Source organism: Streptomyces sp. NPDC048291 (assembly GCF_043201715.1).
GTDB lineage: Bacteria > Actinomycetota > Actinomycetes > Streptomycetales > Streptomycetaceae > Streptomyces.
The window spans coordinates 1-56,493 of sequence record NZ_JBICZC010000025.1 but is presented as its reverse complement, the minus strand read 5'-3'; the positions used below and the strand labels follow the sequence as shown (position 1 = coordinate 56,493).

The 56,493-nt window shown below is 70.5% G+C and carries 49 protein-coding genes and 3 pseudogenes (1 of these 52 only partly in view); 19 read left to right on the top strand and 33 right to left on the bottom strand.

All coding sequences use genetic code 11. The annotated features are described in order from the left end of the window. A pseudogene (locus tag ACGF5O_RS46685) lies at positions 1-485 on the top strand (helix-turn-helix transcriptional regulator); it begins 356 nt to the left of the window's first position. Between the two features lie 342 nt (positions 486-827). Here ACGF5O_RS46685 and ACGF5O_RS46680 read toward each other — a convergent pair. Further along, on the bottom strand, positions 828-1,436 hold the full coding sequence (locus tag ACGF5O_RS46680; protein ID WP_393816043.1) for a family 78 glycoside hydrolase catalytic domain: 609 nt from the start codon (positions 1,434-1,436) through the stop codon (positions 828-830). Between ACGF5O_RS46680 and ACGF5O_RS46675 the strand changes: the two genes are divergently transcribed. Both ACGF5O_RS46675 and ACGF5O_RS46670 read left to right on the top strand, forming a co-directional pair. Continuing rightward, complete coding sequence (locus ACGF5O_RS46675; RefSeq protein ID WP_393816042.1) at positions 1,386-2,213, top strand: AMP-binding protein; 828 nt, start codon at positions 1,386-1,388, stop codon at positions 2,211-2,213. The two genes, ACGF5O_RS46680 and ACGF5O_RS46675, sit on opposite strands and share 51 nt — an antisense overlap. Before the next feature lie 96 nt (positions 2,214-2,309). Beyond that, positions 2,310-3,554, top strand: coding sequence for an NADH:flavin oxidoreductase/NADH oxidase family protein (locus tag ACGF5O_RS46670; protein ID WP_393816041.1), 1,245 nt, complete (start codon positions 2,310-2,312; stop codon positions 3,552-3,554). A 36-nt stretch (positions 3,555-3,590) separates the two neighbouring features. Here ACGF5O_RS46670 and ACGF5O_RS46665 read toward each other — a convergent pair whose 3' ends face one another. From ACGF5O_RS46665 to ACGF5O_RS46650, 4 genes and pseudogenes are all read right to left on the bottom strand, one after another. After that, positions 3,591-4,265, bottom strand: a complete 675-nt coding sequence (locus ACGF5O_RS46665; protein ID WP_393816040.1) for a winged helix-turn-helix transcriptional regulator — start codon at positions 4,263-4,265, stop codon at positions 3,591-3,593. Positions 4,266-4,409: 144 nt separating this feature from the next. Then, positions 4,410-5,858 (bottom strand): annotated as a pseudogene (locus tag ACGF5O_RS46660) (amidase). Positions 5,859-5,963: 105 nt separating this feature from the next. Beyond that, entirely contained in the window at positions 5,964-6,800 is an 837-nt protein-coding gene (locus tag ACGF5O_RS46655) for an SDR family NAD(P)-dependent oxidoreductase (protein ID WP_393816039.1), read from the bottom strand. Positions 6,801-8,025: 1,225 nt separating this feature from the next. Further along, complete coding sequence (locus ACGF5O_RS46650) at positions 8,026-8,340, bottom strand: hypothetical protein (protein ID WP_393816038.1); 315 nt, start codon at positions 8,338-8,340, stop codon at positions 8,026-8,028. 210 nt (positions 8,341-8,550) lie between these two features. Between ACGF5O_RS46650 and ACGF5O_RS46645 the strand changes: the two genes are divergently transcribed. Next, on the top strand, positions 8,551-8,835 hold the full coding sequence (locus ACGF5O_RS46645) for a hypothetical protein (protein ID WP_393816037.1): 285 nt from the start codon (positions 8,551-8,553) through the stop codon (positions 8,833-8,835). A 480-nt stretch (positions 8,836-9,315) separates the two neighbouring features. Here the strand turns inward: ACGF5O_RS46645 and ACGF5O_RS46640 are convergent, their stop codons facing one another. The 3 genes from ACGF5O_RS46640 to ACGF5O_RS46630 are packed head-to-tail and all read right to left on the bottom strand — an operon-like array spanning position 9,316 to position 12,720. Continuing rightward, complete coding sequence (locus ACGF5O_RS46640) at positions 9,316-10,785, bottom strand: class I adenylate-forming enzyme family protein (protein WP_393816036.1); 1,470 nt, start codon at positions 10,783-10,785, stop codon at positions 9,316-9,318. A 35-nt stretch (positions 10,786-10,820) separates the two neighbouring features. After that, positions 10,821-11,744, bottom strand: a complete 924-nt coding sequence (locus ACGF5O_RS46635; RefSeq protein ID WP_393816035.1) for an alpha/beta hydrolase — start codon at positions 11,742-11,744, stop codon at positions 10,821-10,823. Positions 11,745-11,751: 7 nt separating this feature from the next. After that, complete coding sequence (locus ACGF5O_RS46630) at positions 11,752-12,720, bottom strand: enoyl-CoA hydratase/isomerase family protein (protein WP_393816034.1); 969 nt, start codon at positions 12,718-12,720, stop codon at positions 11,752-11,754. Positions 12,721-13,048: 328 nt separating this feature from the next. Here ACGF5O_RS46630 and ACGF5O_RS46625 point away from each other — a divergent pair, with 328 nt between their 5' ends. Beyond that, positions 13,049-13,732 carry a TetR/AcrR family transcriptional regulator gene (locus ACGF5O_RS46625; RefSeq protein WP_393816033.1) on the top strand — a complete coding sequence of 228 codons (684 nt, stop codon included), beginning with the start codon at positions 13,049-13,051 and terminating at the stop codon, positions 13,730-13,732. 18 nt (positions 13,733-13,750) lie between these two features. On the opposite strand, the gene ACGF5O_RS46620 is transcribed toward ACGF5O_RS46625, so the two are convergent. Together ACGF5O_RS46620 and ACGF5O_RS46615 are read right to left on the bottom strand one after the other, a co-directional pair. Continuing rightward, the gene (locus ACGF5O_RS46620) at positions 13,751-14,647 is read right to left on the bottom strand and encodes a short-chain dehydrogenase/reductase (RefSeq protein WP_393816032.1); all 897 of its coding nucleotides are present in this window, start codon (positions 14,645-14,647) and stop codon (positions 13,751-13,753) included. A 385-nt stretch (positions 14,648-15,032) separates the two neighbouring features. Next, entirely contained in the window at positions 15,033-16,088 is a 1,056-nt protein-coding gene (locus tag ACGF5O_RS46615) for an aldo/keto reductase (protein WP_393816031.1), read from the bottom strand. Between the two features lie 258 nt (positions 16,089-16,346). On the opposite strand from ACGF5O_RS46615, the gene ACGF5O_RS46610 reads away from it, so the two are divergent. Continuing rightward, positions 16,347-16,958: a TetR/AcrR family transcriptional regulator gene (locus tag ACGF5O_RS46610; RefSeq protein ID WP_393816030.1), complete on the top strand. Its 612-nt coding sequence runs from the start codon at positions 16,347-16,349 to the stop codon at positions 16,956-16,958. A gap of 75 nt (positions 16,959-17,033) precedes the next feature. Here the strand turns inward: ACGF5O_RS46610 and ACGF5O_RS46605 are convergent, their stop codons facing one another. Both ACGF5O_RS46605 and ACGF5O_RS46600 read right to left on the bottom strand, forming a co-directional pair. Then, positions 17,034-17,909 carry an alpha/beta fold hydrolase gene (locus ACGF5O_RS46605; RefSeq protein WP_393816029.1) on the bottom strand — a complete coding sequence of 292 codons (876 nt, stop codon included), beginning with the start codon at positions 17,907-17,909 and terminating at the stop codon, positions 17,034-17,036. Between the two features lie 111 nt (positions 17,910-18,020). Next, positions 18,021-19,025: an NADP-dependent oxidoreductase gene (locus ACGF5O_RS46600; RefSeq protein WP_393816028.1), complete on the bottom strand. Its 1,005-nt coding sequence runs from the start codon at positions 19,023-19,025 to the stop codon at positions 18,021-18,023. 955 nt (positions 19,026-19,980) lie between these two features. Here ACGF5O_RS46600 and ACGF5O_RS46595 point away from each other — a divergent pair. The 3 genes from ACGF5O_RS46595 to ACGF5O_RS46585 are packed head-to-tail and all read left to right on the top strand — an operon-like array spanning position 19,981 to position 21,673. Beyond that, complete coding sequence (locus ACGF5O_RS46595; protein WP_393816027.1) at positions 19,981-20,487, top strand: DUF6192 family protein; 507 nt, start codon at positions 19,981-19,983, stop codon at positions 20,485-20,487. Then, positions 20,469-20,777: a hypothetical protein gene (locus ACGF5O_RS46590; protein WP_393816026.1), complete on the top strand. Its 309-nt coding sequence runs from the start codon at positions 20,469-20,471 to the stop codon at positions 20,775-20,777. Before ACGF5O_RS46595 ends, ACGF5O_RS46590 begins: the two co-directional genes overlap by 19 nt. A 32-nt stretch (positions 20,778-20,809) precedes the next feature. After that, positions 20,810-21,673 (top strand): IS5 family transposase, encoded by an 864-nt coding sequence (locus ACGF5O_RS46585; RefSeq protein ID WP_393816025.1) that lies wholly within the window; start codon positions 20,810-20,812, stop codon positions 21,671-21,673. Here the strand turns inward: ACGF5O_RS46585 and ACGF5O_RS46580 are convergent. Together ACGF5O_RS46580 and ACGF5O_RS46575 are read right to left on the bottom strand one after the other, a co-directional pair. Beyond that, a pseudogene (locus ACGF5O_RS46580) lies at positions 21,664-22,319 on the bottom strand (class I SAM-dependent methyltransferase). The gene ACGF5O_RS46585 and the pseudogene ACGF5O_RS46580 sit on opposite strands and share 10 nt — an antisense overlap. 141 nt (positions 22,320-22,460) lie before the next feature. Then, the gene (locus tag ACGF5O_RS46575) at positions 22,461-23,210 is read right to left on the bottom strand and encodes an ArsR/SmtB family transcription factor (protein ID WP_393816024.1); all 750 of its coding nucleotides are present in this window, start codon (positions 23,208-23,210) and stop codon (positions 22,461-22,463) included. A gap of 504 nt (positions 23,211-23,714) precedes the next feature. On the opposite strand from ACGF5O_RS46575, the gene ACGF5O_RS46570 reads away from it, so the two are divergent. Further along, positions 23,715-24,086, top strand: a complete 372-nt coding sequence (locus ACGF5O_RS46570) for a hypothetical protein (protein ID WP_393816023.1) — start codon at positions 23,715-23,717, stop codon at positions 24,084-24,086. Between the two features lie 1,098 nt (positions 24,087-25,184). Here ACGF5O_RS46570 and ACGF5O_RS46565 read toward each other — a convergent pair. From ACGF5O_RS46565 to ACGF5O_RS46530, 8 genes are all read right to left on the bottom strand, one after another. Further along, positions 25,185-26,093, bottom strand: coding sequence for a hypothetical protein (locus ACGF5O_RS46565; protein WP_393816022.1), 909 nt, complete (start codon positions 26,091-26,093; stop codon positions 25,185-25,187). Between the two features lie 1,060 nt (positions 26,094-27,153). Beyond that, complete coding sequence (locus ACGF5O_RS46560; protein WP_393816021.1) at positions 27,154-28,119, bottom strand: pirin family protein; 966 nt, start codon at positions 28,117-28,119, stop codon at positions 27,154-27,156. A 41-nt stretch (positions 28,120-28,160) separates the two neighbouring features. Next, positions 28,161-29,753, bottom strand: coding sequence for a protein kinase (locus tag ACGF5O_RS46555; protein ID WP_393816020.1), 1,593 nt, complete (start codon positions 29,751-29,753; stop codon positions 28,161-28,163). 222 nt (positions 29,754-29,975) lie between these two features. Beyond that, positions 29,976-31,709, bottom strand: a complete 1,734-nt coding sequence (locus tag ACGF5O_RS46550; protein WP_393816019.1) for an RICIN domain-containing protein — start codon at positions 31,707-31,709, stop codon at positions 29,976-29,978. 40 nt (positions 31,710-31,749) lie between these two features. Further along, positions 31,750-32,511 carry a carbohydrate ABC transporter permease gene (locus ACGF5O_RS46545; protein WP_393816077.1) on the bottom strand — a complete coding sequence of 254 codons (762 nt, stop codon included), beginning with the start codon at positions 32,509-32,511 and terminating at the stop codon, positions 31,750-31,752. A 44-nt stretch (positions 32,512-32,555) separates the two neighbouring features. Next, on the bottom strand, positions 32,556-33,515 hold the full coding sequence (locus ACGF5O_RS46540; protein WP_393816018.1) for a carbohydrate ABC transporter permease: 960 nt from the start codon (positions 33,513-33,515) through the stop codon (positions 32,556-32,558). A gap of 7 nt (positions 33,516-33,522) precedes the next feature. Next, positions 33,523-34,761, bottom strand: a complete 1,239-nt coding sequence (locus tag ACGF5O_RS46535) for an extracellular solute-binding protein (protein ID WP_393816017.1) — start codon at positions 34,759-34,761, stop codon at positions 33,523-33,525. Between the two features lie 33 nt (positions 34,762-34,794). Then, complete coding sequence (locus tag ACGF5O_RS46530; RefSeq protein WP_393816016.1) at positions 34,795-36,732, bottom strand: glycoside hydrolase family 127 protein; 1,938 nt, start codon at positions 36,730-36,732, stop codon at positions 34,795-34,797. 289 nt (positions 36,733-37,021) lie between these two features. Here ACGF5O_RS46530 and ACGF5O_RS46525 point away from each other — a divergent pair, with 289 nt between their 5' ends. Beyond that, the gene (locus ACGF5O_RS46525) at positions 37,022-38,044 is read left to right on the top strand and encodes a LacI family DNA-binding transcriptional regulator (protein WP_393816015.1); all 1,023 of its coding nucleotides are present in this window, start codon (positions 37,022-37,024) and stop codon (positions 38,042-38,044) included. Between the two features lie 123 nt (positions 38,045-38,167). After that, positions 38,168-40,474, top strand: a complete 2,307-nt coding sequence (locus tag ACGF5O_RS46520; protein ID WP_393816014.1) for an MFS transporter — start codon at positions 38,168-38,170, stop codon at positions 40,472-40,474. 96 nt (positions 40,475-40,570) lie between these two features. Here the strand turns inward: ACGF5O_RS46520 and ACGF5O_RS46515 are convergent, their stop codons facing one another. The 7 genes from ACGF5O_RS46515 to ACGF5O_RS46485 form a co-directional block, all read right to left on the bottom strand. Next, a complete protein-coding gene (locus ACGF5O_RS46515) occupies positions 40,571-41,278 on the bottom strand; it encodes a GntR family transcriptional regulator (protein ID WP_393816013.1) in 708 nt (235 codons plus the stop codon). 44 nt (positions 41,279-41,322) lie between these two features. Further along, positions 41,323-42,324: a proline racemase family protein gene (locus tag ACGF5O_RS46510; RefSeq protein WP_393816012.1), complete on the bottom strand. Its 1,002-nt coding sequence runs from the start codon at positions 42,322-42,324 to the stop codon at positions 41,323-41,325. Positions 42,325-42,352: 28 nt separating this feature from the next. Next, the gene (locus ACGF5O_RS46505) at positions 42,353-43,264 is read right to left on the bottom strand and encodes a dihydrodipicolinate synthase family protein (protein WP_393816011.1); all 912 of its coding nucleotides are present in this window, start codon (positions 43,262-43,264) and stop codon (positions 42,353-42,355) included. Positions 43,265-43,316: 52 nt separating this feature from the next. Then, complete coding sequence (locus ACGF5O_RS46500) at positions 43,317-44,747, bottom strand: FAD-dependent oxidoreductase (RefSeq protein ID WP_393816010.1); 1,431 nt, start codon at positions 44,745-44,747, stop codon at positions 43,317-43,319. Next, the gene (locus tag ACGF5O_RS46495) at positions 44,740-45,039 is read right to left on the bottom strand and encodes a (2Fe-2S)-binding protein (protein ID WP_393816009.1); all 300 of its coding nucleotides are present in this window, start codon (positions 45,037-45,039) and stop codon (positions 44,740-44,742) included. The genes ACGF5O_RS46500 and ACGF5O_RS46495 overlap by 8 nt, the downstream gene beginning before the upstream one ends. Then, a complete protein-coding gene (locus ACGF5O_RS46490) occupies positions 45,036-46,187 on the bottom strand; it encodes an NAD(P)/FAD-dependent oxidoreductase (protein WP_393816008.1) in 1,152 nt (383 codons plus the stop codon). The genes ACGF5O_RS46495 and ACGF5O_RS46490 overlap by 4 nt, the downstream gene beginning before the upstream one ends. 266 nt (positions 46,188-46,453) lie before the next feature. Beyond that, the gene (locus ACGF5O_RS46485; RefSeq protein WP_393816007.1) at positions 46,454-47,413 is read right to left on the bottom strand and encodes an NADP-dependent oxidoreductase; all 960 of its coding nucleotides are present in this window, start codon (positions 47,411-47,413) and stop codon (positions 46,454-46,456) included. Between the two features lie 605 nt (positions 47,414-48,018). Between ACGF5O_RS46485 and ACGF5O_RS46480 the strand changes: the two genes are divergently transcribed. After that, positions 48,019-48,591, top strand: a complete 573-nt coding sequence (locus tag ACGF5O_RS46480) for a TetR/AcrR family transcriptional regulator (RefSeq protein WP_393816006.1) — start codon at positions 48,019-48,021, stop codon at positions 48,589-48,591. Positions 48,592-48,705: 114 nt separating this feature from the next. Continuing rightward, the gene (locus tag ACGF5O_RS46475) at positions 48,706-49,071 is read left to right on the top strand and encodes a cupin domain-containing protein (protein WP_393816005.1); all 366 of its coding nucleotides are present in this window, start codon (positions 48,706-48,708) and stop codon (positions 49,069-49,071) included. Between the two features lie 49 nt (positions 49,072-49,120). Here the strand turns inward: ACGF5O_RS46475 and ACGF5O_RS46470 are convergent, their stop codons facing one another. Both ACGF5O_RS46470 and ACGF5O_RS46465 read right to left on the bottom strand, forming a co-directional pair. Next, positions 49,121-50,461 carry a VWA domain-containing protein gene (locus tag ACGF5O_RS46470; RefSeq protein ID WP_393816076.1) on the bottom strand — a complete coding sequence of 447 codons (1,341 nt, stop codon included), beginning with the start codon at positions 50,459-50,461 and terminating at the stop codon, positions 49,121-49,123. A 101-nt stretch (positions 50,462-50,562) separates the two neighbouring features. After that, positions 50,563-51,420: an AAA family ATPase gene (locus ACGF5O_RS46465; protein ID WP_393816004.1), complete on the bottom strand. Its 858-nt coding sequence runs from the start codon at positions 51,418-51,420 to the stop codon at positions 50,563-50,565. 140 nt (positions 51,421-51,560) lie between these two features. On the opposite strand from ACGF5O_RS46465, the gene ACGF5O_RS46460 reads away from it, so the two are divergent. From ACGF5O_RS46460 to ACGF5O_RS46440, 5 genes are read left to right on the top strand one after another with little or no spacing between them, the layout of a single operon-like run. After that, positions 51,561-52,133: a TetR/AcrR family transcriptional regulator gene (locus ACGF5O_RS46460; protein WP_393816003.1), complete on the top strand. Its 573-nt coding sequence runs from the start codon at positions 51,561-51,563 to the stop codon at positions 52,131-52,133. Between the two features lie 59 nt (positions 52,134-52,192). Further along, positions 52,193-52,873 carry an ABC transporter permease gene (locus ACGF5O_RS46455; RefSeq protein WP_393816002.1) on the top strand — a complete coding sequence of 227 codons (681 nt, stop codon included), beginning with the start codon at positions 52,193-52,195 and terminating at the stop codon, positions 52,871-52,873. Further along, complete coding sequence (locus ACGF5O_RS46450) at positions 52,870-53,541, top strand: ABC transporter permease (RefSeq protein ID WP_393816001.1); 672 nt, start codon at positions 52,870-52,872, stop codon at positions 53,539-53,541. The genes ACGF5O_RS46455 and ACGF5O_RS46450 overlap by 4 nt, the downstream gene beginning before the upstream one ends. Then, positions 53,538-54,476: an ABC transporter substrate-binding protein gene (locus ACGF5O_RS46445; RefSeq protein ID WP_393816000.1), complete on the top strand. Its 939-nt coding sequence runs from the start codon at positions 53,538-53,540 to the stop codon at positions 54,474-54,476. The genes ACGF5O_RS46450 and ACGF5O_RS46445 overlap by 4 nt, the downstream gene beginning before the upstream one ends. A gap of 41 nt (positions 54,477-54,517) precedes the next feature. Beyond that, the gene (locus tag ACGF5O_RS46440) at positions 54,518-55,120 is read left to right on the top strand and encodes a hypothetical protein (protein WP_393815999.1); all 603 of its coding nucleotides are present in this window, start codon (positions 54,518-54,520) and stop codon (positions 55,118-55,120) included. 22 nt (positions 55,121-55,142) lie between these two features. Here ACGF5O_RS46440 and ACGF5O_RS46435 read toward each other — a convergent pair whose 3' ends face one another. Both ACGF5O_RS46435 and ACGF5O_RS46430 read right to left on the bottom strand, forming a co-directional pair. Beyond that, on the bottom strand, positions 55,143-56,297 hold the full coding sequence (locus ACGF5O_RS46435; protein WP_393815998.1) for an ABC transporter ATP-binding protein: 1,155 nt from the start codon (positions 56,295-56,297) through the stop codon (positions 55,143-55,145). Between the two features lie 22 nt (positions 56,298-56,319). After that, positions 56,320-56,493, bottom strand: a 174-nt coding sequence (locus ACGF5O_RS46430) for an LUD domain-containing protein (protein WP_393816075.1), incomplete at its 5' end; no start/stop codon positions are given.

Here is a 56,493-nt window from a genome sequence, read left to right as displayed (position 1 = left end):
GAGCTCGCCCGCTCTGGTCGTCGGGCGTTTCCTGGACGTGCTGGCCTGGAACCCGCTCGGCCGTGCTGTGCTGGGCGAGTTCACCCGACAGCCGCAGAAGGAGCGTAATCTGCTGGCACTGTTCCTGCACCCGGAGGCCGACCGTGCCTGCCCGAACCGGACGGCCACCGTCGCCGAACTGATCGGGATGCTGCGAACCCAGGTCGCCGCCGACCCCGGCCCCCCCGCGCGCGGTCGAGCTGGTGGGCGAACTCGCGGTCCACAGTGACGAGTTCGCGGCCCTGTGGGCCCTCCACGACGTCGAGGAACCCACCCGCGGCCAGATGCGTCTCAACCACCCCCAGGTCGGCGAACTGAACCTGGATTGGGACGCCTACCCGATACCGGGCAACCCCGGCCCCGCGCTCATGGTCTGCACCGCCGCCGAAGGCAGCCCCGACGCCGAACGACTCCAACAGCTCGCCGCACTGCCGGGCGCCCCTTGATCCACTGGGCGGTGTGCACCGTGAGGTCGCAGGTCACGGGTCTTGTGTGGATTGCGAGTCGAGTACTCGTGACGGCCGTCGGTTGATGACCATGGCGTATATGCAACAGACCCGAGGTTCGCGACTCGCGGGTTCCCCGACCGTGGAATGGCCATCCAGATGAGTGAGTGAGGCGGCTTCGTGTAGCGAAGGGTGGTTTTGCCCAGTTCTGCCGGACGGGTGCCACCGCCAGCCGTAGCCCTTCGTCTCCGCCCCTGCCTGGGCGGTCATGCGTACGCTCACATGCCCACGCCAACTCCTCCGCCGACGGCGTGAAGAACTCCCGTAACTCCCGTTCCGAGATCAGCTTCTTGAACCTCGGATACGCCGTCCGCTCCAGCGACGCCACACCAACCGCCCCACGCCCGACCGACTGACAGCGGCCACCATCAACAGCGACGATCTCGGGAGCGTGGCCAGGGCCAGATTATGGAGCGTAGTCACACTCGCCGTATTCACGTCGCCGCCGCTCAAGGTGAAGTGGTCGGTCGCCAGGGCCGAACGCAGTGGCCGTACGCACAACTCGCCGTCCTCGAGGACCTCGGCGTGCCGTGCCGTGATGACCGTTCCGACCGGTCCGCGCGCACGGAGCTTGAGCCAGCCCACGACGTTCTGTCCGAAGTCGAGGAGAAGGGCGCCAGAAGCGCTGCGCCACGTCCGCTGCGGGCGCAGGTGGGCGATGCGCCGTACCGGCGGGGCGAGGTCGGGGCTGAGGCGGGCGTTGTCGTAGTCCACGGCGCGGACTCCGGCCCAGTCCTCGTTCTGGAATCCGGGGCGCAGCCAGGCGTCGTTCTCGCGCCGGGCATCGATGGACTGACCGTCATCCAGAACGGCGCCTTCGCCTTCGGCGCCACGATCGTGATGCAGCCGAGGTTCGAGGCGCGGTCCGCCCTGCGTCTCATGCTCGCCCACGACGTGACGTTCTTCGCGGGGGTCCCGACGATGTACTGGGGCCTTCTCGCGGCACTCGACGAGTCGGTCGACGTCGCGCGCCTGGCCGCGAACCTTCGCGTGGCGGTTGCCGGTGGTTCAGCCCTGCCCGGTGAGATGCACAAGCAGTTCGAGGACCGCTTCGGGGTCACGATCCTCGAGGGATACGGACTGTCCGAGACGTCCCCGATCGCGTCCTTCTCCCCGTTCGGCGAGACACCTCGCGTCGGATCCATCGGGGTGCCCGTTCCGGGCGTGGAGATGAAGCTCATCCGCGACGACTGGTCCGAGGTCAGGGGCGGCCCCGACGAGATCGGGGAGATCGCGATCAAGGGTCACAACGTCATGAAGGGCTACTACAAGCGGCCCGCAGCCACGGCCGAGGCGATCAGGGAGGGCTGGTTCCGCTCCGGCGACCTCGCCCGCAAGGACGAGGACGACTTCTACTACATCGTCGACCGGTCCAAGGACGTGATCATCCGCGGTGGCTTCAACGTCTACCCGCGCGAGCTGGAGGAGGTGCTCATGGAGCACCCCGCGGTCTCGCTTGTCGCCGTCATCGGTGTACCGCATGAATCCCACGGCGAGGAGATCAAGGCCTTCGTGATGAAGAAAGCGGGGAGTGGCACGACCGAAGAGGAGCTCACCGCCTGGGCGAAGGAGCGGCTCGCCGCCTACAAGTACCCGCGCATCGTCCAGTTCGTCGACGCCCTGCCCCTGACGTCCACCGGCAAGATCCTGAAGCGCGAACTCGCCTGACCGCGAGACTGCTAGGCAATGCCGGGGTCTGGACCGACAACCCGCGGTGCCCCTCACTCATGCCTCTCACCCGTCCCGACCGAAGGACATCTGCTCATGACCTCCCTGCACGGCCACCTGACCCTGCCCAACGGCCAGGTGCTACCGAACCGGATCATGAAATCCGCCCTGAGCGAGGCTCTCGCGGACCGGAACAACGCCCCGGACCATCGCCTCGAACAGCTCTACCGGACCTGGAGCCGGGGCGGGTACGGGCTGATCATCACCGGCAACGTCATGGTCGACCGTACCCAACTCGGCGAGCTGGGCAATGTCGTCATCGAGGACGAGCGTGACCTCGCCGCACTGACCCGATGGGCAGCGACGACCAAGGACGCCGGCATCCCGACCTGGGTGCAGCTCAACCATCCCGGCCGTCAGGCCAACATGCTCGCGCTCGGGCACACACCGGTCGCGCCCAGCCCGATCACCCTCAACCTGCCCGGCGCCGCCAAGCCCCGCGAGCTGACATCCGCGGAGATCGAGGACATCATCGAGCGGTTCGCGACCGCAGCGGCGGTGTGCGAGACGGCCGGCTTCGCCGGGGTGCAGGTGCACGGAGCTCACGGATACCTGGTCAACCAGTTCCTCTCTCCGCTGTCGAACCGGCGCGACGACGAATGGGGCGGCGATCCCGAGCGCCGGATGCGCTTCGTCCTCGAGGTCGTGCGCCGGATACGGTCACGGGTGTCACCCGGCTTCGCCGTCGCCGTCAAGCTCAACTCGGCCGACTTCCAGCGCGGTGGATTCACCGAGGAGGAGTCCCGCTCGGTCGTTGCGGCTCTGGCGCAGGAAGGGCTCGACCTGATCGAGGTCAGCGGCGGCAGCTACGAGTCGCCGGCGATGATGGGCACCGCCGCTGCGTCGACGCGCGCCCGTGAGGCGTACTTCCTGGAGTACGCCCGTACGGTGCGCGGTCTGGTGGGCGACATCCCGCTGGCGGTCACAGGTGGCTTCCGCTCCCGAGGCGCGATGGAGGACGCCGTCGCCACGGGCGAGTGCGATGTCGTCGGCATGGGCCGGCCCACGGCCACGATGCCTGATGCCGCAGACGTGATCCTCGCGGGTCGTGCCGAGTCGGTCGTCGCGCACCAGGTGCGCGTCGGGATGCGCCGTGTGATCGGCAAGGTCGCCGACGTCAGGGCGCTCGACGGTGTGCTCGACCTCAGCTGGCACACCGACCAGCTGCACCGGCTGGGCGCGGGCCTCGAACCCGACCTGCGCCGCGGCCGTCTCGCCACCGTCGTCTCGATGGTACGGCGAAACGGAAAGACGTCCTTCCGCCGCAAGCGCGGGGCCTGAGGTCTCACTCGGTCCTCGGCGACGCAGGTCGGGAGGTCAGACCCTCGAGGCGGCCGAAACCGCGGTGTGCCGTCGAGCCGCGTCGGCGAAGGTCTCGAAGAGACGGCCGACCGCCTCGATGTCGCCGCCTATGGCGAGTCGACCGGAACTGACGGCGGCGGACGGCGTCTCACTTCCGAGGGACAGCGCGATGAACGTTCCCACATCGCAGGCGATGGTGGAGGGGGACGACGCGGGTGACGGTCCGGAACGGACCTGGAGGACTCCGTCACTGACGGTCACGGAGAACCTTTCGCCGGCATCGACGTCGCACTCAAGAGTGAGGCCGGCCAGTCGACCGGGATCCGTCGCTGCCGTCATGCACAGCGCCACCATGTCCGGACGAGCGGTCGAGGGGTCGACACCGTCGTTCATCAGGCCCAGGCCCCATAGGCCGAGCCCGATGATGGGGGTTCTCAGGCCTTCGCCGAACTCGGTCAGGGTGTACTCCGACGTCGGCTCGGCCTTGGAGACGACTCCGGTCGTGTGCAGGGTTCGAAGCCGGTCGGCGAGCCGGTTCGTCCCGATCGACGGCATACGGCCGAGGATCTCGGTGAACCGCTTCGGGCCCAGCAGGAGTTCGCGGAGGATGAGTACGGTCCACCGCTCGCCGAGCACGTCCATCGCCGTGGCGAGCGGGCACGCCTGCCCGTACCTGCGTATCGCTCCCATGTGTTCCACCCTACCGGCTTGCCCTGACGGCGCTTCGTACGCGCCGTCAGGGCATCACGTTGACGCGCCGCCAGTCCCCGGTGCTGGGCGAAGCGCACCATAGCGGGCCGGGTTCGCTCGCGGGCAGGTTGTTCGCGCCCGTCGCTACTTCGCGAAGGCGGGTGGCCGTCGGTACCCGCCGAGTTCGGCGCCGACCAGCGCGGCGAACTCGACGGTCGTCAGGTCGCCGCCGGCGGGGCCCATGGCCTGGACGCCGACCGGCAGCCCTGCGGCGTTGCGTTTCACGGGGATGGTCGTGGCCGGAGTTCCGGCGATGTTGGCGATCGCGTTCCACTTCGCCTGGTCCCAGTACGACCGCTTTGATCCGTCCACGTCGAATCGACGCCCGAACCGGTCGATGAGCTTGCCGTGATGCGGTGGCGCGGCCGTCGGTGTCACCGGCATCAAAACGACGTCGAACTCGTCGTAGAACCCGTGCCACCGCTGCCTGATCTCATGACGAGCCGCGTCCGCTTTGAGCCAGGAGTAGTGCGACTGGAAGGTCCCCCGAAACGCGGCCAGGGCGTCGCCGTGCGGATGCTGGAGCATGCGGGCGAGCAGTCCCGCCGCGAACCTCGGTGTGATTCCGGTGCGGTCGACCCCGAACGCACCGTAGACGAGCGGTTCGAACGCTCGGTGCGAGGTCGCGATGTCGACGGGTAGTGAGGTCGGCTGGATCGTCACCTTGGCACCTCCGTCGCGCAGGACGGTGACGACATCCTGGATCGCGCCGCTGACGTCGGTGTCGATCGGGCACGACGGATCGTCGTACCAGACCGCGACCCGGAAGTCGGAGAGCCGGCGCGCTCTCGGCGGGGCGAGGGTGTAGGAGAATCCCCCGTCGCGAGCCATCGGGCCCGTGGTCGCGACGAGGATCGGTACGAGGTCCCGGGCGTCCCGTACCTGCTAGCCCGGACACGCGAGGTCCATGTCGGCCCATCGGCCGGTACCCGGGCCGTTGGGGATGTGGCCCACCAACGGGATCGAACGCCAGGTCGCCTTGTGTCCGTAGAGCCCGTTGAAGTGTGCAGGGATGCGCGTCGATCCACCGATCTCCGAGCCGAAGTCGAAACCGGCCAGTCCTGCGGCCGTCGCCACCGCGCCCCCGCCCGCCGAGCCCCCGGATGTCCGGGTGAGGTCCCAGGGGTTGTTGGTTGGCCCGAAGACCGGGTTGTCGGCCTGCACGTCCTGGTTGCCCGGCGGCATGTTCGTCTTGCCGATGACGATGGCGCCCGACCGGCGCAGGCGGCTGACCGCCTCGGCGTCCTGCCGCGGTACGTTGTCCGCCAGGTCCCTTCGGCCGCACACCGTTCGCATGCCCGCGGTCTCGTAACTGTCCTTGACGGTGATCGGCAGGCCGTCGAGGACCCCGCGGTCCTCCCCCCGGGCGCGAGCGGCGTCCGCGGCGTCGGCTTCCTCCCGGGCGCGCTCGGCATCCAGGGTCACGATCGCGTTCAAGGTCGCGTTGTGGATCTCGATGCGCCGAAGATAGAGCTCCAGAAGCTCGCGGCTCGTCGTCTCTCCCGAGCCAAGAGCCTTGAGCTGGCTGGTCACCGAGGCGAAAGGCAGATCAGACATGGTTGGCTCCGAAGTTCTGGTTCGCGGAGTTCGCGCGGTGCGCGGGTCCGTACTGAGGTCTGGTCTCGACAGCCACCCGGCTCACCGTGCCTCGAGTTTGCCGAGAAGCGCACGCAACGTGCGGTCACCTGCCATGCGGGCGTCGATCGCCGGGTTGATCACACCTCGGAGGGTGGACAACGGCGTCCAGCGGGTCGGCCGGATCACGCGGGGCGAACGGTGCTCGACGGCCTTGACGATGGCCTGGGCAGCCTCGTCCGGCTCGATGCGCTTCAGCAGTGGTCGCGGGGAGGTCCTCGACAGGATTTCGGCGATGGCCGGATCCTCGTCGACACCGTGTTTGATCATGTCCGTCTGGATGAGCGAGAAGTAGGCGGTGGTGGCAGAGGCGCCGTGCCGGGCGAGTTCCACCCGCAGGCCGCGTCCGAGCTGCTCGACCGCGGCTTTGCTCATCGCGTAGGGAAGAGCTCCTGCGCCGTTGAGGAAAGCGAACACCGAACTGATCAGTACGATCTGCCCCTGGTTGGCGACGACCTGCTCCATCGCCGCGTTCACGGTGTTGATGACACCGTTGACGTTCACGGCCAGCACCTTGTCGATCGCGGCTGCGGGCATGGTGCGCAAGGTGGCTCCACGCCCCATGATGCCGGCGTTCGCGATCGCGATGTCGACCCGACCGAACCGCTCACACAGCACACCGACGGCATCGCGAAGCGCGTCGCGATCGCAGACGTCTGCCGTGATGCCGAAGACGCCGGACGGAGAGATACGTGCTGCGATCTCCGGTGTCTGCGGATGCAGATCCACAATGCCGACGCGTGCGCCGCGCGCGACGAGGGTCCGAGTGGTCGCGCTGCCGAGCCCGCCGGTCCCGCCGGTGATGAGAACGACCTTGCCGTCGAGTTCATATGTGGTCATGCGGATGCCTCGTCTTCAGTCACGGGGATGGCTCGTCCGCGTTCAGGTCCACTTCGGTCGCGGCGAGTCCGAATTCGGGGCCGAGCGACGGGACTTCGGTTCCCGTGCCGGCAGGCTTGGCTCAAGGCGGAGGCGGCGAGCCAGGAGCTGTGTCTCAACGCGCTCACGACGAGGCTCGGAGACGGGCGGTCATCTCAGGACGGCGCGAGACGTCGACCTGGTCGCTGCATCTGGCTACTCATCTCCGAGTGCGGCGGTGTATCGATCAGGATCTTGCCGATGTACATAAGGCGTCTGACGGCCCCGGATCGGGGCACCTTGCGCGCCCGGTCCGGACGGGGTTGCCGATATTTCGCTCAGTCGCTCGCTCGCGGGCACCCGCCGATTCCGAGGTGGCCGGATTGCGGCCCACCGTTCCGGCGCGGGTGTCCGGGGTGTCGTGGTGCCCGCACGCGCTCGCGGCGGTCCCGATTGCTGTGCCGGGTTGCCTGGCGGGGGTGCCGCACCCGGGCGTCGCCTCTGCCATCGCGATGCCCGCACCGCGTGTTGCGCCCGTTGCGAGCGCACGTTGACCATGCGGCGACGCCTTCGTCATGAAGCGGCACACTAGCAAGGTACTATACGAAATGTATAGTAGTCTGATGGCTCCCGTGCGACTGGGCTGCAGACGGTCGATTCCTGTCGGAGAGCGGGGGTGTCCGTCCAGCTCACGGTCGGTGGCGTCGTGTCGAGGGATGGACCCTTCTGGAGGCGGCCGGCGGCATGAGGCGCGAGGCCAGGTGGGCGGGCGCGGGTACGGCTGGCCGAACCCGGATCGCACTGGCATGCCGGGGAATCCTCACCATGCGGTGAGGCCCGGGCCGGTGGCGGTCGCACCCTTTTCGGCCTTGCCGTGCGGCGGAACCGAGCGGAGCCCACCCTGCCGCCACCGTGCGCTCCTCGCCGTTGCGGGGCCCGATCTCGGCTATGGGCAGGTGGCCCGCGGTTTCAACGGTGCGGGCGGCTTACATTCCTTCGCTGTCCAGTCTGCGCTCCCGGACCCGCCGCTGACGACCGGAGGCCGGTGCCGGGACCCGGCCGGGCGTTGACTTGCCCGGGGGAGCGCGTAGTGCTCCGCGGAGCATTCCACGACGCGGATCGGGGCGTCGCGGTCGGTGTGCCGGACGCCCAAGTACGGGGCCCTCGGGGCCGAGGGCGCAGGCCTCGCCCCACTGGCTCAGGATCATCAGGACGGGGCACAGGTCAGGTGGCACTCACGGCGGGAGCGGCTGCCCGGTTCCCGGTCGGTGGCCGTCTGGGCCTTGACCGCAATGACGTCAACGGGATCCTCAACCGCCTGGAAGGCCACCGTCAGGTCGGCAGGCAGGCCGATCCCGCCGATCGGCGGCGCAACGTGGTCAGCCTCACCCCCGTCGGCGGGGCGTACCTCGAAGAACTCCAACGGCACACCGATGTCGTACAGGACACACTCCTGGCCGGCCTCAACGCTGAGGAACGACGACAACTGCACTATCTGCTCACCAAACTGCTCGACAGTCACCAACCGCAGTCGGCGTGACCGCGGGGGGTGCGCGGGATGGAGCCGGTCTCGATCCTGTATGACGGTCCGGCGGGTGCCCCGCCGGACGAACCGGCTTTTCTCGCGGCGCAGTACTGGGCATGCAGTGCGGAACGTCGGTCACGCGGATCCGGTGGAACTGCCCGATGGGCGATGGTCCATCTCGGCGTCCGCCCCCGCGGTGCCACTCCGATGTTCCACGTCAACGGGCGCGAGACCTTCCTGACCGGCATGGAGGAGGTGGGCGACTGGCCTGTAGTGGTGGAGGACCGTTTCACGGTGGGGCCGGCGACCACCTCGTTCGTCGACGAGTTCCCGACCCCGTTCCTGCGTCCGCGCTGGATCTCGCCCGGAGCCGATCCGTGGACCTTCGCCTGCAACCGTGACGGAGGCGGTCTGACCTTCCTTGTCGGGCGACGACCCGAGTCGCGCGAGTCGGAGCGCCTCCTGGCGGTACGGACACGGGATGCCGAATGACAGGCCGTCGCCACCATCCCGAACGGGAATGCGGCCATGGTCGTACGGCATCGACGATGCCCACTGGGCGGCTGTCGCACGCAGCGACGGTGTGCTGGCGGGGCGAATGGCCATCGGCCCCCTCGACCAGACCCTGGCAACGGCTGAGGGCATCGGGGCTGAGCTTTCACTGGTTCATCCGGGCTCTGGGGAACACGGGGAAGTACGGCTTACGCAGCGGCCCGGACCGGCTCGAACTCGGCTATGGCACTGACGGAGAGCTCCGTGCCCTGCCCACCGTCGACGGCAGGTACCTGTCGCCGGGGGTCACACCGGCCGGGTTGTGGGAGTGGAAGCGCTCGGGACCGAGGCAGTACCGGAGACGTTCGCCTACAGCGGACTCGACGCAGCTGCACCCCTCACACGGCCGAACGGAACACCTGGATGAGCGCACCTGGGTGAAAGCACCGGGACCGGGGAAGACCTGTCTTCTCCGGGTTGTCATGCCCCGGCAGGGGCGGTGGCGTGGGTCGCCCGCAGAGCGACCTTGTCGATCTTGCCGACCGCGTTCTTCGCGATGGCCTCCACCACGACGTACGAAGTGGGGCGCTTGTAGCCGGTGAGACGGCGTACGCAAAGGGTCCCGAGGGCTGCGGGATCGACCGTGGCACCCGGACGTGGCTGGACATAGGCGACGACCACCTCGCCCCACTTCTCGTCCGGCACGCCGATCACCGCGGCCTCCAGGACGGACGGATCGCTCGTCAGCACGTCCTCGATCTCCTTGGGGTAGATGTTCTCCCCGCCCCGGATGATCATGTCCTTCGACCGCCCGACCAGGGTGAGATAGCCCTCCGGGTCGATGTGGCCGACGTCTCCCGTGTGCAGCCAGCCGTCGACGACGACTCGCGCTGTCTCCTGCGGACGTCCGAGGTAGCCCCGCATGACGTTGCGGCCGCGCACCAGGACCTCGCCGTCCTCGCCGGGTGCCATCTCGGCACCGGTCGCGTCGACGATCCGGATCTCCTGTCCCGGGAAGGGAAGCCCCACGGTCCCGGCACGACGAGGTCCCGAGACCGGGTTGACCGTGGAGCCGCAGGTTGCCTCGGAGAGCCCGTATCCCTCGACGAGGGGAAACCCGTACCGTGCCTCGAACCGGGTCAGCAACTCGGCGGATGCGGGCGCGGCACCGCAGACCGCGAACCGGAGCGACGATGTGTCGGGTCGCACCTCGTCCGGGAGCGCCGCGAGCATGCTGTAGATCGTCGGCACCGCGCTGAAGAAGGTCGGGCGTTCCCGCTCGACGAGGTCGAAGAAGGTGCCGGGATCGAACCGGCCCGCGATGGCGACACTGGCGCCGACCAGGAGCGGGGTCAGGATGCTGACCACGATGCCGTTGACGTGGAAGAGCGGCAGGATCAGCAGGCAGCGGTCGCCCGGCCCCAATTCCAGCGCCAGGCGCCCCATTTCCACCATGGCGTCGATGTTGGCATGGTCGAGCATCACGCCCTTGGGCACTCCGGTCGTACCGCTGGTGTAGATGAGGAGGGCCAGCGCGGACGGGTCCGGATACGGTGCCTGATCCCACCCCGGTGCCTCGTCGCGCAGCTCACCGACGGCGAGCGTAGTGAGGCCGGCCGGAGCTGCCGCGCCGTCCTCGACCACCAGCAGGCGCGCGCCGGAGTCCGCGAGCTGCCGGGCGACCTCGATGTCGGTCATGCTCGGGTTCACCGGTGTGACGGTGGCGCCGAGCCGCCAGGCCGCGAAGAGCAGCAGCACGAACTCGACGCGGTTCGTCAGTTTCAGGGCGACGACGTCACCACGACCGACTCCGAGGTCCTGGAGGTGGTGCGCGGCCGCCCGGACGCGGCTCAGCAACTGGTTGTTGGTGAGCGACCGACGTCCGTCCGCGACCGCGGGCCCGTCCGGGTCGAGTGCGGTGCGGCGGTCCGGCAGAGAAGCGAAGTTCATGGTGTGCGTACCTGTCTCGGTGTGGTGCGAGCCGGTCAAGGAGTCGAAGGAGCGGGGACCGGAGCGAGCTGCCTGGTCAGGAACTCGGTCTGGTCGCGCGCCAGGGTCTCGAAGGTGTCGCCGGTGTAGAAGTCGAAGTGACCGGCGTCGTACCTCTTGATCTCTCCCCGGGGTGCGGTCCGCGCGTAGCGGAGGGTCTGGGCGGGAGGGGTGACCGAGTCGGTGTTGCTGACGCAGAAGAGGATCGGAAAGGCGATCTTCTTCGCCGCACGTCCGGGCCGGTAGGCGGCGATGGTCGGTATGACCCGTGCCGCCACCTCGTTGCGGAACGTCGTCCCGGCCGGCTGGAGCGCTTCGTATCCGGGCAGCGCGTCCGAAGCGTTCATGAGAGCCGGCGAACCGGGGGAGGCGGCGATGGGAACCATCGCGGGCGCCCTGCCACGGACCCTGGCCGCCAGGTCCCGGGCCAGTACGGGGGTCATCCTGAGGGAGGCGGTCGGGCCGAGTGCCAGCGCGGAGGCGAGTCCGTCGGTGAACGGACACTGGGCCACGGCCGCGCGCAGTTCGGGATGGCGGGAGGCGACGGTGATGGCGTGGCCGCCGCCGAAGGAACTGCCCCACACCGCGACGCGCGTGCCGTCGAGGTCACGGCGGGCCTTGACCCAGGCCAGGGCGGAGTCCCAGTCGACGAGCTGGCGCTTGATCGACAGCAACTGGCGAGGACGGCCGCCGCTGTCGCCGAAGTGCCGGTAGGTGAAGGCCAGGGCGGCGATGCCGGCCTGGGCGAATCGCTCGGCGAAGGCGTCCAGGCGCATCTCGCGGGTGGCGCCGAGGCCGTGCCCCAGGACGACGACCGGCGGCGAGACGACGCCCGCGGGAAGGTAGAGCCATCCGGCGCAGCGGCTGCCGCCGGAGGGGAATGCCACGTCCTGGCGGACGAAGGGGTGTACGGGGGACATCGTCGGCTCACCGCCTGTTCGTCGAACGGATCCCGGGCACGCTGCCCGAGGCGAGCGCCCGCGCGTAGGTGTCCGGGTTGTAGAGCGGGAGCTCGCCGGTCGCCTCGGTCGTCGCGATGTAGTCGAGCATCAGCTCCTGCCCTTCCTCGGACATGACCCTGGTGAAGAACTCGGTGCGCTCGACGTGCATGCCTTCCGCCAACGGCATCGAGCCGCCGAAGTACACCGACCTCTTGGCAGCCGCGACGGAGCCCTTGGAGCGTGCGCCGAAGCGCTCCGCGAGTTCGATCGCCCGCGCCACCACCTCGGCCTGCGGCACGACCTCGTCCACGGCCCCGTTGGCGAGCGCCTGAGCGGGGGTGAACGGCTTGCCTTCGAGGATCGCGACCAGGGACCTGTGAGTGCCGATCAAGCGGGTCAGCCGCTGGGTCCCGCCTCCGCCGGGGATGATGCCGAGGAGGATCTCCGGCTGGCCGATGAAGAAGTCCCCGTCGGCCATGACCCGGAGATCGCACGCCCAGGCGAATTCCGCGCCCAGGCCGAGCGCCGAACCGTTGAGGGCTGCGACGAAGACGACTCCGCTGGCGTTCATCCGCAGGAACGTGGCGTGCAGGCGGTCGAGTTGGACGGCCCCTCGCAGCGGGGTCCTGCTCATCAAAGGCTCCGGGACGCGTGCCCGGTCCGTGCCCCTGGCCACGCGTGCCACGGCGGAGGCGCCGCGCCGGCCCACGGTAGGGCTGGCGGCACCTTCCTCCTGAAGCCACCGGACCGCGGCATGGCTGACGAACCGCTCGGGATGTGCTCCTGTGAAGACGACGGCGCGGGCGGCTGGGTCGTCGTCGACGCGGTCGACGAGTCTGTCCAGCTGGTTGGCGATGTCGAGGCCGAACACACCGTGCGGGCCGCCGTCGACTCGGACGATCAACACGGCTCCGCGGTCCTCGATCTCCAGTCGGCCCTTGTCTTTGTATGGCATGAAATGTTCTCCCGTGTTTATTTCGTCCCGTACTGAGTTCATGGGGAGTGGGGCATGTGCATGAGGGACAGCCGTGGAAGTGCACGGCAGCGGTGGACTGGACCGCTGCGGTGGGATATTCGTACCGGCGGCAGGAATCTCGGGCCTGTCCGTCCAGGCGCCTCCAGGAGCGCATGCCTGTGCCCGAGACGGCACGTCACTTGTAGTGTGTATCCTTGCTCCGCAGAAGCATATAACCAAGTTATTTCAAGTGTGACAACCGCCACTCGGGTGGGCGTGTGATTCGGGAATCGTGATCGGCTGTAAAGCCGGGTGGAGGCTGAGAGACGTGGCAGGGCGGGCAAGACTCGACGACGCTCCTGAGCGGCTTGTGCGGGCTGCCGTCGGCCTGCTGGCGGAGCGGGGACCGTCGGCCGTCAAGGCGCGCACGGTGGCGTCCGCGAGCGGACTGTCGACGATGGTGGTCTACAGCCACTTCGGTGGGATCCCCGAACTGATGGGAGCCGTCGCCGACCACGGATTCAAGGAACTCGGCAGGGCTTTCGGTGAGGTGCCGGTGACGGAGGATCCGATCGCCGATCTCTTCGCCATGGCTCTGACCTGCCGTCGAGTGGCCCGGGAGAACCCTCACCTGTACGACCTCATGTTCGGACTGTCCACGCGTGCCACGTACCGGCCCCTCTCGGACACGGATCTTCGTCTGAGTGGACGTTCGCCGGGATTCCGTGAAGCCCATGCGCATGTCGTGGCTGCGTGCGAGCGACTCGTGGGATCCGACAGGGTCGAGCGGCAGGATCCCGAGGTCGTAGCCGCTCAGTTGTGGAGCATGGTGCACGGCTACATCACTCTCGAGATGGCCGAGCACTTCGTCGAGTTCGATGATGCGGTGGTGGAGGTGCTGCTGCCCATGGGGGTGAATTTCTCCGTCGGGCTGGGCGACGAGCGGGAACGCGCCGAGGCCTCGCATCGGGCCGGCGCACGCCTGTACGAGTCGACCGTTGAGGGGCGGTGACCATCGGACGGTCGGGCGTCACCTTCCGCGGGACGGGGGTGACGGGTTCTCGGCACCCGGCGTGAGTTGGTCATGCCGCCCCAGTGCCGCGACCTCTCGCTCAAGGGTCGGAACCGTCCTGGACGCGAAGCGCTTCGCCCAAGGCCACGCCAGCGGCGAATTCAGCGCTGCCTTCGCCCAGTTGGCCACGACGACCGCGCGCGGGACGTACACACGACTGCGCCGCCGCGCGAGGCCGTCGACGATCGCGGCCGCGGCCCGGCCGGCACTCGTGGTGACGTTTCCCGGATAGGGCAGCCGTCGGCGCAGGCCCTGGAACGAGGGCAGGTCCGCCTCGGCGCCCCGGACGAGGTCGGTGTCGATCCAGGAGGGGTGGACCAGGCCGACCGTGACCCCGAGATGGGCCACCTCCTGGCGGTAGGTCAGCGCGAGCATCTCGGCCGCGGCCTTGCTCGCGCCGTACGAGGCCATCGCGGCCAGTGGCATGAAGGACAGCGCCGACGCCACGACCAGGACATGACCCTGGCTGCGCTCCAGATGGGGCGTCGCGTACTTGAGCGTGCGGAAGACACCGTTGAGGTTGACGTCCAGGACTCGCTCGAACGACGCCTCGTCCGTCTGCCGTACGGTCCCGTATGCCACGACGCCGGCATTGGCGACGACGAGGTCGATGCCGCCCATGACCGACGCGGCGTCGTCGATCGCCGAGCGCAGAGCGGAGCCGTCACGGACATCCGCCTCCCGCCAGGAGACGGAGGGGCCCAGGTCATCGGCGAGGTCGCGCAGCCGATCCGGCTCCAGCCCGATGAGGGTCACGCGCGCGCCTCGGGCGGCCGCGAGGCGCGCCACCCTTTCACCGATGCCGCGGGCCGCTCCGGTGACAACCAGCCTCTTGCCGAGCAAGTCACGTTTCATGACGGCAACATAACTTCGTTATTGATGGAACACAAGGTGTCGTGCAGGCTGACTACCCCTGCCGTGGCTGCTGGGTCCCAGGACTGAGCGAACGACCCTCCTTTGTGTAACGCCTGAACCGCCCGCAGCCGGTCCGGTGCCCCTGCGTGCTCATCGACAAGGGATTCTTCCGCTGCGGCGTCCTTGCCCGTCAGGAATCGATGGGCAGATCGCTGGGCGGCGGGCCGAGGAGGTCCGTCTGCGGGCATGCGCCACCACCTGTGGGAGGGGGGCTACTCCGCGTCCGCCTCGGCGCGGCGGTCTGGCTGCCCTCGTACCGGCGATGCCTCTCTCGGCCCGGACGCGCGCCATCGCTGAGCTTGCCGAGCCGCGCCCCCCTCGGACGTCAGATGACGGGAACCGTCGGAGACGCCACGCGACTCGCGTCGCCTCCCCTGACGCCGTCCTGGGCCCGGGCGACCGCTTCGTGGGGAACCCCGAGGGCCACCTCGCTGACGTCGGTCAGCCGCGCGAACTGCTCCGGGGCCAGTCGGACGTCCAGGGCGCCCAGGTAGTCGTCGAGCTGGGTGAGGTTGCGCGGGCCGATGATCGGCACGAACGAGGTCGATGCGCGGGCGGCGCGCTCACGGAGCCAGGCCACGGACACCTGGGCCGGCGTCGCGCCGGTCTCCTCGGCGACCGCCAGCACCGTGTCGACGACCGCGGTCTTCTGGTGGGTGCTCTCGGTGTGCACGAGTGTCTTGAGATCGCTCAGCCGTCCCTCCGTGCTGCGGCGGTACTTGCCGGTCAGCAGTCCGCCACCGAGCGGCGACCACAGGGCGGCGCCGAGCCCCAGGCCCTCGGCCATCGGCAGCAGTTCGCGGTCGGGGGTCCGTTCGACCAGGCTGTACTCGATCTGGATGCCTGCGACCGGTGCCCAGTTCTTCAGCTCCGCGAGCGTCACGGCTCGGGAGACCCGCCATGCGGGGAAGTTGGACAGGGCGGCGTGAAGTATCTTCCCCGAGCTCACCAGGTCGTCGAGTCCGCGCAGGATCTCCTCGACGGGCGTGAGGTCATCGGGGAAGTGCACCCAGTACAGGTCGATGTAGTCGGTGCCGAGGCGCTTCAGGCTGGCCTCCACCGAAGCGACCATGTTCTTGCGGCTGTTGCCCGTCCTGGAGATGTCGGGCTGCGGTGTGGCCCCCATGGTGAACTTTGTGGCCAGGACGAAGTGATCCCGGTCTGCGGCGATGAACTTGCCCAGCAGTTCCTCGGACTCGCCGAACTGGTAACCGTCCGCGGTGTCGAGGAACGTTCCGCCCGCTTCGGCGAACTTGTCGAACATCCGGCGGGACTCGTCCGGATCCGCGCCGGCACCCCAGCCAGTACCGAAGTTTCCCGTCCCGAGCGCGTACTCGGAGACACGTAGTCCGGTCCTGCGCCCAAAGGTCGTATAACGCATGAGAGATCTCCCTGGTGTTGCTTGAACATTGGTTGCCTGGCGGTCGGTGGCGCCTGCCCGCACTGCGCACCGGTTTCGGGGGCGAGCGACTCCGAGGCGGTGGACGTGCTGAGTGCCATGACGCTCTCCGGAACCGCCCGAGGCACTCACCTCCGCCGACGGATGACTCCGTAACGGGCAGCCTTGGCAATGAAGATTGATGAAGTTTTGGGTTATTTGTCACACTTTCCCAAGTAAAACGATCGGTATCCTCAAGGTGTGACCCACTCTCGCCAGACACGTCGGCATCGCGGACGCGGTGCCCGGGAGCGGATCCTCGCGGCGGCGACCGAACTGTTCACGGCGCAGGGGATCAACGCGACCGGGATGGACCAGCTGTCGAAGGCCGCCGAGGTGTCGAAACGGACCCTGTACACGTACTTTGGGAGCAAGGACGAGCTCGTCCATACGTATTTGCAGGAGTTGCGGGGGCATCTCCCGCAGGCAGCCGGGCCGTCCGACGAGCCGACGCAGAGCCCCCGCGAGCAACTCCTGGCCGTCTTCGACCCGAAACCGCGAAACACGGCCGCTCCGGTCCGGGGCTGTCACTTCCTCAACGCCAGCGTCGAGATACCCGACCCCGAGCATTCCGTGCATCGACTCGCTGCTACTCACAAGCGGGAGTTCGCGCGGCGCCTCTCGGGCATCGCGCGGCGCGCCGGCGTGTCGAACCCCGAAGCCCTCGGTGAACAGCTCGCGCTGCTCTACGACGGTGCGGCCGCACGCGGCACCGCGCTCAACAGCAGCCACACCAGCGCGTGCGCTCGATCCATCGCGGAGCTGTTGGTCGACACCGCACTCGCCGAAGCCGGCCCGCCGACCCGGACATGAGGCCGGCCAGTTGCGCGGTTGAGGGCCGTGGGGCGCCGGGACCCGACGAATGCCCCTCATCGGGAACCTCGCATATCAAGCGGGAGACTCAAGGAATTCGAGCGCCGAGACCACGAATTCAGCGTGGTACTGAAAGATCCCTCCGTGGCCGGCATCCGGATAGAGGGGGACGAGTTCGCTCCTGGGCAGACGTGCGGCCAGGTCGAGCGTGTTCTCGCTCGGCACCATCCGGTCGTTCTCGCCGTTCGCGACGAGGACGGGGTGGGAGATATGCGAGAGGTCCGAGGGCCCCTGGCGGCCCCACCGTTTGATGGCTCTGAGCTGCGCGCGGAACGAGGTCAGCGAGATGTCCTTGTCGCGGTTGTCCGTGCGCTCTTTCAGCCGTCGCAGGAAAGCACGCCCTGCCCTTCGGCCCCCCGAGGACCTGGTGAAGAAGAGGGACAGCTTCGGGTCCTGACGGCTGAGGGCACCCGTGAGGGTGGCCTGCACGGTGAGCGCCGGAACCCTGTCGATGCCGTGGCCCCCGGCCGGGCCCGTGCCCGCGAGTATCACCCTGCGAACGAGGTGCGGGTGCTCCGCCGCGACGACCTGCGCGACGAAGCCGCCCATCGACAAGCCGAGCAGGTCGACCGTGCCCAGCCCGAGAGCCTGGATGAACATCGCCGCGTCCCGGGCCATCGCCTCGATGGTGTCCGGTGTGGATCCGCCCGAGCCGCCCACCCCCCGGTTGTCGAAGGTGATCACTCGACGCCGCGCGGCAAGTCCGTCGACGACGCGAGGGTCCCAGTTGTCCAGGTTCCCGGCGAGGTGCATCAGGAGGATCAGCGGTACGCCGTCGTCGGGGCCGAGTTCGCGATAGACGAAGTCCACGTCGCCGACGAGCAGGGAGCGGGTTGGCGCGTGTCCGTACGACGACTGCGCGCGGGGGTGCGAATTCTGTGGGGTGCTCATGATCGGTCCCTCTGATCGTGGGATTCAGGGCGCATCTCGCTGCCCCGGGCGTTCTGTCCTGTGCTCACCTGACTCCCGCAGGACTACGGTGGTCCGGCGGGAGTCACCTCCTCAGGTCATCCCGATGACGACCTTGCCGGCCTTCGCCCGCCGGTCCTCGCTGTAGGCGAGTGCCTGTGGGGTCGACTCGAAGGGGAAGACCCGATCGACGACAGGGCGAATCTTGCCCGCGTCGACGAGCGTGGCGATTTCGCGCAACTGGTCCCCGCTGGCCCTCATGAAGAGGAACGAGTACGTCACGTTGCGTCGTCGTGCGCGTCGCCGGGTTCGGAGACTCAGCGCGCTCATCGCCAGTCGGATCACCGGATTCGCTCCCAGCTCCCTGGCGAAATCGGCGTCCGGAGGACCCGCGATTCCGATGACCTCCCCACCGGGTCTGACGACCTGTAGGGACTTCTCAACGTGCTTGCCGCCGAGCGGGTCCAGAACGAGGTCGTAATCGTGCAGGAACGTCTCGAACGCCTGCTGCCTGTAGTCGACGACGATGTCTGCGCCCAGGCTCTTCACCAGGCCGATGTTGGCCTTGCTCGTAGTGGTGGCCACGGTCGCACCCAGCTGCTTCGCCAACTGGATCGCGATGGTCCCCACGCCGCCGGAGCCGGCGTGGACGAGGACCTTCTGGCCCGGTTGAACCTGCGCCCGCTCGACGAGAGCCTGCCACGCGGTCAGGGCGACCAGCGGAAGGGACGCGGCCTCCTCCATAGTCAGTGTGGCCGGTTTGAACGCCACGTCGTCCTGGTGCAGCGCGATGAATTCGGCGAACGTGCCGATGCGGTCCTTACCGGGCCGCGCGTAGACCTCATCGCCCACCTGGAATCGCGTCACGGCCTCGCCCACCTCGACCACGACCCCGGCCATGTCGTTGCCCAGCACGAACGGCACCCTGTAGGGAAGAATCGCCTTGAATTCCCCGTCCCGGATCTTGTAGTCGAGCGGGTTGACGCTCGCGGCATGGACCTGGACCAGGACGTCTTCCGCGCCCACATGGGGATCCGGCACCTCGCTGGCGTGCGGGGCCGTTTTGTCGCCGTATCGTTCGACTACGAAAGCCTTCATTGCCGTCCTCTTTCCTGTCTGTCACCGGTCGGGCTCCAGGCGCGTCGCGAGGTTTCTCAAGCGACAAGCGCGGTTCTCTGAACTGTCCTGAAATCTCTGGTCACCCAACGGGACCTGGCAGCCTCGGGGCGGAAGGCACCCTCATGCTGGGCTCGCTGCTGCGGCAAGCCGAGAAGAAGTTCGGGCAGGCCCTTCTCGATGTGTGCCGGGACATGGGCTTCGGCATCCGAGGGCTCGGCCGCCTGCTCCGAGGGTCTGCGAGCGGCGACACGGCCAGCATGTGGGATCGAACTGCTGATGGCACGCGACGCGGCTCTCCCCGGGCGGGACGGGTCGGTGCCCGGGCGCCGGTGTGTCTGGTAGCCCGCCGCCCGGCTGAGCCCCTGAGTGGACACCCGGGTCTCGGTGGGTGGGGCGTCACCGGCAACGTCGTGCCGGCCGCGACGTGGCCTGTGGCTCGGATGAGCTCCTCATCCGTCACGTCCAGGCGGAGCAGGCGAAGGCCTGCCAAGTCGGCGGTCTCAAGGTGGCGCGTGGCTGAGTACCCCCTCGCGGCGCGATGCGGTGTCTGCGTGGCCGGACAGGGCTGCGACCCCGGGTCGGCGCCGGCGACCACAGCGACGGTGTCCTCGAGGTCCATGCATGCTCCCAGCAGTGCGGGGGCCAAGTGTTGGACCCCGTTAATTGAATTACGATCACAATCCAAAGGTGAGTATAGATTGGATGTCGACCGGCATCCAACAGGGGGGTGGTCAATGAATTGTTCCCGGTGACCGACGGTCACCGGGAACAATTCAGTAATGGGCACGCCGGGTTCAGGAGGCGGCTCGGGGAAACGGACTGGTCAAGAGACCAGCACCGCGCCCCGGGCCGAGCTTACGGCGTCGAGCGGCGGACGGTGGAGGACTGGCGCTACACCGCCAATCGGTGGCCCGAGGGGCGCCGCAAGGAGGGTGTGTCGTTCACGGTTCACCGCATCCTGGCGTCGGTCGCGGACGCGGACGAGAGGTGGGCGGCGATCGAGGATGCGCCGTTCAACCCGCGCACCGGGGCTCGGCAGTTGACGCCGGACGGCGCGAAGCGGGTCGTCGGCCAGAGGGTCGACCGGCCGGTCACGGTGGATGAGAAGGTCCAGGCCGTGGCCGACCTGACTCGGGACGACGAGGTCGCAGCCCAGGTCGCCACCGACCTGCTGAAGCGGCCGGCGGTCACCGAGCACGTCACCTCAGCCGGGCGAGTGCGGGTTGTCACGGAGCTGACCAGGGACGACACCGTCGCCCAGCAGGTGACCACCGACCTGCTGAGCCGTCCGGCCGTCGCCCGGACGACCATGCGGGACGACACCACCCGGATGCTCGTCAACCGCGCTCAGTTCGACAACTCCCACGAGACGCGCGACCGGATATGGAAGCACGCCCGGCCGGCCTGCACACCTACCAGCTCATGGCCGCCACTCGTCTGACCCGCTCGCAGGTCGGGCGCGGCATCCGGCACGTCCGCGACGTCGTCGCCGCCGAGAACCTGACGCCGATCACCTGGACCCGCCGGGACGGGTTCATGTTCTCCGACGACCCCGCGGACTGGATCGAGTACGACAAGCGCCAGTTCCGGCAGATCCTCGGCCGTCTCACCCGGGTGATCACGGGCACGCTCGATCCGCACCCGGCCCGCTACCCCGACGACGAATGGGCTCAGCTCGCCACCGCCCAGCTCACCGGCGTCCGCGCCACCCTCGCCCAGCTCTCCAAATAGCCCTCGCTGCCGATCACCCTGCCGAGTCCGCCATGCCCGCTGCTTCGCGTCGTCGCCGCTACCCGTCCGACACCTCCGTCGCCGAATGGGCCCTTCTGGAACCGCTGCTGCCCATTCCGGCCTGCCAGACGAAGACCGGCGGGCATCCGGAGAAGTGGCCGCGGCGGGAGATCGTCGACGGCATCCGCTACATCGTCGACAACGGCGCGAAGTGGCGAGCCCTGCCTATGGATTTCCCTCCCTGGGAGACGGTTTACGGGTTCTTCTGGCGATGGAACCGGGCCGGAGTCGTCACCTACATCCGTGACCAGCTCCGCCGGAGGATCCGTACCGGCAAAGGCCGCTGCCCCCATCCCGTGACGCTGATCGTGGACTCCCAGTCGGTCAAGGGCGCCTCCACCGTCGGCCGCAACAGCCGGGGCTATGACGCCGCCAAGAAAATCAACGGGCGTAAGCGACATATCACCGTCGACACGCTTGGCCTGCCCGTGATGATCACGGTGACGCCCGCCGATATCCAGGCCCGCGACGCGGCCCGCGACGTGTTCTGGCGGCTGCGTCTCACCCAGCCGCAGATCACCCAGGTCTGGGCCGACCGCGGCTACGCCGGTGACCTCGTGGACTGGGCTCGCGACCGGCTCTGGCTGAGCCCGCGCATCGTCTCACGGCCCACGGGCACCAAGGGCTTCGTCGTCCTGCCCCGCCGTTGGAAAGTCGAGCGCACGATCGGCTGGTGCATGAATGCCCGCCGCAACGCACGCGACTACGAACGCTTGCCCCAGCACTCCGAAGCACACCTGAACTGGGCGCTCATCACCATGATGACTCGGCGTCTCACCCGCAAGAGCCCCCGCACCGGCACTTGGTCGAGGAAGCCACGGGCCACTCAGGGCTGATTCCATACAAGCGTATAACGCCAGAACGGCCGTCGTCGCAGCCGTGCGCCAGGGAGGATGTCTCTGGCTTCACAGACGATGTCGTCAAAGGTCATGTCCGCTGAGCGAGTAGGGGCCTTCATGGAGACGGGCCGCTGCGAGGGGCGGCCCTTGTTCTTCAGCCAGCCCATGGCAGCGTTGGCCGGAATGGCGACAGCGCCGAGCAGGTGGTCCACGGGGGTCTGGGCGCGAGACAGGCCGACGATCACCAGGGTCCCTCCCGGAGCCAGCTGGCGGCGGAAACGGGTGAGCGCCTGGGTGAATGGCAGGTGGTGGATCGTGGCGACGCACGTGATGACGTCGTAAGGGCCGGCAGGAAGCTCGGCTATTGCATCCGCGACAGTGAAGGTGACGGGGAGCCCGGAAGGAGTCAGTTTCTGGGCCTGGGCTGTGATCACCGGATCGGAATCGACGGCCTGCACAGCATCGGCTCGTGGGCCAAGAGCCTCGCAAGATCACCGCTGCCGGAACCGACGTCCAGGGCGCGGTCGAAGCGCCTCGGCAACTGCCGCAGGATCCAGCGGTGGTAGTGGGCGTTGTGATCCCAGGGATAAGCGGCGTTGAACCGTTCAAGAGCCCGCAGGACACGAGGCGACAAGATCTTCATCGCCCCAGTCCATCAAGTCCCTGCGGCATGCACACCCTGTTCCGAAACAAAGAGCACTCGCTCTCGGGCTTCCTCGGGCTGCCGGACGCAGTCCGAGGAAGCGAGTAGAAAAACACCTGAGGGTCTGTCCGCGCCGGAGCGTCAGGAGGCCGCGGCGTGGAGGAGGAGTTCCGCGCCCAGGGGGGTGAGACTGTGGTGGCGGGTCCTGCCGATGCGGTGCGTGGTCACCAAGCCGGCGCGCCGCAGGACCGTCGCGTGTTCGCTGGCAGAGGCGATCGACAGGCCCACCCGGCGGGCAAGTTGGCTCGTGGACGCCCCCTCCGCAATCGCCTCAAGCACAGCCGCGCGGCTGTGCCCGACAAGCGCGGCCAGCCCGCCCTGGGGACCGTAGAGCCCGGTTGCCAGAGCTCGGGGAGGGCCGTCGCCGGCTACGTCGTAGTACAACGTTGGCTGGTCGGTTGCCTGCTCTTCGTCCGGGTCGCAGGGAACGTAGGACATGAAGGCGGATGGGGCGAGCAGCAGTCCCCGCCCGCCAAGGCGGAAGTCCAGGTCGGCTGGAGAATCGATCTCCAGGTGTGGCGGGCGCCAGTGCATGCGCGGATGCAAGGTGCTCAGCACCTGTTCCAGACCGCCGTCCCGTAACTGCCGTGCACGCTCCGCCAGGTCCGCCGCAATCGTGGACGCCAGGCCGCGCCAGTACGGTGCGACGGCGATGCGGTGGTAGTCGCGGATGGACTGGGCAAGCCTGGCTGCGGCACCCTGGTCACCGTCGGCAAGCTCGCGGGCCCACCCGGGCAGGCTCCGGTGCCGGGCCACGTACTCCAGGTCCGCGCGCAACTCCTGTCGGGGCGTTGCCAGCAGCCGGTCCAGTTCCTCCTCCAGCGTGTGCATGCCCTGCTGAGGACGGAGGAAGCGGGGGACGGGGTGGGAGGACGAGGCCGGCGTCAGCCCGCTCAGCAGTGGCGGCGCGGACGGGTTCAACGCAGCCCTCACGGCACGACGCCACAGGTCGAGTTCAGAAGTCCCCGGACGGTGCACAAGCCGGCTGGCACTGAAGGCAGTCACACCAAGGGGACTGGGTACGGCTGCCAGCCGGGTACGCGCCAGGTCAGTGAGCGTGAAGTGAATACGCAACACCGTATTGCCCTCCGCAGTACGTCCGACGTGCTGCCGATGGTCCCAGGTTTCGGTGAGGGCCGAAACGTATTTTCCCGGCCGCCGACGGCCGGGATCATGTGAATACGCGGACCCGTGGACGCCGCGGTGGGCCTTGCACATGTGTTCTGAACCGTCCTGGCAGGTCGTTCCGGTCCGTTGACCGGAACGGGGCGTGACAGGCGGAGCAGCGGCCCGCTGCTTGAAGCGGGAACTCACCCAAGTGATCGGGAGGCAGATATGAGAGGCAAGTTCAGGCGTCGTGGCGCCTCGATAGCGGCCGTTGCTGCGCTGAGCGCCGGAGGGCTGGTGTTGGCGGCGGGCAGCGCGTCCGCGAGCTCGTGGCTCACTGTGCAGACCGGTGCGGCCGTCTTCAAGAGCACCAACCTGGCCGCCGGTACGGTCGGAGTTCCGGACCTCTGGGGTGGTGACCTGCTCCTGACCGACTGCTGGAGCACCGGTCAGGACCTGGGCCGGGGAAACATCTGGTACCACACCATCGACGAGCGCTACAACCACCTCAACGGACTTGAGCTGACCGTCACCGGATGGACGTACGCTCCCTACGTGGACAACAGCGCCGCGGCCAACGGGTCCATTCCGCACTGCTGACCGGACGCCACTCTGCCGCCATCGGGCGCGTCGGGCCGCGGCCCTTCTAGCGGCGCGTCCGGATCCGGCGGCGGAGTGGCGATCCAGGTCCGCGCCATCGGTTGTGTGGGCCCGCCGCCGACGACAGACCCGCACTCGGGAACGGTCCGAGCAGTACACCGCCGCCCTCGACCGCTCCACCCCCACCGTCCACGACCGCGCACAAACCGGGCACTCCGCCTGCTCTCCCCGCTGCATCGCGGCCACCCGCTGCCGAGTCTGCTGAAGTCTCCGCCACTGCTGTGACCTGCACCGACCCGAGCAGAACACCGCCTCCGCCGCCATCGTCTGCGGCAACGGATCACCATACTCCCGGCAATACCGCCGAGCTGCCCTGCCAGCCCTCACGACCCAGATCATCCAGCCGTACCCACCTCACGGCCAGGGATCAAAAACACCTACTGAGCGTCACAAGGTCCTTTCTCAGGGCGGGTGTTGTTGGTCGTGGGCAGCGACGGATCAGCGGCGCGTGGCCGGATGTGGGGCAGTGGGCGCCGGAGGAAGGAAGGCGGTGCTCCAGCGCGGGACGCTGCGGGTGCCGGCGACCTTCGTCGAACGGGGTCGGAAACGAGGGCGCGGGCGGTGGGGCGGGCGTGCGCCGGGCAGCCTCGCGCAGCCCAGGAAGCATCGAGTCTCTCCAGCGCGGCGGGGGCGCCGGGTCGGACACGCTCCGGGTGATGGCCTACACCCAGGGCGGTGGGGGTGTTGGTGGTGGCGTACCAGCGGGCGTACCCGTTCTTCGGTCCGCCCCACAGGTGTCCGCGGACCTTCCCGGCCGCGAGCGTGGCCAGCTCCTCCAGCAGCTCGCTTGACGGACCGTTCGGCGACACCGGCATCGACCTCACGTCGGCACCCTGAACATTGCTGTCGGCCACGGCGAGCGACACGCTGCCCAAGGTCTCGATCCGGTGATCCATCGTTGGACTCATCAGGTGCCTGCTCGCGGAGGCTCACACCTGGTTCATGGCACTCCCCTGAGACCCCCCAGGGCCACGGTGAACACCGCCGTCGAGGTCGGGTGCCGTCCGACCACGCCGTGCGGCACACCAGCCCACCAAGTTACCGGGACAGCAGGAGCATCCCGAACGTGCAGAACAGTGACGTCGCGGCCAGGAGTGCGAACGCCACCCTCTTCTGCCAGCGGCGGCGTGCGGCGATGTGATCGGTGATCTGCGCGGGGCCCATTGCGGTTACGCCGTCACGGTGCCCGTCGCGGGCGGTCAGTGTGAGCGTCCCGCCGACTGCGGTGGCGCCCCCAGTGGCCAGGACGTCGGTGTCGGGCCGGACGACATCCTCGGTGACGGTGAAGCTGTCGGTGCTCGACCGCACATTGCGCTTGAGTGCGGCGGCGTCGACCCGGCCGGCCTCGATCAGGCTCGCCAGGTGCGGGCCGGGGTTGAGGGGCAGTTGCCTGCCCGAGGGCGGCGACGTGCGCTCTTCGATGGTGCGTTCGACCAGGTCGTGTTCCCGGCCCGGTACCAGGCTGCGGGCGCACAGGCCCGGATCCAGCAAGACCGAGGTGGCGTCCGCGACCGCGACCGTGACCAGGTCGGGTTCACAGTGGTCTTCGTAGAGAACAACGTGGCAAGTGCCGCTGTTCGAGCCCACCTCGTCGTCACGGGTAACTCGAACCCGGTACCAGACGCATGCCGAGCCCGACAGCGGAGCGGTCAACGTCCCCGCCGGGCCGGCCGTGGTACGACCGGCGATGGTGACCGGGTCGCGTACGCCCTGCAGCAGGTACGGTCCGACCGGCCGCGGCCTGTGCGGGAGGGTGTCCCACAACTGCACGAGACAGTCCCGCATCTGCGCCTCACCGCTACGCCTGACCATCAGCCAGAGCAGGCCGTACCCGCTGATCCCTGCGAAGACCAACAGAAACATTCCGGCCGCAAAGCGGTCCTGCGGGCTGCCTGCCGCTGCGGCGCGCAAGACCCCCTTCAGCGCGTCGAACGCCAGGATGTCCACCGCGCCACACTATCGGCGTGAGGATCGGCCACGTGTCGCGTGGGCCAGACACCGCTTGCCGAGTCGCCTTCTTCCCGTGCCCGCGGAGATGGTCCCATCGGCTTGGGCAACGTGTTTGACCGGTTTCGCTACTTCCCGCGCCTGGGGGCTGCTCCCCAGTACGGTCTGCGCTGACGGGTGATCGGGGTCAGCTCCCGCCGCCCGCCCGCTGGGGCCGGCGGCGTCCCGCGCTCCGGCCGGGACTGGGACTGCTACCCGGGCCCGGCGGGGTTGGCCCCCCGGCCGCTGGACTGGCTGCTGCACCCGGCCTCTGCATTCCGCATTGGCGAGATGGCCCCCCTCGGGTGCTGATCAGCTCTGAGTGAGAGGCTGCTCGCCATGCCCGGACGGTGCGAACAGCCTTCGGGCCGTCGACATGGGGCTGCTCGTGCGCGCCCGGTTGCCTCAGGTGGTACGCGGTCTGCGTTGCGTGCCGACCGGGGCGTGATCACGCGTGGTGCCTGTGAGGTATTGGGCGGCAGGTTCACTTTCGGTGCCGCAGTTCTTCAGCACGGGATGGGGGCGATGCGTACGCAGGTGGACGGGGGGTGATGCCGGGGGTGTTGTCGCTGTGGTGGCGCGTACACGTGATAAGGCCACACGAGAGGGGCGCGAGTGACGCATGGCGGTGACGGATGTGCTCAAGGTGCGCTCGAACTCGGCACGGCCGACTTTGTAGATCCTGCACAAAAGGCCGTCAGGCGGCTCAACGATTCGTTGCGACTCTCGAAGCCCCTCCATCAGTCGCCGTCAGGCGGCAGTGCCATCTCGCCTGGAGTCGCAGCCGTACCCTCAGCGAGGCTGGGGGCGGCGCAGCAGTCGCAATCTAACTACTCGCCAGTAAAGTCAGCATTGGGTCAGTATTCGTCCTGGCAAAGATGCCCACACCCTGGAATCGGGAAGCCCCTCGGAGGCACCGCTACAGCGCCCTCCGAGGGGACTTGCGTCAGTGAACGTCAAGGTGAGGCGGATGTCCGGGTGGCTCTGTGAACCTGAGGTGAGAGATCTGCGTCTTGCCTGGTCAGCGGGCCCGTCCTCGTGGTTTGAGGGGGGTCTCGGGTAGCGCTGGTGCGCTGAGCGGAGCTCCGTCGTAGCCCTTTACTTCGCCGAATCGCGTTCCCTTGGCCCAGTCCTCCCGAGCCTGTACGACCTCGTCCTGGGTGCGGGCGACGAAGTTCCACCACATGATCAGCTCCTCCTCGAACGGCTCGCCGCCCAGGAGCATGATCGACGCGTCCGACTCCGCGCGCAGGGGGAGTTCGGTGCGGCCGCAGCCCAGGTAGAGCATCGAGCCCGGGAGAACCGGCACGCCGTCGACGTGCACCTCGCCGGACATCGCGAGGACGCCGTACTCGAAGTCGGGATCGAGGGGCAGACGCAGGTCGGTGCCGTCGGTCAGGGTCAGGTCCGCGCCGACGATGGGGGTGAACGTCGTACCCGGGGACGTCGCGCCGTCGAGGGAGCCGAGGATGACCGTGGCGGTCATGCCGGGGGCCGTGACCGTCGGCAGGTCGGGGTGGTGTTCGAACCTCGGGTCCGTGTGGCGGTGGGAGTCCGGCAGGGCCACCCACAGCTGTGCGCCGTGCAGGTACCGGGCGTGCGGCCTGGGGCTCTCCTCGGAGTGGCTGATCGCCCGGCCCGAGGTCATCAGCCCCAGCTCGCGGGGGCGGATCGTCTGGAGGCTGCCGGTCGAGTCGCGGTGCAGGACCTCGCCCTGGTGCAGCCAGCTGACCGTCTGCAGCCCGATGTGCGGGTGCGGCGGGACCTGCATCCCGGGCTCGTCGGCGATGTCGTCGGGGCCGTAGTGGTCGACGAACGCCCAGGCACCGATCATGCGGCGGCCGAGGTTCGGCAGCAGTCGGCGCACCTCGGTCGACCCGCCGAGTTGCACGTGGCGGGGGCTCAGCAGCTCGCGGACGGGTTCGGCGACGACGAATCCGCGGCCGCCGCACACACTCGGAACGGGTGCACGGTCAAGGTTGCTCATGTCGGACAACTTAGCGGCCGAAGGTCCCTGTTGCCGAGCGGTCAGCCGGTCGTGCGGAATCCGTCCCTCACGTTGTCGAAGACCGGCCGGTAGTCGGCCCAGGTCGCGTCCGGCGCGGAGAGGTAGATGTCGTACTCCCGGCCGCCCTCCCTGCCGTAGCCCAGGTCGATGGCGCGGAAGGCGCGGGCCCGGCCCCGGAAGGTGAACTCCCAGATCGCGGCCGGTTGCCCGCGGAAGGCCGTGCGCTGCATCCGCAGCCGCCGGTAGGTCGGGTAGTTGACCTTGGTGTTGGCCTCGATGTCCGCGAAGTGCGTGACGGGGTTCGCGCCGGCCGGATCCACCGTGCCGATGGTGACGCCGGCCAGGCCGGACGGGTCCTTGTAGGTGACCTCGTCGGTGGCCCTGGTGCCCGCGGTCCAGCCGTCGGGGACGGGGAAGGCGACGCCTAGGGCCTTGTCGGTGACGAGGTGGTAGCCCTGGGGGAGGGGCGAGGGGGAGGGGGCCGGGCTTGCCGTTGACGCCGGTGTCGTCGCCGCGTGCTTGTCGGTGTGGGTGTGCGGGAGCACCAGGGCCGCCGTTGCCGCGGCGGCCGCCACGAGGGTGACCGTCCCGGCCGTCAGGATGCCCCGGCGCCGTCGGGCATGCCGCCGCCCGGTGCCGGTGCCGGTGCCGGTGCCGGTGCCGGTGCCGGTGCCGGGCCCGGTGGCCGTCGGCTGTGCCCCGGCCGGCACCGGTGCGGCCGGCACCGGTGCGGTCGGCCGACGGCGGGTCGCCTCCGGCACCTCGCCCGACCAGGGCCGGGTCGCCTCCGTCGCCGCGCCCGACCAGGTCGCCAGCAGCGCCCGTTCCGTCTGCTCGGCCGAGGGGCGGTCCGCCGGGTCCTTGGCGAGCAGCAGCTGGACGAGCGGCTCCAGCGGGCCCGCCCGCTTCATCGGCTCGACGGGGTCGGTGACGATGGCGTACGCCGTCTCCATCGCGGTCTCGCGCCGGAACGGCGGCCGGCCCTCCACCGCCTGGTACAGCGTGGCGCCCAGCGACCACAGGTCGGAGGCCGGACCCGGGGTCAGTCCGCGCAGTCGCTCCGGGGCCATGTAGGGGATCGAGCCGATCATCTGGCCGGTCCGGGTGAGCGTCGACGAGCCGGCGGTCAGCGCGATCCCGAAGTCGGTGAGCACGACCCGGTCGCCCGGGCCGAGCAGCACGTTGCCGGGCTTGACGTCCCGGTGCAGGACGCCGGCGGCGTGCGCGGCGCGCAGTGCTCCGGTCATGCCGAGGCCGATCCGGGCGGCCTCCTCGGGCGGGAGGGTCCGGCCGCCGTCGAGGAGGTCGGCGAGGGTGGGCGCGGCGACGTACTCCATGACGATGCAGGGGCGGCCGTCGTCGTCCACCACGTCGTGCACGACGACCACGTTGGGGTGGACGACCCGGGCGGCGCTGCGGGCCTCGCGGCGGGTGCGCTCGTAGAGGGTGGCCAGCTCGTCGTCGGAGAGGTGCGGGCGGGGGTGCAGTTGCTTGAGCGCGACCTGCCGGGCCAGCACCTCGTCCTCGGCCCGCCACACGGTGCCCATGCCGCCGCGCCCGATCCGCTCGGCCAGCCGGTACCGCCCGGCGACCAGCCGCCCCTCGTCCGACACCGCCCGTCCTCCGCCAGCTCTGTCCGCGTTCGATGAGTCCCGTCACGATAACCGCGCGTTGCTGGTCACCTGTTCGGTTCTGTCGGCCGCCGGAGCTGCGGTCCTGGGAAGGTGGGGGCGGGTAGGTCTTTCCGGCTGCAAATCGATCGGGAAGTGCTGTGCGGGGCAACGAATGCAGCTCGTCGCCCCGCACGGGTGTGCTCGGGTTCACTGCGGCGTACGTCAGCGTGCGGTCAGCTTCCACAGGTGGTCGGCGGTGCCGTTGTCGTCCCACTGGAGGACCTGGGCGCCCGACGAGGTGCTCATGCCGGTCACCCCGAGCAACAGGCCGCTGTTGTAGTTGGCGATCTTGTAGTAGCCGTCGCCCGACGGGATCAGCTGCCAGAGGTGGTCGGCGGTGCCGTTGTCGCCCCAGATCAGGGCGGTGCCGCCGTCCCCGGTGCCCGCGTTGGTGATGCCGAGGAGCAGGCCGCTCGCCTGCTGCTGGATCTTGTAGAGGCCGCTGCCGGCGGCCACCAGGGTCCAGTTCTGGTCGGTGCCCGAGGAGGAGGCCGCCTGGACGACGAGGGTGCCCTGGGCGGTGCCCGCGCCGCTGGTGTCCAGGGCTAGGCCGCTGTTCCTGTTGGTGATCTGGTAGCGGCCGGCCAGGGAGGTGGCGGTGCCGCTCGGGGTGATGGTCAGGCGGTAGCCGTCGGAGGCGTTCATCGTCACCGGCACGGTGATCGAGCCGCCGCTGACCGCGTAGTCGGTGTCCGAGACCGTCAGCGGCCCGGAGACCGCGGTCGTCCGGCCCTTGGACGGCGTGTACTCCAGCTTGACGTGCACCGTGCTGCCGAAGGCGGAGAGCGACGACAGCCCGTTCACGGTGACGGCGCACGAGCCGGTGCAGCCGCCGGTGACCACGCTGATCTGGTTGCCCGCGCCGTTGCGGGCGGCGAAGCCGTCGATGCCCGTCTGCGCCGGAGGCGTGGTGACCAGCATGTTCCCGGACATGTCGCCGTACCACTTGTACAGCCAGTAGGCGCCGTTGGGTGAGCCGCCGGTGTCGGTGAGGGTGTCGCCGAGGGTGCCGTAGTGGTTCCAGAAGGCGAGTTCGGCGTCGTGCACGCCGGCCCGCTCGAACTTGGCTACATAGCTCGCGAGCGGCCCGGGGACGCCGACCTCGCTCGTGGTGCCGTACTCCTCGATGGCGATCGGGCGGGGGCTGAGACCGAGGCTGGTCTCCAGCGCCCGGTAGTCGGCCACGTGCGCGGCGATGTTCGCGCTGCTCTGGAGTTCGTGCCAGGCGACGATGTCCGGCACCGCGTTGTTCGCGATGGCGTCCTGGAGGAACGTCTTCATCTTGCTGTCGGTGTACGTCGCGAAGCTGGGGCCCTGGATGGGCATGGCGGTGTCCTTGGCCCGGACCTCCTTGTACGTCCGTGACCAGCCGTCGTCGAAGGCGCCCGCCGCCGAGGTGTCCCAGGTGCCGTCGGGCTCGTTCCACAGTTCGTAGGCGCTCATGTTCGTGGCGCCGGACGCCTGCACGGACGCGATCTGCTTGTCCACGGCCGACAGCCAGTCGCTCCAGCTCACCCACTTGTAGGGGAAGTTCGGATACCAGTCCGGCATCCGTACGACGACCTTCGCGCCGGCCTTCGCCGCCTCGGGGGCGACGGTCAGGGCGTCGCCGCCGGGGCTGGGCTCGCCGTTGGGCAGCTGGCTGCCGCCGGGGGCCATCTGTACGAAGGTGTTGGGCTTCAGCGGCTGGACCAGGCTGTCGGCGGGGACGCTCGCGGTGTCCAGGCCGTAGAGGCTGCCCGAGGCCACGTGCGTGACCGAGCGCAGCGTCTGGTTCGCGCTCACCACGAGGGTGGTGGCGGAGGTGGGGGCGGCCTGGGCGGGGGCGGTGGTGCCGAGGGCGGCGGCGGTGAGGGCCACCACGCCCAGGGCGGCTCTGAGAGGGGTGCGGCTCATGACATGGATCTCCTCAGGAAATAGGGGGAGTTGAGACGGCTCAGTCCTTCACCGCGCCGGCGGTCACGCCCGCGGCCACATAGCGCTGGGCGAGGATCAGGAGAACGGCCGCGGGGACGGATGCGACCACGGCGGTGGCCATGATCGCGTTCCACTCCTGGTTGTTGTTGCCGATGTACTTGTAGATGCCGAGCGTGATCGGCTTCCAACTGCCGCCGCCGTCGAGGGTGTTGGCGAAGACGAAGTCGGACCAGGCCCACAGGAAGCCGAACAGCGAGACGGTGACGATCGCGTTGCGGCTCAGCGGGAGGACGACCGACCGGAAGGTGCGCCAGGTACCGGCGCCGTCGATCCGGGCGGCCGAGACGAGTTCGCCGGGGATGCCCGACATGAACGCGGTGAAGATCATGACGCCGAACGGCACGGCGATGGTGGAGTCCGCGACGATCAGTCCCCACCAGGAGTTGAGCAGGCCGAGGTCCAGGAAGATGCCGTAGAAACCCATGGCCATGACGATCCCGGGGACCATCTGCGCGATGAGGAGCGCCAGGCCGAGGGCGCCGCCGCCGCGCGGCCGGAGCTTCGCCAGCGCGAAGCCGGCCGGAGCGGCGAGCAGGAGGGTGAGGGCGACCGTACCGAGGCCGATCAGCAGGCTGGTGCCCAGGTAGGGGAGTTGGTCGTCGAGGAACGCCCTGTAGCCCTCGAAGGTCGGGTGCAGCGGGAGCAGGTCCGGCGGGCTCTTGCGCATGTCCTGCTGCGGGGTGAGGGACACGTTGACCATCCAGTACACCGGGAACAGCATCAGTGCCGTGAGGACGAGACCCACCAGGGTGTAGCCACGGGACTTCACGCTTCCTGCCTCCTCTGGACGCGGATGTACAGGAGGCCGAAGGCCAGGGCGATGAGGATGAGGATGTCGCCGACCGCGGCGCCGGGGCCGAACTTGGGCAGCAGCGTGCCGAAGCCGAGCTGGTACGACCAGGTGGCCAGGGTGGAGGAGGAGTCGCCGGGACCGCCCCTGGTCATGATCCAGATCAGGTCGAACACCTTGAGGGTGTAGACGAGCCCGAGCAGCAGGGTGATCGCCGACACCGGGCGCAGCAGCGGGAAGGTGATCCGGCGGAACTGCTGCCAGCCACCCGCCCCGTCGAGCGCCGCCGCCTCGTACAGCTCACCCGGGATGTTCTGCAGGCCGCTGTGCAGGATGACCAGGTTGAAGGGGATGCCGATCCAGATGTTGGCGACGACCACCGAGACCAGCGCCCAGTCCGGCGAGGTCAGCCAGCCGACCGGGCCGACGTCGAGGAAGTGCAGGAAGTAGTTCACCACCCCCGACTCGCTGTTGAACATCCACGACCAGGTGGACGCCGACACGATCAGCGGCAGCAGCCACGGGATCAGGAACAGTGCCCGCAGCACGGTCGACAGCCGGAAGTGCCGGTTGAAGAAGACCGCGAGGGCGAGCCCGATCACGTACTGGAAGGCGATCGACACGAAGGTGAAGACCATGGTGTGGCGCAGTGCCGGGCCGAATGTCGGATCGTCCACCACCGTACGGAAGTTGGCCCAGCCGGAGAACGGCGCGTCGCCCGCCACGAAGGAGCGCACCGTGTAGTCGCGCAGGCTGAGGTCGAGGTTGCGGTAGAGCGGATAGACGTAGAAGGCGGCGAGGTAGACGAGCAGGGGAGTGACGAAGGCGAGCGCGGTCAGCCGCCGTCTGCGGCGCAGGGAGCGGGCGCCGGTGCCGCTCGCCCGTGCCGCGGCGGCCGGGGCGCGCCGCGGTCGGTCGATCCGGGCGACGGTCATGCCGGTCCTAGCCCTTCTGCGCGCTGGACTGGGCGGCGGTCAGGGCGTCCTGGGGGCTCTTGCTGCCGGACAGCGCGGCCTGGACGGCCGTCCACAGGGGCTGCGAGATGGTCGGGTACTTGGTGCCGAGCCCGCCGCTGGTCCGGCCTCTGGCCGCCGCGACCGCCGCCACCCACGGCTTCAACTCCGCGTTCTTCGCGACCTGTTCGGTCTGCACGGCGGAGGTCGGCGCCACGTACATGAGCGTGGTGTCGGTGGCCAGCAGACTGGAGTCGCTGGTGAGGCAGGTGACGATCTTCTTGCTGACGTCGTAGCGCGAGGTGTCCTTCTGCACCGGCACGGTGACGAACTCGCCGCCCGTCGGCACCGGCGCCGAACCGCCGTTCTGCGCGGGGATGTTGATGACGCCGTAGCCGAACCCGGCCTTGTCGGCGTTGCCCAGCTGCCAGGTGCCGTTCTCGCCGAACGCGTAGTCGCCGGTGGCGAACTCCTGCCAGCTGGTGGTCTGGGTGTTCTGCAGCACGTCCTTCGGCGCGTACCCCGCGTCCACCCACTGCTTCCACAGCGCCAGCGCGGCAACTCCCTTGCCGGAGTCGAGCTTGGTCAGGTCACCGCCCGCGCCCCAGAACCAGGGCAGGAACTGGAAGCTGCCCTCCTCGGTGTTGATCGCCGAGAAGGTGATCCCCTTCTTCCCGGCCGCCGCGACCTTCTTCAGCGCGGCCGTGAGCGAGGCCCAGTCCTTGACGGAGGCCGGGTCGACACCGGCCGCGGCGAGCACCTTCTTGTTGTAGTAGAGCGCGAGGGTGTTGGCGCCGATCGGGACCCCGTAGGCGGCGCCGTCGATCGTGCCGGCGCCGATGATGTTCTTCTGGATCGAGGAGGTGTCGAGCCCGAGGTCGCTCGTCTTGTTGAGGATCCCCGCCTCCACCAGGGTGGAGACCACCGGGTTGTCGACCAGCATCACGTCCGGCGCGTTGCCCTGCTGCGCGGCCAGCAGGGCCTTGTTGCCGAGGTCGGTGGTGTCGTACGCGGTCCGCTTGAGTTTCACCCCGGCCGTGGTGCCGCACGCGGCCACCCTCTTGCCCCAGTCCGAGGAGGCGTCGAACTGCGGATACGGGTCCCAGAAGGTGTACGTCCCGCCGGCCGAGGACGACGATCCCGAGGAGCCGGAACCGCCACCGCAGGCGGTGAGGGGGAGGAGAGCGGCCGTGGTGAGGGCCAGGAGAGTACGGCGGGTGGGTATCACGGGGTGACCTCGTTGTCGTAGGACGGGGGTGTCTCAGGAGGTGGGGAGCCAGACGCGCATGCTGCCGTCCTCGCGGTTGGCCCAGACGTGGTACGGGATCGCGGTCAACTCGACCGGCTCGCCGTCGGGTTCGCTCTCCGCGCCGGCCGAGGGGGCGTACGGCCACCAGCCCCGGTCGGGAATGCGGCGGCGCCGGCCCGCGGCCACCACGGTGGTGACCCCGCCGAGCAGGTCGGGGCGGTGCTTCACGGCGAGCGGCCGGGACGGGTCGAGGACGATGTCGTCGAGGCCGCCGCCCGGGTGGTCGACCTGCTCCAGGCAGTGCACGAGCGGTCCGCGCTCGATCGCCACACAGCCGCGTACCGCGTCCACGCGCGGGTCGGCGGCGGTGAGCCGGGGCTCCAGGGCGAGCTCCAGCACCACCAGGTCGCCCGGCGCCCAGGTCCGCGACAGCCGCAGCCAGCCGTCGTCGACCGGGGACTCGTACGTCTCCTCGCCGCACCGCACCCGGAACTCCCGGCACCACCCGGGGATGCGCAGCGAGAGCGTCCAGGGGGCGTCGGACGGGGTCTCCTCGACGGTGAACGCGATCGTGCCGTGCCACGGGTAGTCGGTCTCGGCGCGCACCCGGACCCGGTCGGTCGCATACGTCCCGGTGACGAACTGGTGGATCTGCAGGCCCTGTTCGTCGCCCGACGCCAGGTAGTGCTCCAGGCTCGCCAGCAGCCGCATCACGTTCGGCGGGCAGCAGGCGCAGCGGAACCAGCGAGTACGGCGGGCCGACTGGTCGCCGCCGGTGTCGGTGTGGCCGTCGCGGACCTGGAGCGGGTTGACGTACAGCCAGCGCTCGCCGTCCAGCGAGACCCCGGCCAGGAAGCCGTTGTAGAGGGTGCGCTCGATCAGGTCGGAGTAGCGGGCCTCGCCGGTGAGCAGCGCCATGCGCCAGCTCCACTGGATGGAGGCGATGGCGGCGCAGGTCTCGCAGTAGGCGCGCTCGTTGGGGAGTTCGTAGGGGTCGCCGAAGTCCTCCCGGTCGTGATGGGCGCCGAGCCCGCCGGTGAGGTGGGTCTTGGTGGTCGTCATGGCGTGCCACAACCGCTCGCCCGCGGCCCGGAGTTCGGCGTCCCCGTTCTCCGCCGCCAGGTCCGCGGCCCCCGCCAGCAGGTACAACTGCCGTACGGCGTGGCCCTCGACGTTCGTCGCCGCACGCAGCGGGACCCGGTCCTGGCTGTAGGCGTCACCTTCGAGCAGGCCGTGGCCGTGCCGGTCGACGAAGTAGCCCGCCAGGTCCAGGTAGCGCCGTTCGCCGGTCTCCCGGTACAGCTCCACCAACGCCGTCTCGACCTCCGGGTGGCCGTCGATGCCGTCGACGGGCCTGCCGCTGCCGGGGAGGCCGAACACCGAGTCGATGTGGTCGGCGAACTTCCGTGCCACGTCGAGGAGTTCGGGGCCGCCGGTGGAGCGGTGGTGGGCCACGGCGGCCTGGATCAGATGTCCTGCGCAGTACAACTCGTGACCCCAGCGCAGGTCCTGGTACCGCTCGCCGCCCTTGACCAGCTGGAACCAGGTGTTGAGATAGCCGTCGGGCTGCTGGGCCGCGGCCACCAGGGCGATGATCCGGTCCACCTCGGCGGCCAGCGGTTCGCCGACCTCGCCGACCTCGCCGACCGCGGCGCCGAGTTGCCAGGAGGCCGCCTCCAGCCACTTGTAGACGTCCGTGTCCACGAACGGGTACGCGCCCCGGAACGTGCCCTCGGCGGTGCCGGCCGCCAGCCGCAGGTTGTGCAGGTTCCCGGCGGACTCCAGCAGGTCCGGGCCCTGCGGGAGGGAGACCCGGGCGTTGGTGGTGCGACGGTCGTGCCAGAAGCCCGCGTCGACGGTGACGGCCGCCGGGCGCAGCGCGGTACGGGCGTCGGGGGTGGGACGGACCGGGCCGAGGGGGGAGGGCGGGACGGAGCGGGTGCGGGGCATGGCTCTCCGGGGGGAGGAGGGGGCTGGGCGCCTTGACGCCAGCATTGTCGAAATGTCGAACACCGTCTGGAGTATCGGGCGTGACGAAGCGTGAAACCACTTTGAGCAACCGTTTTCTCGCCGAGAAGTACAGGGCAGTCGGAGGGAGGGGTCAAGACGCCCGGCGCGGATTTCTCAAGTTGCCTGCTGGATCTGGTGCTTGACCCGACCGGCTGCGAGGATGGCGGGCGGCTCTGTCGCCGTGCGCTGGGCGACGCGGTCGAGAAACCGTCAAGGAAAAGGTTTGCCCGTGACCTCTGCTCCAGACTCTCCGCCGGCCGGCCGGGCCAGGCTCGCCGATGTCGCCGCGCTCGCCGGTGTCAGTGTGGGCACGGCGTCCAAGGCGCTGAACGGCGCCGGCCGGATGCGCCCGGAGACCCGGCAGCGGGTGCTGGACGCGGTGGAGGAGCTCGGGTTCCGGCCCAACCAGCATGCGCAGAGCCTGCACAGCGGCCGCAGCTGGACGGTCGGCCTGATGACGACGGACGGCATCGGCCGCTTCAGCACCCCGGTCCTGCTCGGCGCCGAGGACGCGCTCGGCGCCGGGAAGATCTCCGTCCTGCTCTGCGACACCCGCGGCGACGCCATCCGCGAGCAGCACCATCTGCGCAACCTCACCGACCGGCGGGTGGACGGCATCATCGTCACCGGCCGCCGTACCGACCCCCGCCCGCCGCTGACCGGCATCGACCCGGCGATCCCGGTCGTCTACGCCCTCTCCCCGTCCACCGACCCCGCCGACACCTCCGTCGTCACCGACGACCGCGGCGGCGCCCATCTCGCCGTGGAACACCTGCTGGCCACCGGGCGCACCCGCATCGCCCATGTCACCGGGCCCGAACACCACCAGGCCGCCCGCGACCGCGCCCGGCACGCGGTCGGCCACCTGGCCGGGGCGGGTCTCGAACTCGCGGCGGGGCGGGTGCACTTCGGGGAGTGGAGCGAGGCCTGGGGGCGGCGCGCCGCCGACGCGGTGCTGCGGACGGCGCCCGGCACGGACGCCGTCTTCTGCGGGAACGACCAGATCGCCCGCGGGGTCGCGGACGCCTTGCGCGAGCGGGGGAAGGACGTGCCGGGGGACATCGCCGTGGTCGGCTACGACAACTGGGACACCATGGCCCTCGCCTGCCGTCCGCCGCTCACCACCGTCGACATGAACCTGGCCGAGATCGGCCGGATCGCCGCGCTGCGGCTGCTCCAGGCCATCGACGCAGAGCCGGAGCCGGGGGTGCACACCGTGCCGTGCCGACTGGTGGTGCGGGAGTCGAGCTGACGCGACGCCGGACGTGCGGCGAATCTTCACCGGCCGCGCCCGAATCCTGGTTGCTTAAGTCAATCAATTGACTTACATTCGGGAGGGTCGTGCAGACCCGAGCGGCCCTACGGAGGCCCGACCATGTCCCATGCACAGCCCCGGCCGGAAGTCGCCGGGGGCTCCGCCGCGCCGCGGACCAATGTAGTCGTCGCGGTGCTGGCCTTCGGCGGGATCGTGGTCTCGCTGATGCAGACCCTGGTGATCCCCATCGTGCCCGAACTGCCGAAGCTGCTCGACGCCTCGGCGTCCAACGCGGCCTGGGCCGTCACCGCCACCCTCCTCGCGGCCGCCGTCGCCACCCCCGTGATGGGGCGGCTCGGTGACATGTACGGCAAGCGGCTGATGCTGCTGACCAGCATCGTCATGCTGGTCGCCGGATCGGTCACCGCCGCGCTGAGCGACACCCTCGTGCCGATGATCATCGGGCGCGCCCTGCAGGGACTGGCCTCCGGCGTGATCCCGCTCGGCATCAGCATCATGCGCGACGAACTCCCCGCCGAACGGCTCGGCTCCGCCACGGCGTTGATGAGCGCCTCGCTCGGCGTCGGCGGCGCCCTCGGGCTGCCCGCCGCCGCGCTGATCGCCGACCACTTCGACTGGCACATGCTGTTCTGGACCTCGGCCGCGCTCGGCGTCGTCGCCGCCCTGTTCGTACTGGCCCTCGTGCCGGAGTCGAAGGTGCGCACCGGCGGCCGATTCGACCTGCCCGGCGCCCTCGGCATGGCGGCCGGCCTGGTCTGTCTGCTCCTCGGCATCTCCAAGGGCGCCGACTGGGGCTGGGGCAGCGCCACCACACTCGGCCTGTTCGCCGCCGCCGTGGTCGTCCTGCTCGCCTGGGGGTTCTACGAACTCCGCACCCGGGAACCGCTGGTCGACCTGCGCACCACGGCCCGCCGCCAGGTCCTCGTGACGAACCTCGCCTCGATCGCCTTCGGGTTCTCGATGTTCGCGATGTCCCTGGTGCTTCCGCAGCTCCTGCAGTTGCCTGAGGCCACCGGCTACGGTCTGGGCAAGTCGCTGCTCGCCGCCGGCCTGGTGATGGCCCCGACCGGCCTGGTGATGATGGCGACGGCGCCGCTGTCCGCCCTCGTCTCCAGGAACTTCGGCCCGAAGGTCACCCTGATGTGCGGCGCGGTGATCGTGGCCGCCGGGTACGGGCTCAACATCGTGCTGATGGACGCCGTCTGGCAGCTCGTGCTGGTCTCCTGCATCATCGGCGCCGGCATCGGCTTCGCCTACGGCGCGATGCCCGCGCTCATCATGGGCGCCGTCGACCCGCACGAGACGGCCGCCGCGAACAGCCTCAACACCCTGATGCGGTCCATCGGCACGTCGACCGCGAGCGCCGTCGCCGGGGTGATCCTGGCCCAGATGACCACCGACTTCGGCTCGGTGACCGTGCCCTCCGAGAACGGCTTCAAGGTGGTCATGGCGGCGGGCTCGGGCGCGGCGGTCCTCGCCCTGCTGGTCGCCGCGTTCATCCCGCGCCGCAAGCCGGCCGCGGCGACGGGCGGGGCGACGGGCGCGGGCACGGGTGGGATGGCGCAGCCGGTGGCCGGACCGGCGGCCGAGGAGCCGACGGGCGCGGCGGCGGCTTCGCCGAACGTCGTCCCCGTCGTCGGCGACGACGGCATCCAGGTGCACGGCCGGGTGCGCGGCGCCGACGGAACCGGCGTCGGCCGCGCCGCCGTCACCCTGATCTCCCCCGGCGGCCGGCAGCTCGGCCGCGCGGTCGCGGACGCCGACGGCGGCTACGCGGTGGCGGCGCCCGGCGAGGGGACGTACGTCCTGATCGCCTCCGCCGACGGCTGCCGGCCACAGGCCACCACCCTCGTCGTGAGCAGCGCACCGGTCGCCTACGACGTGCTGCTCACCGGCAGCAGCGGCCTGGCCGGAGCGGTGCGGGCCGCGGACAGCGGGGCGCCCGTCGCCGGGGCGACCGTGATCCTCACCGACGTGCGCGGGGACGTCCTCGCCACCCAGCAGACCGACGGGCTCGGCGAGTTCGCCGTCGGCGACCTGGTACCGGGCACCGTGACCCTCGCCGTCAGCTCGCCCAAGCACCGGCCGCTCGCCCTGCCCGTCGAGATAGCCGCGACCGGCACCACCCGGGTCGACGTCGAGCTGCGGCCCGGCGCCCATGTACGGGGCACGGTCCGGGCCGCGGGCGGCCCGCTGGGCGACGCCCGGGTGACGCTGGTGGACGCCGCCGGCAACGTCGTCGGCACGACCACCACCGGCGACGACGGCGCGTACGCCTTCTCCGACCTGGACAGCGGCCAGTACACGGTCGTCGCGACCGGCTACCCGCCGCACGCCGCCGGGGTGGCCGTCTCCGGCGCCGACGTCCACGACCACGACATCGAACTCGCCCACCCCGGGGCGTAGTTCGCGGGAGCCGCGCAGCGGGTCCGGCGGCGTGCGGTGCGGTTCGGCGGCGCCACGGTCGGCCGACGACCTGCCGCGGCGCTTGCGGTCAAGCGGTCAGCCGTGCTCGGGCCGGCGGGCCGCCCACAGGCCGCGGACGTGGCCCAGGTGGCGGGTCATGACCTCGCGCACGCCCTGCTCGTCGCGGGCCAGCAGGGCGTCGAGGAGCTCCAGGTGCTCCTCGGCGGAGGCCTTCAGGCGTCCCGCCTCCACCAGCGCCGTCAGCCCGTACAGCCGCGAACGGCGCCGCAGGTCCCGTACCACCTCGACGAGATGGTCGTTGCCCGCCAGCGCCAGCAGCCGCAGATGGAAGGCCAGGTCGGCCTCGACGTAGGCGATCAGGTCGCCCTTCACGGCCGAGGTGACGATCTCCAGGGCGACCGGGCGCAGCGCCTCCAGGTCGTCGCGATCGGCGGTGGCCGCGAGGGCGACGGTCGTCGGGATCTCGATCAGGGACCGGACGTGCGTGTACTCGTCGAGCTGCCGCTCGGACAGGGCGGTGACCCGGAACCCCTTGTTCGGGACGATCTCGACCATGCCCTCCTTCACCAGCTCCAGCATGGCCTCGCGCACCGGCGTCGCGGAGACGCCCAGGCGCGGAGCGAGCCCGGGCGCCGAGTACACCTCGCCGGGGCGCAGCTCACCGGCGATCAGCGCGGCACGCAGGACGTCCACGACCCGCTCCCGGAAGTTCGGCTTCCGGCCGCCGAGCGACGGAATGGCGGGCTTGGCGGCGGTGGGCGTGCTGCTGGGCCGGTCGGCCATGGTGGAACTCCTGGAGGGTCGTCGCCGGAGAGTCGTCGGGGGAATCAGAGTACGAAGCCGGCCGGGAACGGGTCGGCCGGGTCCAGCAGATACTGGGCGGTGCCGGTGACCCAGGCCCGCCCGGTGAAGCTGGGCAGGACCGCGGGGCGGCCCGCGACCTCCGTGGTGCCGAGGAGCCGGCCGGTGAACCGGGTGCCGATGAACGACTCGTTCACGAACTCGGTGTCCAGCGGGAGTTCACCGCGGGCGTGCAACTGCGCCATCCGCGCGCTGGTGCCGGTGCCGCAGGGGGAGCGGTCGAACCAGCCCGGGTGGATGGCCATCGCATGCCGGGAGAGGCGGGCCGTGGCGCCGGGGGCGACCAGGTGGACGTGGTGGCAGCCGCGGATGGACGGGTCCTCGGGGTGGACCGGCTCCGCCTCCGCGTTGATCGCCGCCATCAGGGACAGACCGGCCCGGAGGATGTCGTCCTTTCGGGTGCGGTCGAAGGGGAGGTCGAACTCGTCCAGGGGGAGGATGGCGTAGAAGTTGCCGCCGTATGCCATGTCATATGTCACTGACCGCCCGTCGGCCAGCACGATCTTCCGGTCCAGCGCGACCGAGAACGACGGCACGTTCCGCAGCGTGACGTGCTGCGCCGCACCGTCCTCCACCGCCACCTCGGCGACGACCACACCGGCCGGGGTGTCGAGCCGGATGGTGGTGACCGGCTCCACGACCTCCACCATCCCGGTCTCCACGAGCACCGTCGCCACCCCGATCGTGCCGTGCCCGCACATCGGCAGGTAGCCGGAGACCTCGATGTAGACCACGCCCCAGTCGCAGTCGGGCCGGGTCGGCGGCTGCAGGATCGCCCCGCTCATCGCGGAGTGCCCGCGCGGCTCGTTCATCAGCAACTGCTTGATGTCGTCGCGGTGTTCACGGAAATACAGCCGCCGCTCGTTCATGGTCGCGCCGGGGACGGTGCCGATCCCGCCGGTGATCACGCGGGTGGGCATGCCCTCGGTGTGCGAGTCGACGGCGTGCAGGACGAGTTTGCTGCGCATGACGCTCCTGGAGGGTGGGCGGGTCGGGTTACGCCAGTCCGGCCGCGACGGCCTTCTCGGTGGCCGCGCGGACCACGGCCTCCTGCTCGGGCAGCAGCCGCACGCGCGGCGGGCGGCAGGCACCGCCGTGCCGGCCGACGATGTCCATGGACAACTTGATGGCCTGCACGAACTCGACCCTGGAGTCCCAGCGCAGCAACGGATGCAGTTGCGCGTACAGCCGCTTGGCGGTGTCCAGGTCGCCGTCCACCGCCGCGTGGTACAGCTCGACGGACGCCGCCGGCAGCGCGTTCGGGTAGCCGGCCACCCAGCCCTTGGCACCCGCGACCGCGAGCTCCAGCAGGACGTCGTCGGCGCCGATCAACAGGTCGAGTTCCGGGGCCAGTTCGGCCAGCCGGTAGGCCCGGCGAACATCGCCGGAGAACTCCTTCACGGCGTGGATGTACCCCTCGCCGTGCAGCCTGGCGAGCAGTTCCGGGACGAGGTCGACCTTGGTGTCGATGGGGTTGTTGTACGCCACGATCGGCACCCCCGCCTTCGCGACCTCCGCGTAGTGCGCAAGGACCGAACGCTCGTCGGCACGGTAGGCGTTGGGCGGCAGCAGCATGACGGCCGCGCAGCCGGCGTCCCGGGCCTGCTCGGCCCAGCGGCGGGCCTCGGCCGAGCCGTAGGCGGCGACCCCGGGCATCACCCGCGCCCCGCCGATCGCGGCCACGGCGGTCTCCACGACCCGGGCCCGCTCCTCGGGGGTGAGTACCTGGTACTCGCCGAGGGAGCCGTTCGGTACGACGCCGTCGCAGCCGTTCTCGACCAGCCAGACGCAGTGCTCGGCGTACTTGTCGTAGTCGACGGAGTGGTTGCCGGCGAGGTCGTCGGCGAGGGGGAGTGCGGTGGCTACCAGGACGCCGCGCCAGGGGCGGGGGTGGGGGGCGGTGGTCATGCGGTTCCCTTCGGTGGAATGTGACATATCACTGTTGTTCGCACTGCTGCTCTCACCACTGTTCCGACGGCGGTCCTGACCGGGGTTCGCCGTCATCGCCGGCCCGCGCCAGCACACCCAGCGGTACCGGCCGCGCGAACGGCCTCGCCCCCGCCGTCTCCGGGCACCCGGCGAGCCCCGCGACCGCGGGCCCGCACATCCGGCCCTGGCACCAGCCCATCCCGGCCCGGGTGAGCAGCTTGACGGTCCGTACGTCTCCCGCGCCCAGCTCGGTCACGGCCCGGCGGACCGCTCCGCCGGTGACCTCCTCGCAGCGGCAGACGACCGTGTCGTCCGTGACCTGCTCGGCCCAGTGCGCGGGCGGCGCGTAGGCGTCGTCCATCGCGGCGGCGAACCGGCGCAGACCCGCTCGGGTCCGGGCGGCCCCCGCCCAGCCGCGCGGGTCCGGCTCCCGGCCCGACAGCCGGGCGGCGGCCGACCGTCCCGCGATGTGCCCCTCGGCGAGGGCGAGGTCCGCGCCGCCGACACCGGTGGCCTCGCCCGCCGCCCATACCCCCGGGACGTCGGTGCGCTGCTCGTCGTCCACGTGCACCGCGACGCCGTCGACACGGCAGCCCAGCCCCTGGGCGAGATCGGTGTGCGGGAGCATGCCGTGCCCCACGGCCAGGGTGTCGCAGTCGATGCGCCGTCGGGTGTCCGGCCGTACCCGGCCCTCGGCATCCAGTGCGGCGACGGTCACCGCTTCCAGGCGCTGGTCGCCGTGCGCTTCGACGACGGTGTGGTGGACCAGGGTGCGTACCCGGTGCCCTGCCAACTGCCCCGCGTACCGGGCGCCTTCGGCGAGCTTGGCGGGCCGCGCGGCCAGGGCCGGGGACCGTCGTACGAAGGCCCGGGGGTCGGCGGACTCCACCAGCGCCGCCACCCGGGCGCCGGCCGCCGCGAGGCCGGTGGCGACGGGCAGCAGCAGCGGTCCGGTGCCGGCGACGACGGCCGTACGTCCGGGCAGCACCAGTCCGCCCTTGAGCATGGCCTGGGCGCCGCCCGCCGTGACGACACCGGGGAGCGTCCAGCCGGGGAAGGGCAGCACCTTCTCGTAGCCGCCGGTGGCAAGCAGTACCGCGTCCGCGCGGACCTCCTCCGGCCGCTCCTGCTCCGGACCGAGCAGGGCGTGCACGGTGAAGCCCTCCGGCCGTCGCTCGACGAACCACACATGACGGTCCCGCAGATGTACCGCGTGCCCGGCCTCCAACTGCCGGTCGAGCCCGTCGCGCAGGCGCACCCAACTGGACCAGTGGTGGTGCAGAGCCTGCGGCCGGAGGGCACCGAGCCCGGCGGCGGGCTGCCGGTAGAACTGGCCGCCCGCCTCGGGCGCGGCGTCGATCAGGGTGACGCGTACACCGTGCCGGGCGGCGGCCAGGGTGGCGGCGAGACCGGCCGGGCCCGCGCCGATCACGGCGAGGTGGGGGCGGGGCCGCTCAGTCATCGTGGCCCGTGCCCTCCTGCGTGCGGATGGCGTCGCCCGGGTGCAGGGGCACCAGGCAAGCCCGTTGGTTGGGGCGGTCGTTGACGGTGACCAGGCAGTCGAAGCAGACGCCGATCCCGCAGAAGACCCCCCGGGGACGGCCCTCGCCCCGGGTGGTCCGCCAGGAGGTGACGCCGGACGCCCAGAGCGCGGCGGCGACCGTCTGGCCCGGCCATGCCTCGATCTCCCGGCCGTCGAAGGTGACGGTGAAGGCGGGACCCGGCCGGGCCCGGGTCAGTTCCAGCGGGTTCACGCGGCCTCCTCGGCGAAACGCTCGGGACGGAACGGCGTCAGGTCCAGCGCCGGTACCTTGCCGCTGAGCGCCTGAGCGATCAACTGCCCGGTGCCGGTGGCGAGTCCGATGCCCGCGCCCTCGTGCCCGCAGGCGTGGAGGAGACCGGGGGCGCGGGGGTCGGGGCCGATCGCGGGGAGGTGGTCGGGCAGGTACGGGCGGAAGCCCAGGTAGCTTCGTATCGCCCGGACTTCGGACAGGAACGGGAACAGGCGGGTCGCGCCCGCCGCCAGCGCCCGTACGACCGGAAGCGAGAACGACCGGTCGAAGCCGACGCGTTCCCGGCTCGCGCCGATCAGGATCGGCCCGGCCGCGGTGCCCTCGACGACCGGCGAGGTCTGCAGCGCGGCCGAGTCGCTGGCCACGTCGGCGACGTAGTCGGCGGCGTACACCTTGTGCCGGACCCGGCGCGGCAGCGGCTCGGTGACCAGGACGAAGCCGCGCCGGGGCAGCACGGGCAGGTGCACCCCGGCGAGGGCGGCCAGCTCGCCGCCCCAGGTCCCGGCCGCGTTCACCACGGCCGGGGCGTGGATCTCGCCGTGGTCGGTGCGGACACCGCGTACGGCACCGTCGGCGCCGCGCAGTACCCCCGTCACCGTGCGGCCGGTCGACAGACGGGAGCCCGAGGCCCGTAGCAGATGTGCGGCGGCCAGCGTCGGCATGACCTGGGCGTCCTGGGGGTAGCGCACCGCGCCGGCCAGACCGGGCGTCAGATGCGGTTCCAGCTCGCGGAGTTGCTCCGCGTCGACGCTCTCCGCCGTCACCCCGGCGGCCCGTTGGCGGGCCGCGAACTCCTCCAGGGCGGTGAGCCCCTCGGGTTCGGCGGCGACGACGATCCCGCCCTTCGGCTCGTACTCGATCCGGGCGCCCAGCTCCCCGGCCAGGTCGGTCCACAACCGGCCGGACAGCAGGGCGAGTTCGAGCTCGGGCCCGGGCTCCTTGTCGGAGACCAGCAGGTTCCCCTCGCCCGCTCCCGTCGTACCGCCGGCCACCGGACCACGGTCCACCACGACGACGTCCAGGCCCGCCCGAGCGGCGTACAGGGCACACGCGGCGCCCACCATGCCCGCCCCGACGACCACGACATCGCAGGTCAGTCGCATGCTCACGCCAGTAATATGTCACATGGCACACCTGCCGGGGAAGACCGCCGACAACCGCGGGCGCAGTGGTGACCGAGTACCGCACCGGTCCACCCCCGCCGCCCGAACGGCCGCGACGATCGCCTTCAGCGGGATCGGGGCAGGCCGAGGGCGGTCTCGGCAGTGTCAGTCGTCACGGTCCCCGCCGGCGTGCACATCGACACGGTCGAGCGACGATCCTGTGGTCGTCCCGGCCGTGAGGGGCCGGTGGCATCGGGGGCGCCGGAACCCGGTCAGGGGATCAGCACGATCTTCCCCCGCACGTGGCCGGTCTCGCTGCGTTCATGTGCCTCGGCCGCCTCCGAGAGCGGAAAGGTCTGCTGGACGGCGACCTGCAACTGCCCGCGGGTGGCGAGCGTGATGAGGTCCACCAGGTCTTTCGCGTTCGGAGCGACGGTGACGTCGGTGAAGCGGATGCCGCGTTCCCGAGCCTTCGCGCGTACTTCGGGGCGGCCCGGATTGGGCTGACGCACGTCCACGTAGACGCCGCCGGGCGGCAGGAGCGTCAGCGAGCGGAGGCCGTAGTCGTCGCCCAGCGGGTCCAGGACCACGTCGACGCCGTCCCGGATCGTCCTGGTGAAGTCCTCCGACGTGTAGTCGATCACTTCGTCCGCACCCAGCCGGCGCAGGAAGGCGTGCTTCTCCAGGCGCGCGGTGCCGATCACACGCGCCCCGTGTGCTTTGGCGATCTGCACCGCGAGATGCCCGACGCCGCCGGCCGCGGCATGGATCAGCACCCGCTGCCCAGAGGCGACCTGAGCCTTCGCCAGGGCCTGCCAGGCTGTCAGCCCTGCCGTGGCCAGTCCTCCCGCCTGGACCAGGTCCACCTCGGACGGAACACGAGCCAGCATGTCGGCCCGCGCGAGGGCGTACTGCGCCTGCGCACCACCGGGCGGGTAGACCATCCCGTACACCCGGTCGCCCGGGACGAAGCCGGTTGCCTCACCGCCGATCGCCTCCACCTCGCCGGCGAGGTCCATGCCGGGCGTGAACGGCGGTTGGAGGAACCGGTGGTCGGCGAGCCCGGCGCGGATCTTCCAGTCGGCGGGGTTGACGCCGGCCGCGCGGACGCGGACCAGGACGTCATCGGGGCCGGGTACGGGGCGCTCGACCTCCTCGACCCGGAGGACTTCGGGACCGCCGTAGCCGATCTGGCGGACGGCATGCATGGAGTGCGCGGTACTGGTGGGCATGGGCGTGTTCATGTTCCTCGGTTCTTGGATATCGGCAGTGCCGGGTCGGCCCGGCATTCCACGGGTCCGCTGCGGCAGACGCCCGGGACCGAGCCGTGCGCAGCAGGGCCGGGGTGTGAAGCGGTCCGACGGCGCGGGTCGGGAGGTGGGTGCGGTACGCCTTGGCCTCCGTGTCCGGGCCGGGTGGGGCGACGTGCGTGGTGTCGGCGCAGGGGAGGCCGCCCGGCTACGGGATGCGTATGACCATGCGACCGTCCAGCTCGCGACGGCTCAGGGCGGTCAGCAGGCGGGGGGTCTCCTCCCAGGCGGCCGCGACCGGGCGGGGAGAACCGGATCGAATGCAGGTCGCCCCGGCTGACGGTCGACGCCGAGACCTGCACCAGGAGCTCACTGCCCGTTCGGTCGGGCTCGGGCACTTCGGCGAACTCCACCGAGCCGTCCTTCGTCGTGGTCAACGCGCGCATGACGGTCTTCCTTTCATCCATGCGGGAACACCCGCCTCGATGCCCGGGCAGGCGTCGGCGGCGTAAGTGGACTAGGGTGCCCACTTGAAGACCGTAACATGTAAGTGGGCACCCGTGCCCACTTTTATTCGGGATGGTGGCATGACCGAACAGGACGGAGCGCGACGAACCCTGCGCTCCGACGCCGAACGCAACCGGGACCGCATCGCCGACGCCGCCCGCGCCGCCTTCCGCGAGCTCGGAGCCGACACGCCGATGAAGGAGATCGCGAAGCGCGCGGGCGTGGGCACCGCCACGCTCTACCGCCGCTTCCCGACCCGCGAGGACCTCCTGGCCCACGTCTTCACCGACCGGCTCACCGGATGCGAGGACTCGGTGCACAGCGCGCTGAACCACCCCGACCCCTGGCAGGGCCTGGTCGATCACATCGACCACCTCACCCACCTCCAGCTGGAGGACCGGGCGTTCACCGCTGTCTTCCTGTACGAGTTCCCGCCGGACAGCGCGGTCAGCCACTCCCGCGCCGAAGCCGGGAAAGCCCTGCACCAACTGCTCGACGCGGCGAAGGCCACCGGTGACCTCCGCCGGGACGTCGACGCGAACGACGTCATGCTGCTGCTCAAGGCGAACGACGGGGTACTGCGCTGGTCCGACGATCCCGCTCGGGAAAGCCGACACCTCATCGAGCGCTTCCTCCGCTCCCTCCACACCTGACCGGCCCGCGCCACCGGACTGCCCCCGCTCGGCGCACCCGCCCGGATGGCGCTCCCGAGTTGACAGGAAGACGATGGAGTGGTCGACGGGGGTTCGAAGGGAGGAGACACCGTCATGCTGGAGATCAAGACGGTCGACAAGCCGGACGAGCGGCGGGACTTCCCCCGCGGCCACCTGGAGGCCGTGCACCTGACCGGCCTCGACTTCGCCATCGGTACGTTCGAGCCGGGCTGGCGCTGGTCGGAGTCGGTGGCGCCGATCGCGGGCACCGAGAGCTGCATGGTCCACCACAACGGCTATGTGGTGCAGGGCAGGATGCACCTCGTCATGGACGACGGCGGCGAAGGCGAGATCGGCCCCGGTGACGTCTTCGTCCTTCCGCCGGGGCACGACGCCTGGGTCGTGGGGGACGAGCAGGTCATCGTGTACGACTTCGCCGGCGGCATGGCGACGGACTACGCGAAGGCCGGGGAGAGCTGAGGGCGGCAGACGGTGCCGTCACCTTCCGCGGGTGACGGCACCCGGTGTGTCAGACGGGCAGCAGCCGCGCGATCAGCCCGCCGAGCTGGCGGGCGGTGCGGCACTCGTGCATCTCCACCAGCTTCGCGTACTCCGGCGCGGCCGAGTCCCCGGTGCCCCACAGGGAGTGCGGCTCGGGGTTCAGCCAGTAGACGCGCCGCGCCTGCCCGGCGATCCGCCGCACGGCGGCGAGGTTCGGGTCGAGGTTGTTGGTGCGGGCGTCGCCGAGCACGAACACCGTGGTCCGCGGGCCCACGGCGGCGCCGTACCGCTCCGCGAACTCGCCCAGCGCCATGCCGTAGTCGCTGCTGCCGTGCCAGCCGGTGAGCGTCGCCTCGGCGCGGATCCGGGCGCCGAGCCCCTCCGGATCGGCCCGGCCGTGCTCAAGCAGGCCGGTTACCTCGTCGATCCGGTTGACGAAGGCGAACACCCGGACCTTGCTGAACTGGTCGTGCAGCGCCTGCACCAGCAGCATCGTGAAGTCGGAGAACCCCGACACCGAGCCCGAGACGTCGCACAGCAGCACCAGTTCGGGCCGGACCGGGCGGCGCCGGCGCAGCACCGGCCGCATCGGCACCCCGCCCGTGGACAGCGAGCCGCGCAGGGTGCGCCGCAGGTCGATGGTGCCGCGTGCGGCCCGGCGGCGGCGCGCGGCCAGCCGGGTCGCCAGCTTCCGCGCCAGCGGCTGCACGGTCCTGCGCAGCTCGGTGAGCTGTTCCCGCCCGGCGGACAGGAAGTCCACCCGGTCGGCGGACGGCGCCACCGCCCGACGGGCGATCTGGTCCCGCCCGCGCCGCTCGGCCACCCGGCGCCGGGCCTCCGCCGCGACCATGCCCCGGAAGTCCTCGATCCGCCGCCGGATCTCGTCGTCGAGCAGCCGGTCCGCGAACCCCGAGCCTCCGCCCCGCGCCCGGACGTCCGCCCGCACCCGCGCGAGCAGCGTCTGCGGCCGCAGCCGGTCCAGGGTCTGGTACGACGACCAGCCGTCCGAGCCCGGCGAACTCCCGTATCCGCCCAGGCCGTCCACCGCCTCGGCCGCCAACCGCCGCAGCAGCGCGGTGTCGTCGTCGGCAAGGGCGGCGGCGAGCCGCTCCCGCAGCTCCTCCCGGTCGCCGGACCCGCCGTCGGAACCGGCGCCGGGTCCGCCCACCGTGCGCGGGAAGTAGAGGTCGAAGACCTGGTCGAACACGGCCCGTTGGCCGGTGCCGTGCAGCAGGGTCGCGGCCAGCCCCTCGCGCAGCAGCTCCCGGTCCGCGAGACCCAGCGCCGCCACCGCCCGGCCCGCGTCCACGGTCTCCCCGGTGCCGATCCGCACCCCGTGCGCCCGCAGCGCGCCGGCCAGTCCGGTCAGCCGCCCGGCGAGGTCGGCACGGTCGGCGAGGTCGGCACGGTCGGCCGGAGCGTCGGTCGCCGGCCCGGTCGGGGACCCGGTCGATGCGTCGGCCGGTGTGCTCACAGCGTGTCCAGGTCCAGCTTGGCGGCCGCCTTCTGGATGTCGTCCTGGTGCTTGAGGATCACGCCCAGGGAGTCCCGTACGACCTGCTCGTCCAGCGTGTCGGCGCCCAGGGCCAGCAGGGTGCGCGCCCAGTCGATGGTCTCCGCGACCGAGGGGACCTTGCGCAGGTCCATGGCCCGCAGTGCCCCGACCACCCGGACCACGGACTCGGTGAGCGCCTCGGTGAGCGCCGGCACCTTGAGCCGTACGATCCGGCGCTCCAGCTCCTCGTCCGGGAAGCCGATGTGCAGGAACAGGCAGCGGCGGCGCAGCGCCTCGGACAGCTCGCGGCTGGCGTTGGAGGTGAGGACGACGAAGGGGCGGCGGGTCGCGGTGACCGTGCCCAGCTCGGGGACCGTCACCTGGAAGTCGCTGAGCACCTCCAGGAGCAGGCCCTCCACCTCGACGTCGGCCTTGTCCGTCTCGTCGATGAGCAGCACCTTCGGGTCGTCGCCCCGGATCGCGGTGAGCAGCGGGCGGGGGAGCAGGAACTCCTCGCTGAAGATGTCGGTACGGGCCTCGTCCCAGGTCTCGTCCCGGCCGGCGCTGATCCGCAGCAGCTGCTTGGCGTGGTTCCACTCGTACAGCGCCCGGGACTCGTCCACGCCCTCGTAGCACTGGAGGCGTACCAGGCGGGCACCGGCGACCTCGGCGACGGCCTTCGCCAGTTCGGTCTTGCCGACCCCGGCGGGGCCCTCGACGAGGAGCGGCTTGCCCAGCCGGTCGGCCAGGAAGACGGTGGTGGCGACGGCGGGGGAGGCGAGGTAGCCGGTCTCCGCGAGGCGGGCGGAGACGTCGTCGACGGAAGTGAACAACGGGGCCTCCGGCTGATCAGGTTCGTGGAACGTATGCGGGGAACAGGTCCGGCCTCCTATCTAAGCGCTTGTTCACCTCGCCTGCCACCCTGTATACCGATCGGTTTCCTCACACTCTCCCGCGCGGTAACCTCGGCCCTATGGCCACCACAGACAAGGCGTCCCCCCGGGACCGGCTCCTCGACGCCGCCGCCGAGCTCTTCTACCACGACGGCGTCTCCATCGGCGTCGAGGCGCTGTGCAGGTCGGCCGGGGTCTCCAAGCGCTCGATGTACCAGCTCTTCGACAGCAAGGACGAGGTGCTCGCCGCCAGCCTGGAGCGGCGCAGGCCCTGGTACGAGGCCCAGCTCAGGTCCCCGGACGCCGAGTCGGCCAGCCCCCGCGAGCGGATCGGGTACGTGTTCCGGCGGGCGGAGGAGAGCGCGGCGGCCCCCGGCTACTGCGGCTGCCCCTACCTCGCCGTCCTGGTCGAGCTGAAGGACAGCGAGCATCCCGCGAGCGTGGTGGCCCGAGCGGCCAAGGAACTGCTGCGGGGCTACTTCGAGGAGCAGGCCGAACAGGGCGGCGCGGCGGATCCCGCCCTGCTCGCCCGGCAGCTCATGCTGATCTTCGACGGGGCCAGCGCCCGGGCCGGCGCCCGGATCGAGCACCTCGACGACGGCCTGCTCACGGCGACGGCCACCACGCTGCTTGACGCGGCCGGCATGAAGTAGCCGCCCGGACGGATCACCACAACGCGCCGGGCCGGCCGCCCACCCGATGCAATGGAGGCGTGACCGCGCCCCCGAACGACTGCCTCGCGCGCAACGAGTGGATCTGCGGCGCCTATCTGACCAGCCGCCGCCAGATCCTCCTCGACGCGGTCGGCCAGCACCTGCGGCTCACCGCGGTCTCGGTGCTCCTCGGACTCGTCATCGCCGTCCCGCTGGCCGTGCTGGCGCGCCGCTGGCGCTGGTCGGCCGGACCCGTCCTCGGCATCACGACCATCCTCTACACCATCCCGTCCCTGGCGATGTTCTCCCTGCTCCTGCCCCTGTACGGCCTCTCGGCCACCCTCGTCGTCGCCGGCCTGGTCCTCTACTCGCTCACCCTGCTGGTCCGCAACATCCTCGCGGGCCTGCGCGCCGTCCCCGAAGAGACCCGGCAGGCCGCCCGGGGCCTCGGCTACGGCCCGATCCGCCTCCTGCTCACCGTCGAACTTCCCCTCGCCCTGCCCGCCGCGATGGCCGGCCTGCGCATCGCCACCGTCTCCGCGGTCTCCCTGGTCACCGTCGGCGCGATCGTCGGCTTCGGCGGACTCGGCAACCTGATCTACGCCGGCATGAACACCTACTTCAAGGCACAGGTGCTCACCGCCTCCGTGCTCTGCGTGCTGATCGCCGTCGCCGCCGACCTGCTGCTGCTCGGCGTGCAGCGGCTGCTCACCCCGTGGACGCGGGCGGCCCGCGCGTGAACACCCTCGCCGACGCCTGGGCCTGGCTCACCGAACCGGCGCACTGGGCCGGCGACGACGGCATCGGGCACCGACTGCTCCAGCACCTCGACCTCACCGCCGTCTGCCTCGTCGTCAGCTGCCTGATCGCACTCCCGGTCGCGCTGGTCCTCGGCCACCTCGGCAAGGGCGGCGCGCTCGCCGTGAACATCTCCAACGTCGGCCGGGCCGTCCCCACCTTCGCCGTCCTGGTCCTGCTCCTTCTCACTCCCATCGGCACCTGGGGCGAGGGCCCCACCGTGGTCGCCCTGGTGCTGTTCGCCGTGCCGCCCCTGCTCACCAACGCCTACGTCGGCATGCGCGAGGTCGACCGGAGCATCGTGCAGGCCGCACGGGGGATGGGGATGACCGGGCGGCAGATGCTGCTTCACGTGGAACTGCCCCTTTCGCTCCCCATGGTCCTCACCGGGGTGCGGATCGCGGCCGTCCAGCTCGTCGCCACCGCCACCATCGCCGCACTCGCCGGCGGCGGCGGACTCGGCCGGATCATCACCGCCGGATTCAACCTGGCCAGCACGCCCATGGTGGTCGCCGGCGCGGTCCTGGTCGCCGGCTTCGCCTTGGTCGTCGAGGGCGTCTTCGCACTCGCCGAACGGCTCGCCCCGGTCCGGCTGCGGGGCTCGCGATGAGACTCCGCACGGCGGCCGGTGCCCTGCTCCTCACCCTCACCGCCTGCACCACCGGCCCCTCCCTGGAGAACCGGGGCGAGGTCACCGCGCCCCCGGGCGACAGCAAGCACCTGACCATCGGCTCCGCCGGCTTCACCGAGAGCGACCTGCTCGCCCAGATGTACGCCCAGCTCCTGAACCAGGCCGGATACCAGACCTCCCTGATCACCGTCGCCAACCGCGAACTCTACGAACCCGCCCTGGAGTCCGGGCAGATCGACGTGGTCCCCGAGTACGCGGCCACCTTCGCCGACTGGCTCAACGCCCGGACGAACGGGGCCGACGCGGCGCCCGTGGGCTCGCCCGACCTCGCCGCCACGATGAAGGCACTGCGCCGCCTCACCACACCGCGCGGCCTGACCGTCCTCGACCCGGGCCGGGCCGTCGACCAGAACGCCTTCGCGGTCACCGCCGCCTACGCCCGGCAGCACCACCTCAGGACGCTCAGCGACCTCGGCGCGTCGGGACTGGAGGTACGGCTCGCGGCCGGCGACGAATGCGTGCAACGGCCGTACTGCGAGCCGGGGCTGAAGAAGGTCTACGGCATCGACATCACCGGCATCGACCCCAAGGGCGTCGGGACCACCCAGGCCAAGCTGGCCGTGCAGCACGGCCAGGACCAGATGATGCTGACCACGACCACCGACGCGACGCTCGACCAGTTCGGTCTCGTCCTCCTCGCCGACGACAGGCATCTGCAGAACGCCGACTACGTCGTCCCGGTCGTCAACCGCGCCCGGGCGGGCAGCGAGCGCGTCACCAAGGCGCTGGGGAGGCTGAACGACGTCCTCACCACGGCCGATCTGGCCGCCATGAACCAGCAGGTGGACAGCTGGCGGCGGCTGCCCCAGGACGTGGCCCGGACGTATCTGCGGGACAAGGGCCTGCTGAAGTGACGGCAGGGCCCGTTGTCAGTGGCGGGCGGTACGTTCGTGGCATGGGGATCAATCTGGTGAGTGTCGGCGCGCAGGAGTGGCTCGACGGCGACGGCGACGAGGACGAGGGCGGCAAGGGCGCTCTCGCCGCGGCCCTCGACGAGGAGCTGCGACGGCGCGGACTGGCGCCGTACGAGTCGGTGCCCGAGACGGCCGCCTTCGTGCGCGGCTCGGGGCTGTCGTTCGAGGAGAAGCTGGTGCCGTCCATGGCCGGGTTCACCGCGCTGTGCCAGGAGCATCTCGCACCGCGCGAGACGGAGCTGCTGCTGGGCTGGTCGGTGCTGGTGCCGCTCTCCCTCGACGAGGAGATCAGGCTGCCGCTGAGCTCCGCCTACGACGACGAGACGGTGGTCGCCGGTGCCCCCGAGGTACTGGCCCTGGCGCAGCGGCTGGCGGCGGTGATCGGGCTGCCCGTCGAGGCGATACCGGAGGCCTGCGACAACCTCGACCTGACCATGTGGTTCCTGGAGGGGCAGGCGAAGGAGACGGCCGAGTCCCGACCCGGCCCGTGGGGCGAGGACCTGGACACCGCCTTCTACGTCGCGCTGTACCTGCGGGCCGCCCAGCACTCGCTGCGCCGCGGCTGCCCGATGACGTACTGCTGACGACCGCCGCCCCCTCCGCCGGTCAGGCGTCGGAGACCGAGTCGAACGGCACCTGGCCCCGGGAGACGCCGCGCGCCTCCGCGTCCACCGAGCGGCGCAGCGCCTCATGCAGCTTGGCCGGGGTGAGTACGCCGAGGAAGCGCGAACCGTCCAGCACCGCGACCCACCCGGCGTCGTACTGGAGCATCACACCGAACGCCTGCTTCAGCGGGGCACCCACCGGTACCCAGGCGGTCATCCGGTGGGCGAGTCCGTCGATCGTGCCGCCCGCCGCCAGCTCGTCCCGGCCGACCCAGCCGTGCAGGTCGCCGCGGGTGTCCAGGACCACCGCCCACCGGGCGCCCTCCGCCCGCAGCCGTGCGGCGGCGCTCGCGGCCAACTCGCCCAGGCGGGCCACCGGCGGCTGCTCCAGGTCGTCCGGCTCGATCTCGGTCACCGACAGCCGCTTCAGCCCCCGGTCCGCGCCCACGAACCCGGCCACGTACGGCGTGGCCGGCCGGCCCAGCACCGTACCCGGGGTGTCGAACTGCTCGATCCGCCCCTGCCCGTACACCGCTATCCGGTCGCCGAGCCGCACCGCCTCCTCGATGTCGTGCGTGACCAGCAGTACGGTCTTGCGCACGGCGGCCTGCATCCGGAGGAACTCGTCCTGCAACTGCTCGCGCACCACCGGATCGACCGCGCCGAACGGTTCGTCCATCAGCAGCACCGGAGGATCGGCGGCGAGCGCCCGGGCCACACCGACGCGCTGCCGCTGGCCGCCGGAGAGCTGGTCCGGGTAGCGCGGCCCGTACGTCTTCGGGTCCAGGCCGACGAGATCGAGCAGTTCCGCGGCGCGGGCCCTGGCCCTGGCCCGCTTCCAGCCGAGCAGCGCCGGGACGGTCGCGGTGTTGTCGAGGATCGTGCGGTGCGGGAACAGGCCCACCTGCTGGATGACATAGCCGATCCGGCGCCGCAGCCGCACCGGATCGGCCCCCGCGACGTCCTCGCCGTCGACGAGGATCCGGCCCGAGGTCGGTTCGACGAGCCGGTTGACCATCATCATCGTCGTGGTCTTGCCACAGCCGGAGGGGCCGACGAGCGTGACGAGTTCACCCTCGGCCACCTCGAAGGAGAGGCCGTCCACCGCGGTCGTCCCGTCCGCGTACCGCTTGGTGACCTGCTCGAACCGGATCATTCCCTCACGTTAACCGCGCCCGTCACGAATCGCCCGTGCTCGCCTCGGGGCCCGGCCGGTCGCCGCCGACGAGCACCACCTCCAGGGTGCGTGGACCGTGTACCCCCTCGACCCGGTCCAGCTCGATGTCACTGGTGGCCGAAGGGCCGGAGATCCAGGTCAACGGGCGGGCCGGGTCGAGCCGTTCGAGGGCCTG

Excerpts from the sequence above, each read along its gene's own strand:
- ACGF5O_RS46655 (WP_393816039.1), bottom strand. The coding sequence starts at position 6,800 with ATGACCACATATGAACTCGACGGCAAGGTCGTTCTCATCACCGGCGGG.
- ACGF5O_RS46480 (WP_393816006.1), top strand. The coding sequence starts at position 48,019 with ATGACCGAACAGGACGGAGCGCGACGAACCCTGCGCTCCGACGCCGAA.
- ACGF5O_RS46585 (WP_393816025.1), top strand. The coding sequence starts at position 20,810 with ATGCCCGCTGCTTCGCGTCGTCGCCGCTACCCGTCCGACACCTCCGTC.
- ACGF5O_RS46475 (WP_393816005.1), top strand. The coding sequence starts at position 48,706 with ATGCTGGAGATCAAGACGGTCGACAAGCCGGACGAGCGGCGGGACTTC.
- ACGF5O_RS46590 (WP_393816026.1), top strand. The coding sequence starts at position 20,469 with ATGGCCGCCACTCGTCTGACCCGCTCGCAGGTCGGGCGCGGCATCCGG.
- ACGF5O_RS46445 (WP_393816000.1), top strand. The coding sequence starts at position 53,538 with ATGAGACTCCGCACGGCGGCCGGTGCCCTGCTCCTCACCCTCACCGCC.
- ACGF5O_RS46645 (WP_393816037.1), top strand. The coding sequence starts at position 8,551 with ATGTTCCACGTCAACGGGCGCGAGACCTTCCTGACCGGCATGGAGGAG.
- ACGF5O_RS46510 (WP_393816012.1), bottom strand. The coding sequence starts at position 42,324 with ATGCGCAGCAAACTCGTCCTGCACGCCGTCGACTCGCACACCGAGGGC.
- ACGF5O_RS46635 (WP_393816035.1), bottom strand. The coding sequence starts at position 11,744 with ATGTCCCCCGTACACCCCTTCGTCCGCCAGGACGTGGCATTCCCCTCC.
- ACGF5O_RS46460 (WP_393816003.1), top strand. The coding sequence starts at position 51,561 with ATGGCCACCACAGACAAGGCGTCCCCCCGGGACCGGCTCCTCGACGCC.
- ACGF5O_RS46670 (WP_393816041.1), top strand. The coding sequence starts at position 2,310 with ATGACCTCCCTGCACGGCCACCTGACCCTGCCCAACGGCCAGGTGCTA.
- ACGF5O_RS46570 (WP_393816023.1), top strand. The coding sequence starts at position 23,715 with ATGAGAGGCAAGTTCAGGCGTCGTGGCGCCTCGATAGCGGCCGTTGCT.
- ACGF5O_RS46675 (WP_393816042.1), top strand. The coding sequence starts at position 1,386 with ATGCAGCCGAGGTTCGAGGCGCGGTCCGCCCTGCGTCTCATGCTCGCC.
- ACGF5O_RS46435 (WP_393815998.1), bottom strand. The coding sequence starts at position 56,297 with ATGATCCGGTTCGAGCAGGTCACCAAGCGGTACGCGGACGGGACGACC.
- ACGF5O_RS46575 (WP_393816024.1), bottom strand. The coding sequence starts at position 23,210 with ATGCACACGCTGGAGGAGGAACTGGACCGGCTGCTGGCAACGCCCCGA.
- ACGF5O_RS46620 (WP_393816032.1), bottom strand. The coding sequence starts at position 14,647 with ATGAAACGTGACTTGCTCGGCAAGAGGCTGGTTGTCACCGGAGCGGCC.
- ACGF5O_RS46550 (WP_393816019.1), bottom strand. The coding sequence starts at position 31,709 with ATGAGCCGCACCCCTCTCAGAGCCGCCCTGGGCGTGGTGGCCCTCACC.
- ACGF5O_RS46615 (WP_393816031.1), bottom strand. The coding sequence starts at position 16,088 with ATGCGTTATACGACCTTTGGGCGCAGGACCGGACTACGTGTCTCCGAG.
- ACGF5O_RS46560 (WP_393816021.1), bottom strand. The coding sequence starts at position 28,119 with ATGAGCAACCTTGACCGTGCACCCGTTCCGAGTGTGTGCGGCGGCCGC.
- ACGF5O_RS46640 (WP_393816036.1), bottom strand. The coding sequence starts at position 10,785 with ATGAACTTCGCTTCTCTGCCGGACCGCCGCACCGCACTCGACCCGGAC.
- ACGF5O_RS46505 (WP_393816011.1), bottom strand. The coding sequence starts at position 43,264 with ATGACCACCGCCCCCCACCCCCGCCCCTGGCGCGGCGTCCTGGTAGCC.
- ACGF5O_RS46515 (WP_393816013.1), bottom strand. The coding sequence starts at position 41,278 with ATGGCCGACCGGCCCAGCAGCACGCCCACCGCCGCCAAGCCCGCCATT.
- ACGF5O_RS46630 (WP_393816034.1), bottom strand. The coding sequence starts at position 12,720 with ATGCCATACAAAGACAAGGGCCGACTGGAGATCGAGGACCGCGGAGCC.
- ACGF5O_RS46540 (WP_393816018.1), bottom strand. The coding sequence starts at position 33,515 with ATGACCGTCGCCCGGATCGACCGACCGCGGCGCGCCCCGGCCGCCGCG.
- ACGF5O_RS46665 (WP_393816040.1), bottom strand. The coding sequence starts at position 4,265 with ATGGGAGCGATACGCAGGTACGGGCAGGCGTGCCCGCTCGCCACGGCG.
- ACGF5O_RS46545 (WP_393816077.1), bottom strand. The coding sequence starts at position 32,511 with ATGCTGTTCCCGGTGTACTGGATGGTCAACGTGTCCCTCACCCCGCAG.
- ACGF5O_RS46485 (WP_393816007.1), bottom strand. The coding sequence starts at position 47,413 with ATGCCCACCAGTACCGCGCACTCCATGCATGCCGTCCGCCAGATCGGC.
- ACGF5O_RS46605 (WP_393816029.1), bottom strand. The coding sequence starts at position 17,909 with ATGAGCACCCCACAGAATTCGCACCCCCGCGCGCAGTCGTCGTACGGA.
- ACGF5O_RS46530 (WP_393816016.1), bottom strand. The coding sequence starts at position 36,732 with ATGCCCCGCACCCGCTCCGTCCCGCCCTCCCCCCTCGGCCCGGTCCGT.
- ACGF5O_RS46520 (WP_393816014.1), top strand. The coding sequence starts at position 38,168 with ATGTCCCATGCACAGCCCCGGCCGGAAGTCGCCGGGGGCTCCGCCGCG.
- ACGF5O_RS46500 (WP_393816010.1), bottom strand. The coding sequence starts at position 44,747 with ATGACTGAGCGGCCCCGCCCCCACCTCGCCGTGATCGGCGCGGGCCCG.
- ACGF5O_RS46440 (WP_393815999.1), top strand. The coding sequence starts at position 54,518 with ATGGGGATCAATCTGGTGAGTGTCGGCGCGCAGGAGTGGCTCGACGGC.
- ACGF5O_RS46600 (WP_393816028.1), bottom strand. The coding sequence starts at position 19,025 with ATGAAGGCTTTCGTAGTCGAACGATACGGCGACAAAACGGCCCCGCAC.